General features: G+C 71.7%; 50 protein-coding genes and 1 pseudogene (1 of these 51 running past the window's edge). 21 read left to right on the top strand and 30 right to left on the bottom strand.

The genetic code is table 11. The features are described 5' to 3' along the window. Positions 1–240 precede the first annotated feature (240 nt). On the top strand, positions 241–732 hold the full coding sequence (locus ACQB60_RS19085; RefSeq protein WP_496927209.1) for a histidine kinase: 492 nt from the start codon (positions 241–243) through the stop codon (positions 730–732). A 129-nt stretch (positions 733–861) separates the two neighbouring features. Then, positions 862–1,674, top strand: a complete 813-nt coding sequence (locus ACQB60_RS19080; RefSeq protein WP_496927540.1) for a hypothetical protein — start codon at positions 862–864, stop codon at positions 1,672–1,674. Positions 1,675–1,760: 86 nt separating this feature from the next. Here the strand turns inward: ACQB60_RS19080 and ACQB60_RS19075 are convergent, their stop codons facing one another. Together ACQB60_RS19075 and ACQB60_RS19070 are read right to left on the bottom strand one after the other, a co-directional pair. After that, positions 1,761–2,993 carry a cation:proton antiporter domain-containing protein gene (locus tag ACQB60_RS19075; RefSeq protein WP_496927208.1) on the bottom strand — a complete coding sequence of 411 codons (1,233 nt, stop codon included), beginning with the start codon at positions 2,991–2,993 and terminating at the stop codon, positions 1,761–1,763. 148 nt (positions 2,994–3,141) lie between these two features. Next, a complete protein-coding gene (locus ACQB60_RS19070) occupies positions 3,142–3,858 on the bottom strand; it encodes an SDR family NAD(P)-dependent oxidoreductase (protein WP_496927207.1) in 717 nt (238 codons plus the stop codon). Positions 3,859–4,025: 167 nt separating this feature from the next. Between ACQB60_RS19070 and ACQB60_RS19065 the strand changes: the two genes are divergently transcribed. After that, positions 4,026–4,667, top strand: a complete 642-nt coding sequence (locus ACQB60_RS19065; protein ID WP_496927206.1) for a TetR/AcrR family transcriptional regulator — start codon at positions 4,026–4,028, stop codon at positions 4,665–4,667. Positions 4,668–4,700: 33 nt separating this feature from the next. Here the strand turns inward: ACQB60_RS19065 and ACQB60_RS19060 are convergent, their stop codons facing one another. Further along, entirely contained in the window at positions 4,701–5,861 is a 1,161-nt protein-coding gene (locus ACQB60_RS19060) for a pyridoxal phosphate-dependent aminotransferase (RefSeq protein WP_496927205.1), read from the bottom strand. Between the two features lie 196 nt (positions 5,862–6,057). Here ACQB60_RS19060 and ACQB60_RS19055 point away from each other — a divergent pair, with 196 nt between their 5' ends. From ACQB60_RS19055 to ACQB60_RS19040, 4 genes are all read left to right on the top strand, one after another. Beyond that, positions 6,058–6,621, top strand: coding sequence for a helix-turn-helix domain-containing protein (locus ACQB60_RS19055; RefSeq protein WP_496927204.1), 564 nt, complete (start codon positions 6,058–6,060; stop codon positions 6,619–6,621). A 4-nt stretch (positions 6,622–6,625) separates the two neighbouring features. After that, complete coding sequence (locus tag ACQB60_RS19050; protein WP_496927203.1) at positions 6,626–7,102, top strand: hypothetical protein; 477 nt, start codon at positions 6,626–6,628, stop codon at positions 7,100–7,102. A gap of 98 nt (positions 7,103–7,200) precedes the next feature. Continuing rightward, positions 7,201–7,935, top strand: coding sequence for a S1 family peptidase (locus ACQB60_RS19045; RefSeq protein ID WP_496927202.1), 735 nt, complete (start codon positions 7,201–7,203; stop codon positions 7,933–7,935). 103 nt (positions 7,936–8,038) lie between these two features. Beyond that, complete coding sequence (locus tag ACQB60_RS19040; RefSeq protein ID WP_496927201.1) at positions 8,039–9,490, top strand: hypothetical protein; 1,452 nt, start codon at positions 8,039–8,041, stop codon at positions 9,488–9,490. A gap of 37 nt (positions 9,491–9,527) precedes the next feature. Here ACQB60_RS19040 and ACQB60_RS19035 read toward each other — a convergent pair whose 3' ends face one another. Beyond that, positions 9,528–9,992, bottom strand: a complete 465-nt coding sequence (locus ACQB60_RS19035) for a carboxymuconolactone decarboxylase family protein (protein WP_496927539.1) — start codon at positions 9,990–9,992, stop codon at positions 9,528–9,530. Between the two features lie 330 nt (positions 9,993–10,322). Between ACQB60_RS19035 and ACQB60_RS19030 the strand changes: the two genes are divergently transcribed. Beyond that, positions 10,323–11,264, top strand: coding sequence for a peptidoglycan-binding domain-containing protein (locus tag ACQB60_RS19030; protein WP_496927200.1), 942 nt, complete (start codon positions 10,323–10,325; stop codon positions 11,262–11,264). Positions 11,265–11,710: 446 nt separating this feature from the next. Here the strand turns inward: ACQB60_RS19030 and ACQB60_RS19025 are convergent, their stop codons facing one another. After that, a complete protein-coding gene (locus tag ACQB60_RS19025; protein ID WP_496927199.1) occupies positions 11,711–12,862 on the bottom strand; it encodes an epoxide hydrolase family protein in 1,152 nt (383 codons plus the stop codon). A gap of 211 nt (positions 12,863–13,073) precedes the next feature. Here ACQB60_RS19025 and ACQB60_RS19020 point away from each other — a divergent pair, with 211 nt between their 5' ends. Beyond that, on the top strand, positions 13,074–13,835 hold the full coding sequence (locus tag ACQB60_RS19020; RefSeq protein ID WP_496927198.1) for a MerR family transcriptional regulator: 762 nt from the start codon (positions 13,074–13,076) through the stop codon (positions 13,833–13,835). 114 nt (positions 13,836–13,949) lie between these two features. Here ACQB60_RS19020 and ACQB60_RS19015 read toward each other — a convergent pair whose 3' ends face one another. The 3 genes from ACQB60_RS19015 to ACQB60_RS19005 all read right to left on the bottom strand — a co-directional run bounded on the left by ACQB60_RS19015 (position 13,950) and on the right by ACQB60_RS19005 (position 17,629). Beyond that, positions 13,950–14,591: a class F sortase gene (locus tag ACQB60_RS19015; protein WP_496927197.1), complete on the bottom strand. Its 642-nt coding sequence runs from the start codon at positions 14,589–14,591 to the stop codon at positions 13,950–13,952. After that, positions 14,584–15,528: a hypothetical protein gene (locus tag ACQB60_RS19010; RefSeq protein ID WP_496927196.1), complete on the bottom strand. Its 945-nt coding sequence runs from the start codon at positions 15,526–15,528 to the stop codon at positions 14,584–14,586. Before ACQB60_RS19010 ends, ACQB60_RS19015 begins: the two co-directional genes overlap by 8 nt. A gap of 286 nt (positions 15,529–15,814) precedes the next feature. Further along, entirely contained in the window at positions 15,815–17,629 is a 1,815-nt protein-coding gene (locus ACQB60_RS19005; protein ID WP_496927195.1) for a M60 family metallopeptidase, read from the bottom strand. A 320-nt stretch (positions 17,630–17,949) separates the two neighbouring features. Here ACQB60_RS19005 and ACQB60_RS19000 point away from each other — a divergent pair, with 320 nt between their 5' ends. The 3 genes from ACQB60_RS19000 (at position 17,950) to ACQB60_RS18990 (ending at position 20,400) form a co-directional block, all read left to right on the top strand. Further along, positions 17,950–18,897, top strand: a complete 948-nt coding sequence (locus ACQB60_RS19000) for an ABC transporter ATP-binding protein (protein WP_496927194.1) — start codon at positions 17,950–17,952, stop codon at positions 18,895–18,897. Continuing rightward, a complete protein-coding gene (locus ACQB60_RS18995) occupies positions 18,894–19,886 on the top strand; it encodes an ABC transporter permease (RefSeq protein ID WP_496927193.1) in 993 nt (330 codons plus the stop codon). The genes ACQB60_RS19000 and ACQB60_RS18995 overlap by 4 nt, the downstream gene beginning before the upstream one ends. Before the next feature lie 124 nt (positions 19,887–20,010). Then, on the top strand, positions 20,011–20,400 hold the full coding sequence (locus tag ACQB60_RS18990) for a GntR family transcriptional regulator (RefSeq protein WP_496927192.1): 390 nt from the start codon (positions 20,011–20,013) through the stop codon (positions 20,398–20,400). Positions 20,401–20,550: 150 nt separating this feature from the next. On the opposite strand, the gene ACQB60_RS18985 is transcribed toward ACQB60_RS18990, so the two are convergent. Beyond that, positions 20,551–21,588 (bottom strand): YncE family protein, encoded by a 1,038-nt coding sequence (locus ACQB60_RS18985; protein ID WP_496927191.1) that lies wholly within the window; start codon positions 21,586–21,588, stop codon positions 20,551–20,553. A gap of 253 nt (positions 21,589–21,841) precedes the next feature. Between ACQB60_RS18985 and ACQB60_RS18980 the strand changes: the two genes are divergently transcribed. After that, a complete protein-coding gene (locus ACQB60_RS18980) occupies positions 21,842–22,753 on the top strand; it encodes a LysR family transcriptional regulator (protein WP_496927190.1) in 912 nt (303 codons plus the stop codon). Here the strand turns inward: ACQB60_RS18980 and ACQB60_RS18975 are convergent. Beyond that, positions 22,734–23,828, bottom strand: coding sequence for a PP2C family protein-serine/threonine phosphatase (locus tag ACQB60_RS18975; RefSeq protein ID WP_496927189.1), 1,095 nt, complete (start codon positions 23,826–23,828; stop codon positions 22,734–22,736). The two genes, ACQB60_RS18980 and ACQB60_RS18975, sit on opposite strands and share 20 nt — an antisense overlap. 102 nt (positions 23,829–23,930) lie before the next feature. Continuing rightward, a complete protein-coding gene (locus ACQB60_RS18970) occupies positions 23,931–27,122 on the bottom strand; it encodes an ATP-binding protein (protein ID WP_496927188.1) in 3,192 nt (1,063 codons plus the stop codon). Positions 27,123–27,265: 143 nt separating this feature from the next. Here ACQB60_RS18970 and gad point away from each other — a divergent pair, with 143 nt between their 5' ends. Next, a complete protein-coding gene (gene gad, locus ACQB60_RS18965) occupies positions 27,266–28,645 on the top strand; it encodes a glutamate decarboxylase (RefSeq protein WP_496927187.1) in 1,380 nt (459 codons plus the stop codon). 153 nt (positions 28,646–28,798) lie between these two features. Here the strand turns inward: gad and ACQB60_RS18960 are convergent, their stop codons facing one another. Further along, positions 28,799–29,785 carry an alpha/beta hydrolase gene (locus ACQB60_RS18960; RefSeq protein WP_496927186.1) on the bottom strand — a complete coding sequence of 329 codons (987 nt, stop codon included), beginning with the start codon at positions 29,783–29,785 and terminating at the stop codon, positions 28,799–28,801. A 61-nt stretch (positions 29,786–29,846) separates the two neighbouring features. Then, positions 29,847–31,373, bottom strand: a complete 1,527-nt coding sequence (locus ACQB60_RS18955) for a flavin-containing monooxygenase (protein WP_496927185.1) — start codon at positions 31,371–31,373, stop codon at positions 29,847–29,849. A gap of 160 nt (positions 31,374–31,533) precedes the next feature. Here ACQB60_RS18955 and ACQB60_RS18950 point away from each other — a divergent pair, with 160 nt between their 5' ends. Continuing rightward, positions 31,534–32,751 carry a PucR family transcriptional regulator gene (locus ACQB60_RS18950; RefSeq protein ID WP_496927184.1) on the top strand — a complete coding sequence of 406 codons (1,218 nt, stop codon included), beginning with the start codon at positions 31,534–31,536 and terminating at the stop codon, positions 32,749–32,751. A 66-nt stretch (positions 32,752–32,817) separates the two neighbouring features. On the opposite strand, the gene ACQB60_RS18945 is transcribed toward ACQB60_RS18950, so the two are convergent. Then, positions 32,818–33,570: a hypothetical protein gene (locus ACQB60_RS18945; protein WP_496927183.1), complete on the bottom strand. Its 753-nt coding sequence runs from the start codon at positions 33,568–33,570 to the stop codon at positions 32,818–32,820. Between the two features lie 40 nt (positions 33,571–33,610). Further along, positions 33,611–34,159 (bottom strand): hypothetical protein, encoded by a 549-nt coding sequence (locus ACQB60_RS18940; RefSeq protein ID WP_496927182.1) that lies wholly within the window; start codon positions 34,157–34,159, stop codon positions 33,611–33,613. A gap of 127 nt (positions 34,160–34,286) precedes the next feature. Here ACQB60_RS18940 and ACQB60_RS18935 point away from each other — a divergent pair, with 127 nt between their 5' ends. Then, complete coding sequence (locus ACQB60_RS18935) at positions 34,287–34,949, top strand: alpha/beta fold hydrolase (RefSeq protein ID WP_496927181.1); 663 nt, start codon at positions 34,287–34,289, stop codon at positions 34,947–34,949. Here ACQB60_RS18935 and ACQB60_RS18930 read toward each other — a convergent pair. Beyond that, on the bottom strand, positions 34,930–35,541 hold the full coding sequence (locus ACQB60_RS18930; RefSeq protein WP_496927180.1) for a hypothetical protein: 612 nt from the start codon (positions 35,539–35,541) through the stop codon (positions 34,930–34,932). The two genes, ACQB60_RS18935 and ACQB60_RS18930, sit on opposite strands and share 20 nt — an antisense overlap. 239 nt (positions 35,542–35,780) lie before the next feature. On the opposite strand from ACQB60_RS18930, the gene ACQB60_RS18925 reads away from it, so the two are divergent. Both ACQB60_RS18925 and ACQB60_RS18920 read left to right on the top strand, forming a co-directional pair. Next, positions 35,781–37,568: an AfsR/SARP family transcriptional regulator gene (locus ACQB60_RS18925; RefSeq protein ID WP_496927179.1), complete on the top strand. Its 1,788-nt coding sequence runs from the start codon at positions 35,781–35,783 to the stop codon at positions 37,566–37,568. A gap of 112 nt (positions 37,569–37,680) precedes the next feature. Next, a complete protein-coding gene (locus ACQB60_RS18920) occupies positions 37,681–38,166 on the top strand; it encodes a hypothetical protein (RefSeq protein ID WP_496927178.1) in 486 nt (161 codons plus the stop codon). A 19-nt stretch (positions 38,167–38,185) separates the two neighbouring features. Here ACQB60_RS18920 and ACQB60_RS18915 read toward each other — a convergent pair whose 3' ends face one another. Continuing rightward, the gene (locus tag ACQB60_RS18915; RefSeq protein WP_496927177.1) at positions 38,186–39,217 is read right to left on the bottom strand and encodes a methyltransferase; all 1,032 of its coding nucleotides are present in this window, start codon (positions 39,215–39,217) and stop codon (positions 38,186–38,188) included. Between the two features lie 266 nt (positions 39,218–39,483). Between ACQB60_RS18915 and ACQB60_RS18910 the strand changes: the two genes are divergently transcribed. Beyond that, positions 39,484–40,599 (top strand): PP2C family protein-serine/threonine phosphatase, encoded by a 1,116-nt coding sequence (locus ACQB60_RS18910; RefSeq protein ID WP_496927538.1) that lies wholly within the window; start codon positions 39,484–39,486, stop codon positions 40,597–40,599. Here ACQB60_RS18910 and ACQB60_RS18905 read toward each other — a convergent pair. From ACQB60_RS18905 to ACQB60_RS18870, 8 genes are all read right to left on the bottom strand, one after another. Next, positions 40,532–41,524 (bottom strand): hypothetical protein, encoded by a 993-nt coding sequence (locus ACQB60_RS18905; protein ID WP_496927176.1) that lies wholly within the window; start codon positions 41,522–41,524, stop codon positions 40,532–40,534. The two genes, ACQB60_RS18910 and ACQB60_RS18905, sit on opposite strands and share 68 nt — an antisense overlap. Positions 41,525–41,682: 158 nt before the next feature. Next, positions 41,683–42,054, bottom strand: coding sequence for a hypothetical protein (locus ACQB60_RS18900; protein ID WP_496927175.1), 372 nt, complete (start codon positions 42,052–42,054; stop codon positions 41,683–41,685). Between the two features lie 152 nt (positions 42,055–42,206). Further along, the gene (locus ACQB60_RS18895) at positions 42,207–43,277 is read right to left on the bottom strand and encodes an acyltransferase family protein (RefSeq protein ID WP_496927174.1); all 1,071 of its coding nucleotides are present in this window, start codon (positions 43,275–43,277) and stop codon (positions 42,207–42,209) included. After that, positions 43,274–45,277 (bottom strand): PIG-L family deacetylase, encoded by a 2,004-nt coding sequence (locus ACQB60_RS18890; RefSeq protein ID WP_496927173.1) that lies wholly within the window; start codon positions 45,275–45,277, stop codon positions 43,274–43,276. Before ACQB60_RS18890 ends, ACQB60_RS18895 begins: the two co-directional genes overlap by 4 nt. A gap of 585 nt (positions 45,278–45,862) precedes the next feature. Beyond that, entirely contained in the window at positions 45,863–46,075 is a 213-nt protein-coding gene (locus ACQB60_RS18885; protein WP_496927172.1) for a hypothetical protein, read from the bottom strand. 44 nt (positions 46,076–46,119) lie between these two features. Then, positions 46,120–46,827, bottom strand: coding sequence for a GAF and ANTAR domain-containing protein (locus ACQB60_RS18880; protein WP_496927171.1), 708 nt, complete (start codon positions 46,825–46,827; stop codon positions 46,120–46,122). A gap of 289 nt (positions 46,828–47,116) precedes the next feature. Next, positions 47,117–47,725 carry an ANTAR domain-containing protein gene (locus ACQB60_RS18875; RefSeq protein ID WP_496927170.1) on the bottom strand — a complete coding sequence of 203 codons (609 nt, stop codon included), beginning with the start codon at positions 47,723–47,725 and terminating at the stop codon, positions 47,117–47,119. A 248-nt stretch (positions 47,726–47,973) separates the two neighbouring features. Then, a complete protein-coding gene (locus tag ACQB60_RS18870) occupies positions 47,974–49,446 on the bottom strand; it encodes an aminotransferase class I/II-fold pyridoxal phosphate-dependent enzyme (protein ID WP_496927169.1) in 1,473 nt (490 codons plus the stop codon). Between the two features lie 228 nt (positions 49,447–49,674). Here ACQB60_RS18870 and ACQB60_RS18865 point away from each other — a divergent pair, with 228 nt between their 5' ends. Then, entirely contained in the window at positions 49,675–50,328 is a 654-nt protein-coding gene (locus ACQB60_RS18865; protein WP_496927168.1) for an HD domain-containing protein, read from the top strand. 54 nt (positions 50,329–50,382) lie between these two features. Here the strand turns inward: ACQB60_RS18865 and ACQB60_RS18860 are convergent, their stop codons facing one another. Together ACQB60_RS18860 and ACQB60_RS18855 are read right to left on the bottom strand one after the other, a co-directional pair. Continuing rightward, positions 50,383–51,141 (bottom strand): hypothetical protein, encoded by a 759-nt coding sequence (locus ACQB60_RS18860; protein ID WP_496927167.1) that lies wholly within the window; start codon positions 51,139–51,141, stop codon positions 50,383–50,385. Between the two features lie 643 nt (positions 51,142–51,784). Next, positions 51,785–53,589, bottom strand: a pseudogene (locus tag ACQB60_RS18855) (ATP-dependent Clp protease ATP-binding subunit). A gap of 246 nt (positions 53,590–53,835) precedes the next feature. Here ACQB60_RS18855 and ACQB60_RS18850 point away from each other — a divergent pair. After that, the gene (locus tag ACQB60_RS18850) at positions 53,836–54,780 is read left to right on the top strand and encodes an NADP-dependent oxidoreductase (protein WP_496927166.1); all 945 of its coding nucleotides are present in this window, start codon (positions 53,836–53,838) and stop codon (positions 54,778–54,780) included. 56 nt (positions 54,781–54,836) lie between these two features. On the opposite strand, the gene ACQB60_RS18845 is transcribed toward ACQB60_RS18850, so the two are convergent. From ACQB60_RS18845 to ACQB60_RS18835, 3 genes are all read right to left on the bottom strand, one after another. Further along, a complete protein-coding gene (locus ACQB60_RS18845; protein ID WP_496927165.1) occupies positions 54,837–55,628 on the bottom strand; it encodes an alpha/beta hydrolase fold domain-containing protein in 792 nt (263 codons plus the stop codon). Between the two features lie 80 nt (positions 55,629–55,708). Next, the gene (locus tag ACQB60_RS18840) at positions 55,709–56,404 is read right to left on the bottom strand and encodes an ABC transporter ATP-binding protein (protein ID WP_496927164.1); all 696 of its coding nucleotides are present in this window, start codon (positions 56,402–56,404) and stop codon (positions 55,709–55,711) included. After that, on the bottom strand, positions 56,401–56,642 hold the final stretch of the coding sequence (locus ACQB60_RS18835; protein ID WP_496927163.1) for a dipeptide/oligopeptide/nickel ABC transporter permease/ATP-binding protein. The gene runs 1,573 nt beyond the window's last position; only the last 242 of its 1,815 coding nucleotides appear in the window; its start codon lies beyond the right edge, outside the window; the stop codon is at positions 56,401–56,403. The genes ACQB60_RS18840 and ACQB60_RS18835 overlap by 4 nt, the downstream gene beginning before the upstream one ends.

Here is a 56,642-nt window from a genome sequence, read left to right as displayed (position 1 = left end):
CCTGCGTGGCCGACCGGACCAGTGCGACCATCGGGCTCCTCACTCCGGCGACGCAGCGGACACGACCGAATCTCGCACGGTCCGCCGCGTCCCGCCTCCCGGGTTCCACTGGCGAGGGCGGCCGACGCCGGGTCCACTGGAATGGCCCCGTCACGCCGAAGACCCGCCGAAGACCCGCCGAAGACCCGCTGAAGACCCCGCCGAAGAGCCAGCCAAGCAGCCAGCCGAGGAGCCCCCGTCATGGCCGACACCCACAATGTGCTGCTGATCTTCTTCGCGGATCCCGATCGCTGCCGCGCCGCGTTCGCGGACTTCAAGCTGCTGCCCGATCTGGCGGCGGTCGCGGTCCTGGAACGCTCGGCGGACGGGATCGTGGACGTGCCGGAGAGCCACGTGGAGAGCACGGCCGGGTACACGGTGGGCGCCGGGGTGGTCGGTGGTCTGCTCGGGCTGCTCGCCGGTCCCGCGGGGGCGTTCCTGGGCCTGACCAACGCGGCGGCCGCCGCCGAGGCGCTCGCGAACGCCCGCGATCAGGAGGGCGGGGCCGCTCTGATCTACGTCAGTGGCCGCGTCGAGGACGGGACGGCGGCGCTCGTCGCCGACCTCTACGAGGAGTCCCCGCGGCCCGCCGACGACCTGGCCCTGCGCCATGGCGGCACCTTGGAGCGGCTGTCCGCCAAGGGGTTCGCCGCGCAGGTGCGGGCGGCGGAGAAGGCGGCCCGCAAGGCGTAGCTGACCGAGCCGTACGGGCTGCGTGGCCTCCTCACGGCCTCAGTGTCCGCGGCTCCCGCGGCTCGTTTACGGGCTGTGACGGAGCACGGGCTGACAGCCGCGACGGCGGAAGCGGGAGCGGAACGGGTACTGGCCGAACGGGTACTGGCGGCGAGCGCGAACGGACGGCTGCCGCTCACGTTCGCGCTGCTGGCGTTCGTCGTGGTGTTCCTGGTGACCCGCTTGATCACGCGCATGATCCGGGCCGGGCGGGGGCCGTTCCGCAATGTCAGCTCCGGCGGACTGCACATCCACCACGTGGTGCCCGGCGTGATCCTCACCGTCATCGGGGGCTTCTGGGCGGTCGGGGTGTCCGGCGACGACGGCTTGTCCCGCTGCCTGGCCGCCGTTGTGTTCGGCACCGGGGCCGGACTCGTCCTCGATGAGTTCGCGCTGATCCTGCACCTGCAGGACGTCTACTGGTCCAAGGAGGGACGCGCCTCCGTCGAGGCGATCACCCTCACCGTGGCCGCGGTCGGGGCCGTCCTGCTGGGCATCACCCCGCTGGGCATCGACTCCTTCGGCGACCTCGCGACGACCGGGCGCGGCTGGTGGATCACGGCGATCGTGGCGGACGCGCTGTGCGCGGCGGTCGCGTTCGCCAAGGGGAAGCTCCGGCTGGGGGTGCTCGGTCTCTTCGTCCCGGTCGTGGGCACGGCCGCGGCGATCCGCCTGGCCCGGCCCGGCTCTCCCTGGTACCGCCGCTTCTACCGCGACCGCCCGGCCAAGCGGGCCCGCGCCGAACGGCAGACCGCCCGGCACGACGCCCGCTGGGAGAGGTTGCGCACCTGGTTCCAGGACACGATCGCCGGAGCGCCGACGGCGACGCGGGCTCCGGACGACGCCGACGCACACCGTCCTCCCCCTGAGGGCGACCGGGGCTCGGGCAACTCGGACTCGTGAAGGCCGGGTCGGAACGGGACGGGTCGGGCAGGTCGGGACGGGCCGGGACGGCACGCACCGGGCCAGGGCGCGCCGATGCCCGCCCGTCATCGACCGCCGTCCGCCTCGGCGAGCGACGACGGAGCACTCCGGCCCTGGTGGCCCTCGAACCAGCGGGCGACGGGCTCCATCGTGACGCCGTGCAGGATGATGCTCAGCAGGACGGTCGCACAGGTCACGTTGAAGATGAACACCGCGCTGTCATAGGGCAGTTGGACGTACGCGAGGAGGGCGAAGACGATCGAGGTGACCCCGCGGGAGCCGAGCCAGCCGACCGCGCCCCGCTCCACCCGGCCGAAGCCCATGCCGCCGAGCGCCGCGTACACCGGCACGATCCGGGCGACGGTGAGGGCGAGCAGCGCGTAGCCGATGACGGGCCAGGTGACGCCGCCCTGCGCGAAGTCGTCCGCGGTGAGCTTGCCGAAGGCGAACCACACGGCCAGGGCCATCACTTCGACCGCGTCGTGGGCGAGTTCGAGGTTGTGGTGGCCGATGGCGTGCGCCGTGTGGGCGTACCAGAGGCCGGTCACGAACGCGGCGACGAAGCCGTTGCCGCCGATCGGCACCGCGGCCGCGTACGCGATGAAGGGCAGCGTCAAGGTGGCCAGTCGCAGCCCGGCGGGCCGCGCCCATCCTGCCTCCAGGGCGCGCCGCACCAGCCAGGAGGCCAGGAACCCCAGGGCCGAGCCGACGAGCACCGCGTACACCGCGCCCTTCAGGGCGTTCAGCACGAGATCGGTGAACGTATCGCCGTGGGCGGAGACGACGTTGGCCACGCAGAAGGCGAACAGCGGGGAGATGAGCCCGTCGTTGAAGCCGCCCTCGATGTTCAGCGCGGCACGCACCCGCAGCGGCACCCGCGCATCACGCAGGAACGTGGCGATCGGGGCGAGGTCCATGGGCATCACGACCAGTGCGGCCACGGCCAGCAGCCACCAGCTCGTGCCCGGGAAGAGCGCGGCGCCGAAGAGGCTGGTCAGCCCGACCGAGGCGGGCAGCGCCAGGCCGAGCAACCGGCCCTCCCCCACCGACTTGCCCAGCCGTTCGTAGTCGCGGGCCTCGGTGGCGTCCGTGAACAGCATGACCGCCAGGACGAGTTCGACGCCGCGCTCGAAGGCGTGCGTCTCCAGGTCGAGCTGGACGGGCGGGTGCTCACCACGAGTCAGGACGATCCCGGCGAGCGCGAACGCGAGGGGCGCGGTGACACTCCACCGCGCAAGCCGTTCCGACACCAGGGTCCACACGAACAGCAGGGACACCAGAAGGAGAAGAGCGAACACGGCGACTCACAGGAGCGGTAACGAGAGAGAACGAGAACGGGGCAGGCCAGGGGCGTCCGGCCAGTCTCCGCTCCCGCCGCCGCGGCCCACGGCAGCCGCGCCCGGGCCATCACCCGGAAGGGACACCGCCCCGGCTGCGCCGCACGCTTCAGGGCTGAGGGTGGAGCTGCTCGATCCGGTCGCGTCTGGTGTACATGTCCCAGTACTGCTCGGCGAGGTCATCGGGGTCGACGACCGGGAACTCCGCGGTCGAGCCCGCGGGGGTGCCGGATCGGGCGACGAGTGCACTCAACTCGCTGCGGGCGATCGATGCGCCGACGGAGAGGGTCCCGATGTAGATGCCTGCGTCGGCCAGTTCGCCGTGGAGGGAGTAGAGGTAGTTGCGGGCGGCGGCTCCCACGGGAGCCAGTCCGCTGAGACCGGGCATCGGGTGGACCGCCGAGACGCCGGTGGTCAGGAGGAAGGCGCCGTCTCCCCGCTCGGTCCACTCCGGCAGTACGGCGCGGACCACCTCCACGGGGGTCAGCAGGAACATCGGGAGGCCCTGCTCCAGGGAGGCGGCGTCCGTCTCGGCGGCCGGGGCGAAGCTCTGCCCGGCGCTGAACGGCCCGTACTCGATCACGTCGATGCGGCCGAAGCGGTCGCGGATGCTCGCGATCAGCGCGGGTACATCGGCGGGCCGGGACAGGTCGGCGATGAAAGCGGCTGCCTCGATGCCGTCCTTCGCCAGGCCCTCGACGAGCGCGTCCAGACGCTGTCGGCGGCGCGCCACCAGGGCGACACGGAACCCTTCACGGCCGAAGCGACGGGCGACGGAGGCACCGAGACCGGTACCGGCCCCGAAGACGGCGATCACTTTGGACATGAGGGGCTCCTTGCTCTCTGCGTTTCGGCGTTTCGGCGTTTCGGCGTTTCGGCGTTTCGGCGTTTCGATATCTTGACCCTTGGGTCAACTTACTTTTCGACGGTAGCATGCAAGTTGACCTGAGGGTCAAGTTCTGTTCGACGGCCGGGGCCAGGAGGAATCACCGGATGCGGGCCGACGCGCAACGCAACGCGGAGAAGCTGCGAGCAGCCGCCGCAGAGCTCTTTCAGGAGCGCGGCCTGCAGGTGCCGCTCAAAGAGATCGCCCGCCGGGCAGGAGTGAGCCACGGGACGCTCTACAACCTCTTCGGCACGCGCGAGGCCCTCATCGACGAGGTGGTCACCGATCGTGCGGCGCGCCGCCTGAACGAGGTCGCCGAGCAGGCCCTGTCCCAGGAGGACGCCTGGGAGGGATTCGCGTACTACGTCGAGAAGCTCTGCGAACTCCAGGCCACCGACCCCGCCGTCGCCGACGTGGTGAGCGGCCGCTACCCGGGCGCCGAGCGCCTCATGACCGCCTGCGGCCGGACCATGGGCGCCGCGCAACGGATCGTCGAGCGGGCCCATGAAGCCGGCGTCCTGCGCCCCGACTTCACCAACGCGGACCTGGTGTTCGTCTTCGCCGCCAATGCCCTGCTGGCCCGGGCGACCGCCGAGGCCGCCCCGGACGCCTGGCGCCGACAAGCCGCCTTCCTCCTGGACGGCCTGCGCACCGAGGCCGCCCGCAGCCCCTTGCCCGCGAGTCCGCTGACCGGGCAACAGGTCCACGACGCCCTGGGCAGCCTGGGCAGCCCGGGCGACAAGACCTAGGCAGGACGGTCGAGGGTGGCAGGCGGCAACCGCCTAGCCGAACGCCGCCCTGAACCGCTCCCCCAGCCCCCGCAGCCGCTCGACCGGCTCGTTGGCGAAGACCAGGCGGACGTAGTCGTCGCCGCTCGGGCCCCAGCCCGTCATGGGCGTCGCCGCCACCTGTCCGCGGTGGAAGAGGCGGTGCGAGGCGTCGGCCGGGGGCAGGCCGAGTGCGGCGGTGTCGACGAGGAGGGACCAGCCGCCGTGCGGCCGGACGCAGGGGTAGTCGGCGAGCTCGTCCAGGATGAGCGCGCAGCGCTGCTGCCAGACGCGGGTGGCGGCGGCCACGTCGGCTTCGGCGTCGGGCGCGTCCAGGGCGGCGGCGACGGCCTGTTGGGCGATGCCGACCTGGCAGACGACGTTGGTGAGGCCGACGAGGTGGACATCGGCGATGATCCGCGCGGGGCCGACGACCCACCCGACCCGCCAGCCGATCATGCGGAGTTCCTTGGAGGCCGAGCCCACGGTAAGGGTGCGGTCGGCCAGGGCCGGGTGGGAGGCGGGGTGCGCGGGGGCGCGGCCGTCGAAGCGGATGCGCTCCATGGCGGCGTCGTACACGATCCAGCAGTCGTGCTCGACGGCCTTGGGAGCGAGGGCGTTCCAGTGGGTGTGGTCGAGCAGGGCGCCGGTGGGCATGGCCGGGGACATGGCGAGGACCGCGGCCGTGTTCGGGCCGACCGCGGCCGCGAGTTCGTCCGGGTCGACGCTCCAGCCGTCCTTGGTGGGGGTGCCGCGCACATGTCGCGGCACGCCGCCGACCAGCCGGATGCGGTTGACGAGCCCGGCGTAGATCGGGTCGCAGACCACCACTTCCTGGCCCGGCTCGACGGTCGCGAGCAGCACGTTGAGTACGCCGTTGAGGCCCCCGGCGACGCTCAGGCACTCGGTGGCGGGGTCGTAGGGGACACCCGCGATCCGGCCGACGTGCGCGGCCGCCGCGGCTCTCAGCTCGGTCTTGCCCTGGAAGGGCAGGAAGCTGTTGGCGGCGTCGTCGTCGATCGCCACGTGGGTGACATCGAGGGCGACTTGGGGTGGTCGCAGGTCGGTGTCGAGGTTCTCCAGGCGCAGCAGGTCCGGGTCGTGAGCGGCATCGGCCGCGTCGCCCATCGCGTCGACCCCGATGCCGGGGATGTGGCGCAGCCGCGACACGCTCATACGGATCCCTCCAGGACGTGGACGTACTCTGGCTGGGGCACGCTGCGTTCCGTAAACAGAACGCACACGGGTGACAGTAGGACGGCTGTACGGTTCGGTCAACGGTGCTGCGGCGCAGGGGACTTGGCCGCGTCGAGTGGAGTGCGAGTGCGAGGGCGGCAGCAGGGCCAGGAGCGGCGGAAGGAGTCCGTACGACATGAGTGATCTCCCCGAGCAGGTGGGGCGCCGCTTGAGCCAACTCCGCGACGAGCAGGGGATGTCCCTCTCCGAGCTGGCCCGCCGCGCCGGAATCGGCAAGGGCACCCTGTCCGAGCTGGAGAGCGGCCGCCGCAACCCCACCCTTGAGACCCTGTACGCCCTGACCACCGCACTCGGCACCCACCTCACCGCTGTCCTGAGCGCGCCCGTCGAGCACGCCGAACTCTCGGGCACCGCCGTGGATGCCCGGCTGATCGAGCGGTTCGAGGACGGTGCGGCGGTCACGGAGGTGTTCCGCATACGGATCCGGGCGGGGCAGCGCCAGCAGTCGGGCGCGCACACCGCCGGCGCCACCGAGCACCTCGTCGCCGTCACCGGGACCGCAGTCGTGGGTCCGGCCACGGCGCCCCTCCAGGCAGGCCCGGGAGAGCACGTGGAGTGGGCGGCCGATGTGCCGCATGTGTACGGGGCGCCGTCGGGGGACGTGGAGGCCGTGTTGGTGGTCCGGTATCCGACCACCAGGACCGCCTCCACGCCCGCCGACCGGCATGTGGAAGGCTGACGTGATGCGTCAGCCCAAGCCCCGCACCGTCCTCATATCCCTGGCCGCCGTCATCGCCCTCTCGGCCGCCGCCACCACGGTGCTCGAATCCGCGGCCTTCCCCGACCAGGCCGACCCGAAGGCCCAGAAAGCCTATGACCGGGGCTATGCGTGGGTGAAGGCGCGCACCGCAGCGGAACCAGAACCCGGCCCGACGCCGACCACCACGGCCACCCGCACCGCGGCACCCGCGCCGTCCCCGGCAGAGGCCGACTCCCCGCTCCCCAGAGGCCCGGCGACCGACTCACTGGACACGACGGTCAGGGCCTATGCCACGGCACGATCAGTCCTCGAGTTCAGAGCCGTCAGCAAGAGCACGGGCAAGGCGGACTACCAGGAAATCTGCGACAGCTACGCCTCGACACCCGAGTACACCGGCAGCCTTGCGACGCAGTACCGGGACGACTGGGCGCGCGGCTGCCGCGCGGCCATGCAGCCATGACGGCCGCGCGCGGAACCAGTTGGCTCCGACAGGTATCTCTTCCTCGGTAAAGGAGTTCAGGAGTGCAGGCGATGCCCTGAGAAGAGGAGCCGTTACGAATGGTGCGTCGAGTTCGTGTTCTGCTGTTGACCGCCCTCCTGTTGGTGACGGGCACGGTGATGTCGTCCGCGCCGGCCTCCGCCGTCATCGGCGGGTCCAAGAGCGCCTACGCCCCCTGGGCGGTGCGCATGCTCGTCGACGGCAAACCGACGTGCACCGGGACGGCGGTCACCCGCCAATGGATCATCAGCGCCTCGCACTGCTTCTTCGAGCAGGGCCAGCCGGTCGCCGACAAGCGGATCTCGTTCCGCGTCGGCAACCTCGACATGCGCAGGGGCACCACGGTCCGCCCGCTGCGCGGCAAGCGTGCGGGGAGCGCACGCGCGGACATGCTGCTCATCAAGGTGCCGCGGATGAAGGTCCGGCCCGCACGCCTGGCCACCACTGCCGTCCACCCCGGCCTTGACGTGCGGCAGTACGGGTGGGGAGCCACCTGCACCGACGACGAGAACACCTGCCAGTCCCCGGTGCTCAAGCAGGCGCACCTGCGGGTCGTCCGGCCCGACGATCCCCGGTGCAGGGGCTACACCACGCCGGGCGGCTCGGACTTCTGCATGAAGAAGGTGTCCGGGATCCCCGCCGGGGGTGACTCCGGAGGTCCGGTGGTGAGCATCGCCCCGCACGGGAAGGAGACCCTCCTCGGGGTCTTCGACGGCTCCGACCGGGACAAGGTCGCCGAGGCCGGGGAGATCTCCCAGCAGCTCTCCTGGATCCGTTCCGTCACCCGGCGCTAGCGCGGGAAACGGGAGTTCGGGATGCGGGAGCCGCACGCCTCACCCGTGCGCCCCGCTCCGCGGGTACGGTCGCCGCGTAGTGAAGTACATCTAGGGGGACGTAGTGGCTCATTTCCATGTCAAGCACCTGCCTGGCGGGGCGATACCCGACGGCGGTGTCGCGGCCTGGCCCGTGAGCGGTGCGGAGCAGTGGCGGAGGGCACGGCTGCCGGTCATCTTCGCCCCGGGGGCGGGCAGTTGGGCTCTCGCGGCCGTGGTCCTCACGGCGTACGTGATGACGGTCGCCGCCTCGTCGACGGCAGCGGCCTGGCCGGGCACCGGCGGCAGCGGGACGGACTGGCTGCGCTACCCCGCCGCGTTCCTGCTCCTGGCCCTCCCCCTCTGGTACCGGTTCCTGCCGGTGGCGGCCGCGGTGGCCTCCGTCGGCGTCGCGGCCGACGCGGCCTCCGCCCTCTCCTCCACCCCATCCCTCGGTGGTACGGGCACTGCCGGATACCTCCTCGAACTGGGCGCGTGCGCCTGGGCGTTGGCGGGCAGCTGTCTTCGGCTGCGCGCCCGGCGCCGCCAGCGGCGGCTCGCCCTCGACGCGGCGGGCAGGCGCCGCGTCGACCTTCCCGACGGGGTTCCGGAGACGGACGGCCGCCGCGGCCACTTCCAGGTCTATCTCGGTCTCGCGCTGTGTCTGATCGCGGCCGGTGTCCTCACCGACGGCCTGGTCAGCGATCTCCACGCGTCCGGCGCCGCGTCCCCGTACGACGCCGTGGGACACCAGAGCGTCGCGCTGCTCCTCGCCGTCCCCGGCAGCACCCTCTTCGGCCGGGGCATGACCGCCTCCCGGGCCGCCCGCCGACTGCACGACGAGCCGCAGCCCGCCCTGATCGTGGGCGTGCGCAAGGGCCCCGGCGGGCGGCACTGGCTGTACCCGGACGCCCGTACGACATCGGGGCGGCCCCTCATCTCGTACGTCCCCGGGGACCGGGAAACCCGCGACGGCGTACGCCTGTTGGGCAGCGGCACGGCGTACGGCGCCGGGAGCGGACACCACGACATCGACGCGGCCCACGAGCCCTTCGAGGCGATCGTCTACGGGCCCTTGCACGAAGGGGCCGAGGTGGTGGTGGAGTGCGCCCTCGTGGAGTACCACGCGCATCAAGGGGAGGCGGGGCAGATCCGCACCCGCCTCGTGTCCGCCGTGCTCCGGCCGCAGCAGCGCCACGGCCTCGGCCCGTGGACGCCGGCCGACGCCGCCGAGCGGGAGCGCGCCAGGCGGCAGCAGGCCCAGGCGGAGGCGGAGCGGTACAAGGAGGAGCAGCGCAAGGCCCGGTTGCGCCAGGAGCAGTTGAGGAAGGAGCGCCAGGCCCGCGGACGGGCCGCCCGGCCCCGGCCGTCCGAGCGCAACCGCTGGGGAAGCAACAGCGGTGGCGGGTGCGGGGGCGGCGTCTGGGACGGAGGCTCGGGCGGCGGTTCCGGCGACAGCGGTCACGGTTCCGGCGGCCACAGCTGCGGCGGGCACGGCTGCGGGAGCAGCTGTGGGGGCGGCTGCGGGGGCGACTGAGGAGGGGGGGCCGGTCATCAGCCTCAAGGGCCGGACGTCAGTCCCACTGCTCGTCCGCGAGCGAGGTGACCGGCTGCGGCTTGCCGATCACGGCCAGGGCGATGAAGAAGCCGATCTGGCCGATGGCGATCGTGAGGGTGGCCAGCGCCTTCTCGTCGTAGTGCTCGGCCACCTCCGCGTACAGCTCGTCGGAGACGCGCTCCTGACCGTGCGGGGCGGGCTGGAGGGTGGCCTCCACCAGCGCGAGCGCGGCACGCTCCGCGTCGGTGAAGTACGGGGCGTCCTGCCAGGAGGAGACGGCGGTGATGCGCTCCTCGGACTCTCCGGCCTTCCGCAGGAAACCGGTGTTCAGGATCGTCAGGTAGGTGTTGTTCACGATCTGCCCGGCGCGCAGGTGGACGAGGTTCATGGTGGTGCGCGGCACCGAGTGGTTGCCCGTGGCCTTGAAGAGGGCCGCGCTGATGTCACTCAACTCGGGCACGAACTCACCCGGGTTGGGCATCCGGGAGATCGAGGGCTTCGTGGTGGGCGCGGTGGGCGATGTGTTGGGGGTGTTGGGGGTGTTGGGGGTGTTGGGGGTGTTCGTCATGGCTGGGCTCCTTCGCTGTGGTCCGACGGCCTGATCGGCGTCTTCACAGCACTGACGGATGCCCGCGCGCCGATGTGACCGGAGTCGGGGAAATTTCTCCGGCAGGCGCTGCCGCGCTCATGTCCGCCCACGTCGGACATGCCCTTAACCGGCTTTGAGGTGATCTTCAACGGCGCCTTAAGGATCACTGGTCGGGCGCTGTGCGGGCGATTCGGGAGGGTGTCGGCCTCTAGGTTCTGCGCTGTGAATCTCAAGGCAGCTGACTCAGACCTGACGGCGTACCCCGCGCTGTCGTCCTACCTGAAGCAGACAACTCCCGGTGGGTCCGCGACGGCCACCGTGACGCTGCCTCCGGTAGGACCTCCGCTCACGGCGCCGCGCACGGCGCCGTCGTCCCACCGCAAGAACCGCAAGGACAACAACCGCAAGGACCCGAAGGGGCCGAAGGGCCGTCATCGCATTGCGCCCGCCGCGCCCCGGCGCGACCGCCCGGCCTCCTCCACTCCGGCCGTGCCTCCGATGCCTCCCGTTCCTCCGATTCCCACGGCGCCTCCTGCGCCTCCGATCACCGCACCACCGACCACTACGCCACCGGCCGCGTCCCCGCTCACCGCACCGGTCACCGCGCCGGTCACGGCACCGGCCGCGAGGCGCCGCTCCCGACGGCGCCCACGACGCGCCCGGCCCTCCCGCTACGGGTATGCCGCGGCGGCGGCCCTCGCCGTCACCACGGCCGCGTTCCTCGCGACGTCCCGCAGCCCGGAGCCCTCGGCCCCCGAGGCCGCGTCCGGGAACCGCCAGGCGACCCCCAGCCCGGACACCTCGCCCGACACCCCGCCCGAGGACACCGGCCAGCCGTCGGCCGACAACCCGGCACCCACCCCTCCCCCGGCCCCCACCCGCAAGCCGGCCGCGAAGCCCGGCCCCACGCAGCACCACCGCCCGGCGCCGCCGGTGTCCAGTCCGCCGGGCTCGCTCTCCGTCGGCGCCAGCGGCGACTCCGTCGTACGGGTACAGCAGCAGCTCCAACACCTGCAGCTCTACATCGGTCCCGTGGACGGCTACTACAGCAGCGATGTCGCGTCCGCGGTGGCCCGTCTCCAGCAGGCCCGGAACATCCACGAGCCGCTCGGCGTGTACGGGCCCGTCACCCGTGCCGCCGTCGACACCGAGGCCCCCGTATAGAGCCCGGCGTTGATGTGGCCGTTGCACCACAGGGTCGGGAGAGCGTGATCTGCTCCTTGAGCTGCGGGACGGCATCGGCGATCTGGGGGGGGCGTCGGCCTCACCGAGATCGGCCAGGGCAGCGATGAGGTCACGTTCGACGGCTTCCAGCCACGCCGCGTCGTGTCCGAGCTGTCCGGCCAGCACCTTGCCCAGGGCGGCGCGTTCGCGGGCCGCGACAGTGCGGGCGGTGGACGCTGCCACCACCGGCGCCAGGGCTTTCGGCACCACGAACACGGTGCGGCGCATGCTCAGCATCCGCACCAGGCTGTGGTCCTCGTAAAACGCCTGCTCCACCGATGTCGCGCGGACGGACGGTGCGAGCAGGCGGCGACGGACCAGCATGGCGCGGCGCTGCCGGTCGCTGCTCCTCGGGCGGGTGGTGGTCATGGCGGACGGGCGCTGTGTCAGCTGCGCACTGTTCGGAAGAAGGCGCGGATGTCGTCGACGAACAGGTCGGGCACCTCGAACGCGGGGAAGTGCCCGCCTTCGGTGTGCTCCCTGAAGAAGGTTCCGCTGTCGCCGGGGCCCAGGACCTTGCGGACCAGCGGGTCGCTGTAGAACAGCGAGGAGGCCATGGGCACAGTTGAGGGGCCGCCCCAGCCCGGGTTGTCGGCGTGGGCGAGTTCCCAGTAGAAGTCGCCCGCCGCGGGGCCGGTCCGGGTGAACCAGTAGAGGCTGGCGGTGATCAGCACGTTCTCGCGGCTGATCGGTGTGGCGGGGTTGGCCCACTGCACGAACTTCTCTGCGATCCAGGCCAATTGCAGGATCGGCGAGTCCGCCAGACCCGCCGACAAGGCGTTGGGCGCGGTCGAGTGCAGCACCCGGTAGCCCTTCATCTGCGCCCAGCTGTGCTGCGCCGCTTCGAGCTCGGCCTGCTCCTCCTGGCTCAGGCCGTCCGGCACCGGGAGGTCCTCGCCGACCATGCCGAGCTGGAGCCGGTCACCATGGGTGTGCGCGCCGATCACCCGGTCGGGCAGCAGCATCGCCATCCGGCCGGTCACGCCGGCGCCGAGGTCTCCGCCTTCCACACCGAAGCGCTCATAGCCGAGGCGGGTCATCAGCTCGCCGAAGGCCAGGGCCGTGCGCTCCAGGTTCCAGCCGCGTGCCGAGAGCGGGCTGGAGAAGGTGAAGCCGGGCAGCGAGGGAATGACGACATGAAACGCGTCGGCCGGGTTCCCGCCGTGCGCACGCGGATCGGTCAGTGGCCCGCTGGCTTCCAGGAACTCCACGAACGAGGTCGGGTAGCTGTGGTTCAGCAGCAGCGGTGTGGCGTCCGGCTCCGGCGAACGGATATGCAGGAAATGGATGGTCTGCCCGTCGATTTCGGTCAGGAAGTGCGGGAACGTGTTCAGCCTGGCCTCGTGGGCACGCCAGTCGAACCCATTCGCCCAATAGCCGGCCAGCTCGTGAAGGTAGGCCGACGGGATGCCGTGATCCCACTCGGATTCGGCGCCGGGCACCGGGTACGGCGACCGCGTACGGGCCAGTCGGTCATGCAGGTCATCGAGATCGTCCTGCGGGATCTGGATCCGGAACGGGCTGATGTCAGCACACATGATCCTCAAAATATGGGCGTTCCCGGCACATCGCCTGCGCTGGCTTCGGCGAGCGGACCAGTCGTGATCACTGTTCGGGCGCCCGCCCATCGGCGCGGGACCTGGGAGCCTCGGAGCGGGGGCTTGAAGCTGCCGCAGCGGAAGCCTCTACCGTCCTGAGCAGAGCCGGAGAATCCGGCCCGGTGAAGCACGTGTGGGGGGGGAGGCGGCGATGGCCTGGCCGATCGCGGAGGTCGCCCGGATGTCGGGGGTGACGGCCCGGACGCTGCGGCACTACGACGAGATCGGTCTGCTGCCGCCGGCCAGCATCGGGGCCAACGGCCACCGCTACTACGAGGAGCGCCAACTGCTGCGGCTGCAGCAGGTTCTCGTGCTGCGGGCGCTGGGCGTGGGGCTCCCTGAGATCGGCCGGATCCTGGCCGCGCAGGTCGACGAGGTGGAGGCCCTGCGGGGCCATCACCGTCGGCTGCTCGCCGAGCGCGACCGGCTGGATGTCCTGGCCGGCTCCGTCGCCCGCACGATCGCCGAACTGGAACAGTCCAGGAAGGACGGCACAGACATGATCAGCATCAGCCGGCCGGAGAACCTGTTCGAGGGCATCCGGTCCGCCCAGTGCATGAAGGCCCTGCACGGTTTCCCGGAGCTGGTCGGGGCCGTCGAGCGGCATGGCGCGGCGTCGAGTGCGGCAGAGAGGGAGGCCGACGAGCGCGAGCGCACGGCGCAGATGATCCGGCTGGCGGAGCTGCTGGCCACCGGCCTGCCCGCCGACGCCGCCGAGGTGCAGGCCGAGATCGACACCCAGTACCGCACGCTGGCCCGGATCCGGGCGGCCTCCGCCGAGGAGTACCGCGCGATCGGGCGTACCTGCGTGGAGAACGAGCACTGGCGCGCGGCGTACGAGGGGATCGCGCCGGGCCTGGCCGCATACCAGCGCGACGCCATCGACGTGTATGCCGCGACCCGGCTGCGCTGAGCCGGGACCGGGCCGCCGCAACGGGGAGCGGCGGCCCCTGCCGGGTCGTGCTCCTCGGACTTCAGCCCGAAGAGCCCGAAGAGCACGAAGAGCCCGAGGAGCCCGAGGAGTACGTCATGCCTCCTTGCCCATCAGGTGGGCGAAGACCACGACGTTGGAGTCCCAGTGGCGGTCCTTCGTCAGATCGCCGCCGCAGGTGATGAGGCGCAGCTCGGCCTTGTCGGTCTTCCCGTACACCTTCTGCGTGGGGAACTGGTCCTTCTTGTAGGTGTCGACCTCGTCGACGGCGAACACCGCCGTGGTGCCGTCCGTGCGGTGCACCTCGATCTGCTCGTACTTCTTCAGCTTCTTGAGGTTGTAGAAGACGGCCTCGGGCGTATCCGGGGTGTCCATGTGGCCCGCGATGGCGGCGGCGCCGGTCTGGCCCGGGGTGGGGCCGTTCTTGTACCAGCTCGCTTCCATCGGCTTGTCGAACGGCGGTGTCTGCATGGTGCCGTCGGAGGCGAGGCCGACCGAGTCGAGCTTCGCGTCGACGCCGATGTCCGGGATCTCGAGGTGGTCGGGCACCGAGGCGGGCAGCGAGGACGTCTTGGTGATGTCGGCCTTGGACAGGGCGGCGGCGTGGTGCGCGCCCTTGTCATCCTTCGACGACGAGCAGCCCGCCGCCAGGCCGACGGCGAGCGCGACGGCGGCCGTCGTGGCCGCCGCGTACGGGACGCGGCGGCCACGACGGCTCCTGCGGACCGCCTCAGCCATCGTGGCGACGGCGGCGCAGCACGCCGGCTCCGGCGAGGGCGGTCACGCCGAGGCCCGAGGCGAGGGCGATGCCCGCGATGTTGCCGGCTTCGTGGCTGTCGGCGACCGGGGCCATGCCGGTCTGGACGGAGCCCTTGGGGGTCTTGTACTGGCCGGGACCGACCGGCTTGACGGCGTTGTTGTGGGTGCCGTGGGAGGTGTTGGTGCCCGCGCTGCCCGCGCCGACGCCGAACTTGAGGGTGTCGACCTTCTGGCCGTCGGCATAGCCGGTCACGCCGTAGTAGCCGGCCTTGGTGTTCTTCGAGACCGTCGCGGTGCCGTGCCAGGCGCCGTTGACGCCGCGCACCGGCTTGAGGACGACCTTGCCGCCGTCGAACGCGTCGGACTTCACGTACACCGAGCCGGGCTTGAGCTCTCCGGTGCCCTTGATGTCGAGGCCGACGTGGTCGCCGGGCTTGCCGCCGTCCGTCGACATCGAGAAGGTCGCCTTGCCGGGCTGCGGGGTGGGCTTGCTGTCGGACCACGTGCTGATGGAGCCCGTGGTCTGCGCGCCGGTGTCGCCGAAGTTCGCCGTCGCCGTCACGGGGTACGTGCCGATCTTGACGTCCTTCTTGACCGTGGCCGTGCCCGTCCACGTGGTGCCGCCGGTGGAGTGCAGGCTGACGGAGCCGAACGCGTCCGAGACGACCTTGACGCTCCGCGCCTTGTCGGACGTCGTCGCGCTGATCTTGACCTGCTCGCCCGCGCGGAACCCGGTCGCGTGCGCCGGGCTCGACAGGTGCAGCTGCACCGACGCCTTGTCCGACGGCGTCGACGCGGAGGCCGACGGCGAGGACGGATCGGGCGACGGCGCGTCAGCGGCGAACGCGGCCGCGGGGGCCGCCAGGGCTATGGATGCCGCCAGACCGACGGCGGAGATGGTGAATGCCTTACGCATACTGAATGAGCCTCCCCTGGCTCCTGGGAATTTCCCGTGTGTGGTGCCGGAATTCCGACACCCCTGATGATGCGCAGGTGGGCGGCTCAGGTTGCAGGCAGTCGAAGGCCGTAAAAGTCCCCAAGGACCAAAGTCCCTGCCCTACTCGCGTGGACCCACCAGGGGCGAATTCCCGTATCAATGAATTCTGTTTGCCGCCGCTTTGCGAGGAGATTAGGGCCTTAAGTCCCTGGGGATTTTGACGCGTCGCTGATGTCGCCTGGTGTTGTGGGAGTTGCTGCTGCCGCTAGCGCTGGCCGTAGACCGGGGTGCGGCTGGACTCCGCGGGCTGCTCGGGGAGTTCGAGGCCGGCGATCTCCTTGCGGACGTCGGCGGCGGGGCGCAGCCCCCAAGCGGTGAAGTACGCCGTCAGGTCCCGCCCGGCCGCCTTGCTCGCCTCGACCATGAAGAACTTCTTGCGGGCCGCGTCGTCCCCGGCACTGTCCTCGGCGGCGGGCCGGGCGGCCGTGTGCAGCCGGTGGTAGAAGGCGTCGCCGAACAGGGTGCGCAGCTGCTCGAACATCACGAAGCGGCCGAAGTGGTATTCGCTGCTCTGCAGGCTCCCGGTGCCCGTCGCGCTCCCGGCGGCATCGAAGTCCCGCTGGTGGTCGGGGAGATCGAGGTACTTCAGCGCCAGCTGCCACTCGGCCGGCCCGGCGTGCCCGGTGTCCTTGGGGTCGGCGCCGAAGGCCCGCATGGCGGCGAGGGAGTAGATGTTGACGGTCTGTTCGGTCATGGGCTGCCAGGTCCACCGGGACATCTGGCGCTGGTGGCCCATCTCGTGCCACAGGCCCCACGAGTGCTTGAGGCCCTTGGCGGTCAGGAGTTCCTCGCTGCCCCAGCTGGAGGGCCAGGCCACGCGGTAGTCCGTGGCGTTGGCGGTGTAGCCGTTGCGGAACTCGACGATCTGCTGGAGCAGCGGGCTGCCCGCGGGCTGCCCCTCGCCGCGCAGACCGCTGATCCGGTCCTCCTGCTCCGCCACGGTGTCGTAGGTCGTGAGCAGTTCGTCCTGGCTCGCCGCGGCCTGCTGCCGCGCGGTGTCGCGCAGCACGGCGAGCTGCACGTGCCGCCCCCGCAGCTGGGCGTAGGGCGCGGTGGCCGCCTCCAGCATGGTCTGCCACTGCTTGTGGGTGGTCTTGCCGAGCACGTAGTACGGGAGGGGGCGCGCCGTCTTTCCGAGCGTCACCGTGACCTTGTGCCGCTGCTTCGCGGGGCGGTCGTCGACATAGCGCAGGTTGATGACCCCGCCCCGGGGATCGGTGACCGTGGTGCGCCCGGCCTTCAGCTCGTACGTGCGCGGCTCGGGCAGATCCTGCAGCTCGTGGTCCGGGTTGCGCATGCCGTGGTTGCCGATCACCAGCTCGGGCGCCGGGTCGCCCCGCTCGGTCCGCTGCACGTCCACGACGAGCTTGTCGCCCGCGTTCACCAGATATCCGGTGGGCCGGTAGTCGGGCAGCATCATCCAGCGGCCGAGCCGGTCCTGCTCGGCCTTCGACGACGGCAGCGGACTCCAGCGCAGGGTGCGCTTCTGCGGGAACGCGCGCTCGGCCGGGGCGCGGTACACCGGCGCCTTCTCCAGGGTCCAGCGCTGCTCGGCCCGGACCGGCTGCGCCTCCACACCGTTGACCGTGGCGGTCGCGGTGGCGGTGACCGTCAGCGTGGCGGGCTTCGCCTTCGGGGCCGCCTTCGGGTCGGCCTTCAGGTCGACGGTGATCCAGTCGCTGTAGCTGCCGTCGCCGGGTGCGGACCGCGGGGGCGTGCAGGTCACGCCGGTCTGCGTCGCCGTGCAGTAGTTGCGCCACGCCCCGTGGTAGTCGGCCACGACCGCACCCTCGGGCGCCGCGATCCTGGTGGTGATCTTGTCGGCGGCGGCCGGGCCGTCGTTGTACACGTTCAGCTTCATCTGGAAGGTGTCGCCGGGGGCGATGTACTTGGCGGCGCCGTCCGTGTCGACGACCACGCGCACCTGCGCCTCCGTGGGCGGCTCGGTGGCCGCTCCCGTCGCGGACGGCACCGCGAGCACGCACAGCAGGGCCGTGGCCCGTCTCGAGTTGAGGATCATGGCCAGATCGTGCGGCGCGCGCGGACCCGCCCACCGCGGAAGACACCCCGCCGACTCCATCCAGGCCGGATCTTGAACCGAACGGCCTCGGCGATTGCGCCGGTTGCCGCCACGGCGCCGAGGCGACCGAGCCCGCTGTACGCCAGCCGCGTCATCGACGCCCGGCTCAACCTGCCCCCACGGACTCGCCCGCGATCTCACGGTCTTGCCCACGGCCATCGTGCCGCGCCCGCCGGATTCCACAACTCCGGTTGACAGTTCCCGACCCCGCAAACCATGATTCCATCACTCAGCTAGTGGAATCAGCGAAAGGGGGAGGCGTGCGAGGTGTTGTACCTCAGGGCACGGGCGGCTCGAGGTGGGCCCTGGAGGCCCGGGGGCTCGGGAAGAGATACCGCCGGGGGCGGGCCCTGGAGGACTGCTCCGTGCGCATCCCTGCCGGGCGCGTCTGCGGGCTCGTCGGGCCCAACGGGGCGGGAAAGAGCACCCTGTTGAAGCTGGCGGCCGGGCTCATCGAGCCGACCGAGGGCGCCCTGCGGATCTTCGGGGTACCGGGCGACCAGCCCGCGGCCATGCGGCGGTTCGCCTATCTCGCCCAGGACAAGCCGCTGTTCAAGCGCTTCACGGTGGCCGAGTGCCTGCGCATGGGCCAGGAACTCAACCCCGACTGGGACCAGGCGTCCGCCAAGCGGATCGTACGGGCGGGGCAGGTACCCCTCGACGCCCGTGTGGCCACGCTCTCGGGCGGCCAGCGCACCCGCGTGGCGTTCGCCCTCGCCCTCGGCAAGCGGCCCGACCTGCTGCTCCTGGACGAGCCGATGGCCGATCTCGACCCCGTCGCGCGGGACGAGATGTCCTCGCTGCTGATGTCCGAGGTCGCCGAGCGCGGCACCACCGTGCTCATGTCCTCCCACATGCTCAGCGAGCTTGAGCACATGTGCGACTACCTGCTGGTCGTCGCCGAGGGCCGCGTCCGCATGGCCGGTGAGGCCGACGAGCTGCTGCCGATGCACACCCTCGTCACCGGTGTCCTCACCGACGAGGGCCTGCCGCCCGAGCTGAACCGGCACACCCTGGTCGAAGTCCGCACGGCGGGGCGGCAGTTCACCGCCCTGGTCCGCGCCGAAGGACCACTCAGCAAGGAGTGGCAGCTCGCCGAGCCGAGCATGGAGGAAGTGCTCCTCGCCCACCTCCGCTCCCCCGAGGCTCCCGCAGTGATCACGCCGACCGCCACGCCGCCCCTCGACCACCTGGAGAACGTGGCATGAGCACCACCCTCTCGCCCCGCGCCGACGCCCCGCTCGACCCCGCCCCCGCCAAGCCCCGCCGGCTGCGCGGCCTCGCCTGGCTCATGGTGCGCCAGCACCGCGCCGCCGTGCTGGCCTGCGCGGCCGCGACCGTCGGCGGCGCCCTCTGGATCATCTCCAAGCGGGCCTCGACGCTCAGCAGCCTGCACGCCGCCGGCTGGCCCGCGAAGCCGCTCGGCTCCCTCGACGCCGACGTCATCAACCGGGCCAGCCAGAACATCACCGACGTCGGCGGCTATCTCTTCTTCCTGCCGCTGCTGCTCGGCGTGTTCTTCGGCGCCCCGCTCATCGCGTCCGACCAGGAGCACGGCACGGCGCAGCTGGTCACCACCCAGTCCGTGTCCAAGCGCCGCTGGCTGCTGTGGAAGCTGGGCTTCGCCCTCGCGCTGGTCACGGTGACGACCGCCGTCCTGAGCGCGCTGTTCACCTGGTGGTGGCGGTCCGCCGCCCCGCTGGCGACGTACAGCTGGCTGGACGACGCGACCTTCTCCACCACCGGTCCGGTCCTGGTCGCCGCCGCCCTCTTCACCACCTCGCTCGGCATCCTCATCGGCACCCTCGTGCGCCGCGCCGTTCCCGCCATGGCCGTGACGCTCGGCGTGACGGCCGTGACCCGCCTCGTGGTCGAGCACTTCCGGCCGGACTTCGCCACCCCGCACCGCGCCGCGTTCCCGCTCGACACCGATCCGCCGGCCTGGCTCGCCGACGTGACGCAGGTGGACCAGTGGATCGGCACCGCGTCCGGGAAGGTGTACGGGTACGGCACCTGCACCACGGCCAAGTCCCCCGAGGCGTGCCGCGACAGGCTCGGCATCGTCAACTCGGTCTGGGACTACTTCACTTACGGGCAGCTGGGCGGCATGCAGTGGGTCGAGGCGGGGATCTACCTCGCGCTGACCGCCGTACTGATCACGCTGTTCCTGTGGCGGACCCGGCGGCACGCGCTGTAGCGGATCGGACGACATAGGCTGCCGCAGACAACAGACGAGGTCGGCAGTCGGCAGTCGGCAGTCGGCAGTCGGCATCTCCACATTCGGCAAACGGCAAACGACGAGGTGAAAGGGGGCGGGTTCGGTGGTCGTGTTCCGCATCGAGCGCCGCGGTGGCCTGCCCGCCTACCTTCAGATCGTCCATCAGGTCGAACAGGCCCTGCGCATGGGGGCGTTGGCCGAGGGGGACAAGCTGCCCACGGCGGCCCAGGTCGCGGCCACCACGAAGGTCAACCCCAACACCACCCTGAAGGCATACCGCGAGCTGGAGCGCTCCGGCCTGGTCGAAGTGCGCCAGGGCGCGGGCACGTTCATCACCCGCTCCCTGGCCACCCCGCAGACGGCGCCGGAATCCCCGCTGCGGGCGCGGCTCGGGGAGTGGATGCGCGAGGCCAGGGAACAAGGGCTGAGCGAACACGACGTCACCACCCTGTTCGAGGCGGCCTTCACCGAGACGTTCCACAAGGCGCTCTAGCGCTCTAGCGCTCCAGCGACGACATCTCCCCCGCCGCGATCGACGAGGTCTTCGGCCCGGTGGCCGCCGCAGGACGCCTACGGCTCGTGACCTACACCGCCGGGGTCTCCACCACGGATCTCATCAAGGGCTGTCGCGACAGCGTCCGGCCTACTTCCCCATAGAGGGAATGCAAGCAAGTCCATGAGGACCGCTCTCCGCGCCGATGACGATGTCCCCGGCGGTCTTGTCCAGCTCCAGGTCGATCACGGTGACCGTGGAGCCACCCGTGTTGGACACGTACGCGAAGGCGGCGTCGGGTGAGGAGTTGATGGTCAGCGGGAGCGGACCGACCTCGACGCTGCCGCGCGGGACGAAGGTTCCGGCATCGGTTCCCGCCGAGAAGACGTGCACGCGTCCCGGCAAGGGGTGGGGCACGTCCCCTTCTCCTTCTCCCAGGGGCGCCGCTACGCGGATCTGGCCCGCCAGGAGCGTCCCGTCGGCGGTGATGTGGACCGGGACGGCGGGCCCCGGCAGCGGAAGGGTGCGGACGAGCGCGTCCGTGGCGGTGTCGAACACGCTCAGGTTCGGGGCTGCCGCGGGGGCGCCGCCCAGCGCCAACTTCGGTGTGGCGATGACGACATGACTGCCGTCCGGGGTGAGCGCGAGGCCCTCACTGCCCGCCACGTCGATCGTTCCGGCCAGTCGCCGCTCCACCAGATCGACGACCGAGACGAACGGCGCTTCCTTGTTGGTGGCATAGCCCTTGGTGCCGTCGGGAGTGATGGCGAACCAATGCGGGCCGGGGGCACGGGTGTTGATGCGCTCCAGCACCGTACGCCTGTCGACGTCCACGACCACCACGGCGCCGTCACCGGCTGGTCCGGCCTCGACGGAGACGTACAGCAGACCCCGGGCCGCGTCCAACGCCAGGCCGTGCGGGGCGTGTTCGGGGGCGAGGTCGATCGTGTCCACGATGCGGCGGGTGCGTGCGTCGACGACCGTGAGTTCGTGGGCACGCGGGCCCGGCCGGTCGTAGAAGCCGCTGCGGTAGGTGCTCGTGCAGTACAGCACCTGTCGGTCCGCGTCGAAGAGCACCTCGTGGGGCTGGGCGGGGAGTTCCACGTCCGCCAGGGTGTGACGGTCCAGCATGTCGATGAAGCGGAGGCTGCTGCTGTTCTGCGCGATGACTGCGAGGACGTCGTTCATGGTTCTCCCGGATGAGGGTGAGGTCGAGTGGGCCGTGCCGGTCGACGGCTGATGGCTGATGGGCGATGGGTGACGAGCGACGGCTGACGGCTGACGGCTGACGGCTGACGGCTGACGGCCCATCGTCGGCGGCCATCGCCTGATGCCTCGACGCTAGGTCCGGGGCTCGGGCAGGCACCAGTGACACCTTGGTCAACACACTTTCCGCTAGCGGCAATTCGCCTGCCGACCAGCAGCTTTGGATAATCCGTGCATGGCCCGCCTCGACCTGAATCTGCTGATCGCCCTGGACGCCCTGCTGGAGGAGGGCAGCGTCACCGGCGCGGCCCAGCGCCTGCACACCTCGCCGCCCGCGATGAGCCGCACCCTGGCGCGGCTGCGCCGCACGCTGCGCGACCCGGTCCTGGTGCGCGCGGGCCGCGGCCTCGTCCCCACGCCCCGGGCGCTCGAACTGCGCGCCCAGGTCGCCGCGTTCGTCGACGAGGGGCGCGCGCTCCTGTCGCCGCAGAGCCCGGTGGCGCCTGCCGAGCTGCGGGCCGATCTGACCGTCAACGCCGGTGACGCGCTCCTGACGTCGCTCGCCGCGCCGCTCATCGCGCGGGTACGCGAGCGGGCCCCCGGCCTGGTGCTGCGGTTCGCGCCGGACACGTACGAGAACACCTCCGCCATGCGCGACGGCACGGTCGACCTCGAAGTGGGCATCCTCGACCACCTCGACCCCGAGACCAGGACCCGCCACCTGATCGACACCGAGCTCGTCGGCGTGGTCCGCGACGGCCATCCCTTCGCGACCACTCCGCCGGATGCCCGTGCGTATGCGGCCGCCGAGCACATCTCCGTCTCCCGGCTCGGGCGCGCGACCGGGCCGATCGACGAGCGCCTCGCCGAGCTCGGTCTGCGGCGCAGCGTGCCGATCACCGTGCCCGGCTACGCGGTGGCCCTGTTCATCGTCCGCGACACCGACCTGGTCGCGCTCGCCCCGTGCGGCCTGGGCGGACGCGCGTCGAACCTGCTGGGCCTGCGCACCTTCCCGATACCGGTGGCACTCGCTCCGGTACGCCTCGGCCTGGCCTGGCATCCCCGCAGCGACCGGGATCCGGCGCACCGGTGGCTGCGCGAGCAGGTCCACGAGGTGCTGCGGGACATCACCGACGGCCTCGTCTGAGGGGCGGCTGGTCCAGAAGCCACTCGGCCACGACCACGGCCGCATCGTCCCTCAGTACGCCGCCCGCGTGCTGCTCGACCGCCTTGAGCAGGGCGTGCGGGACCTCTTCCGTGGGCAGGCCGAGCAGGGTTGCCGTATGGCGGTGCAGCGGAAAGAAGCGGCCGGAGTCGTCCCGGGCCTCGGCGGTGCCGTCGGTGTAGAGGAGGAGGCGGTCGCCGGGGCGCCAGCGCTCCCGGTGCGGCTCATACGCGGCCGGGTCGTCGTCCAGGGCGTGCGCGAGGCCCAAGGGTGGTGCGGCCGGGGCCTCCAGGGGGCTGCACGTGTCGGTGGTCAGCAGCAGTGGCGGTGGGTGCCCGAAGAGGAGGAGGCGCAGCTCTGGCCCCTCGATCTCGACCAGCGCGGCGGTCACGAACATCTCGTCCGGCTCGGCCTCCTTCCCGGCTGCCGCGTGCTGGGCGACCGCTCGTGAGCAGTGCAGGGCGACGCTCGGCAGGTCGGGTTCGTACTGGCCCGCGGCGCGGAAGGCACCGAGCACCTGGGCCGCCGTGCGGATGGCGGGCAGCCCCTTGCCGCGCACGTCACCGATGATCAGCCGGATCCGGTCGCGCAGGGCCACGGCTTCGTACAGGTCGCCGCCGATCAGCGCTTCGGCGTCGGCCGCGTGGTAGTCGGCGGCCAGGCGCAGCGGTCCGGCCCGCTCCGGCATCGGCGGCAGCACGGCCCGCTGCACGGTCACCGCCAGGCGGCGGGCCTGGCTGAGGTCTCGTTCCCGGCGTGATCGTTCCGCGCTGCCGACCAGACTGGCCAGGCACACCCCCACCACCGCGACCGTGGTGACGACGTGGTGCCGGGTGCCGAGCGAGTGTCCCGAGAGCGCGGCGACCAGGCCGGCCGCCGCGACGCCCCCGCACACGGCGAGCACCCTGCGCGGTCCGCCACGGATCGCGGCGAGCGCGGGTGCGGCCGCGAGCAGCGGTTCCAGCTCGGCCTCGGCGCCTGCCTGCCATTGCACGACGGCCACGGCCACGACGATCAGCCAGGGGAGCAGGTCCCAGAACCAGCGGCGCGCACCCATGGTCACCTGCATACACTGCGCCGCGAGGCCGCGCATGCGCTCAGGGCAGGAAGGTCACTTGATCTTCTTGAGCCTCTTGGGCGTCAGGACCATGTAGCGGATTTAAGCGAGCGTGACCCCGGCCAGTTCCGACCAGTCGGCTCCCCGCCCTTCCTCCGCCGCCTCGTCGAACTTCTCGTCGCCGAGGCGTCCGCGCGCCGCCTGCTCGATGCGGGCCACGTCCGGGTGGGAGCGATCCTGCAGCCCGCGCACCTCCGCACTCGCCGCGAGCAGCCGCGCGGCCTGTGCGTGGTCGTCACGGCGCCGCGCCAGGTCGGCGACGCCCACGAGCACCTGCGCGATCACCGGCGCGTGACCCGTCTCCGACGCCGCCGCGCAGGCCGCGGCGTGATGCTCCGCGGCCTCGTCGAGGTCGTCGGCGAGGTAGCCGAGCAGGTCGTGCGTCCCCGCGAGCACGTAGGGCCGCTCGGCGTCGTCGCCCAACAGGGCCTTGGCGAGGCCGAGTTGGCGCCGGGCCTCCTCCGCGTCGTCGGCCCAGCGGGCGAGGTCCGCCTTCGCCAGGGCCAGCATGGCCAGGGCGCCGGGCCAGGTGACCCGCTCCGCGTGGCGCTCCGCCTCGGCGATGGCGGCCGCGCCTGCCTCCCGGTCGCCGAGGTGCCAGTACAGCTGTGCCTGCCGGGCCCGCATCCGGATGACGTCGTCGGGGGCACCGACCTCGCCGACGACCGCGATCGCCTGCTCGAAGTGCTCGCACGCGTCGGTGAGCTCGCCGCGCATGGCCATCCGGTCCGCCAGCTCGGTCTGGGCGAACGAGATCCCGAACCGCTCGCCGAGCGCCCGGAATTCGGTCAGCGCCTGCTCCAGATACGCGTCCGCGTCCCGCCCGCCGTGGCCGAGCACGACCCGCATCTTGCCCTGGTGCAGCCGGGTCATCGCGCGCACCCAGGGGTCCGCGTCGTCGCGCAGCGGCTCGAAGGCGGACAGGACCGCGTCGGGCTCCCGCAGGAGGCGCTCCAGCGGGGTGACCAGGCCCAGCGCCGGGTGCCGGCGCGGGCTGTGCCGGCTGCGCAGACTGAACTCGTACGCCTGGTGGATCCACTCCGCGGCCTGGTGTTCGTCACCGAGGCCGGAGGTCACGAACATCACGATCAGCGCGTACACCGTGGCCCGGTCCTCGTCGCTCACCTCGCCGGTCAAGCGCGTGGCGGCGGTGAGCAGTTCGAGGCCCTCGGTCTTGTGCCCGCCGAGCCACCAGTAGTAGCCCGCGCCACCCCCGAGCCGCATCGCTTCCTGTGCCTCGCCCGCCGCGAACGCACCGCGCATCGCCGCGCCGATGTTGTCGTGCTCCGCCTCCAGGACGGCCATCCACTCCAGCTGCTCGGCGCGGCGCAGGTGCGGCTCCGCGGTCTCGGCGAGCTCGGTGAAGCAGGCCAGGTGCGCGCGGCGCACCTGCTCCGTCTCCCCCGCCTCCGCGAGCCGCCCCGCGGCGTACTCCTTGATCGTGCCGGTCATGCGGTAGCGCGGGGTGCTGCCGCCCTCGCCCTCGGCGCGCAGCAGGGACTTCTCGGTCAGCGCGGTGAGCAGTTCGAGGACCTCCTCCTGCTCGACCGCCCCCGGCGCTCCCGGCGCTCCCGCCACGTGGCCCGCGCAGACCCGCTCGGCGGCCTCCAGGCTCGCCCCGCCGGAGAACACCGAGAGCCTGCGCAGGACGGTGCGTTCGGCGTCGGTGAGCAGTTCCCAGCTCCAGTCGACCACCGCGCGCAGCGTCTTGTGGCGGGGCAGAGCGGTGCGGCTGCCGCCGGTCAGCAGGCGGAAGCGGTCGTCGAGGCGGTGGGCGAGCTGGTCGAGGGACATGGTGCGCAGGCGGGCCGCGGCCAGTTCGATGGCCAGTGGCATCCCGTCGAGGGCCCGGCAGATCCGTACCATCGTGGCCTGTGTACGGGTGTCCTCCGCGAGGTCGCGGCGGACCGCTCCGGCCCGGTCGCGCAGCAGCCGGACGGCGGGGGCGGACTCGATCTCGGCCGGGCCCGCGTCGTTCTTCGGCAGGGCCAGCGGCTCGACCGGCCACAGCGCCTCGCCGGTGATGCCGAGGGGCTCGCGGCTGGTGGCCAGGATGCGCAGCCGACGGCACTCGCCGAGCAGCCGGTGGGCGAACGCCGCCGCCGCCTCGATGACGTGCTCGCAGTTGTCCAGGACCAGCAGCGCGTCGCGCTCGCGGATCGCGGCGATGAGCCGGTCGGTGAGCTCCGCGTTCTGGACCCCGCTCAGCAGGGCGTCGCGCAGGCCGAGGCCGACGAGGGTCGACTGCGCCACGTCGGCCACGTCGCCGTCCGCGCCGATGGCGGCGAGCTCCACCAGCCAGGCCCCGTCCGGCAGTTCGTCGAGCAGCGTGCGCGCGGTCTCGGTGGCGAGCCTGGTCTTGCCCGCGCCGCCCGGTCCGGTCAGGGTGGTCAGCCGGTGGGCCCCGATGAGCGCGCGGACCGCCGCGACGTCTTCGCGCTTGCCGACGTAGGTGGTCAGCTCGGCCCGCAGGTTGGTCCTGCGGTTCCCCTGCCGCGGTCCCAACTCGCCCCGCAGCAGCGCGACGTGCAGCGCGGACAGGTCCGGCGAGGGGTCGACGCCCAGGGCGTCGGCGAGGGCCTCCCGTACGCGCTCGTACGCCAGCAGCGCCTCGCTGTCGCGGCCGGCCGCGGCGAGGGCGCGCATCAGCGCGGCGACAAGGCGCTCGCGCAGCGGGTGCGCGGCCACCAGGTCGGTCAGCTCCGTGACCAGCTCCGCACCGTGCCCGAGCGTGACCTCCGCCTCGAAGCGCGCTTCGGTGGCGTTCAGCCGCAGGTCCTCCAGGCGCCGCACCGTGGCGTCGAAGGCGGAGCTGTCCTGCAGGCCGATGTCCTGCAGCGCGTCGCCGCGCCACAGCCCGAGGGCCTCGCGCAGCAGCCGCGCCCGCCCGGCCGCGTCCTCGGTGCGGGCCCGGCTCGCGCCGAGGAGACGTTCGAAGCGCACCGCGTCGACGGCGTCGGGCTCCACCACCAGGCGGTAGCCGTCCGTGTGCCCCTCGACCACCCCGCTCGGCAGCACCTTCCGCAACCGGGAGACCAGGCGCTGCAGGGAGTTCGTCGCGTCGGCGGGCGGCTGCTCGCCCCAGATCCAGTCAATGAGCGACGCCTTCACCACCACCTGGCCGGGCCTGAGCGCGAGGGCGACCAGCAGCCCGCGCAGCCGCGCGCCCGGCACGTCGGCCGCGCCGCCGTCGTCCGTGCGTACCTCCAAGGAACCCAGCATCCCGATGTGCACCTGCTGATTTTAAGGCGGTGCCATACGTCCTGATGGCCGTCGGCCGATCGCCGTATGCGCTCCCGATGCCGACCCCACGGCCGCCCGGCGGGGGCAGCATCAGAAGCAGACCCCCTCAAGGCCCTCCTCCGAAGGAAGCGATCATGGCCCTCCACGCGGCGAACCGCGAGTCCGGCACCCCCTTCGACGACGTGTACGCGCTGCCCATCAGTGAGCACACCCTGCCCAAGTACCGGATGCCGGAACGCGTTTCCGACGCCCGTGCCGTGCGCGCCCTCATCCACGACGAGCTCGCCCTGGACGGCAACGCCTCGCAGAACCTCGCGACGTTCTGCACGACGTGGACCGAGCCCGAGGTGCACGCGCTGATGGCCGAGTGCCTCGACAAGAACATGATCGACAAGGACGAGTACCCGCAGACCGCCGAGATCGAGAACCGCTGCGTCCACATGCTCGCCGACCTGTGGAACTCCCCCGAGGGCGAGACCACGGTCGGCTGCTCCACGACCGGCTCCAGCGAGGCGGGCATGCTCGGCGGCCTGGCGCTGAAGTGGCGCTGGCGGGCCCGCCGCGAGGCCGAGGGCAAGCCCGCCGACAAGCCCAACATCGTGGCGGGTCCGGTCCAGGTGTGCTGGGAGAAGTTCGCCCGCTACTTCGACGTCGAGCTGCGCCAAGTCCCCCTGGAGAAGGATGCGTTGGGTCTGGAGGCGCACCAGCTCCGCGACTACGTCGACGAGAACACCATCGGCGTCGTCGGCATCCTCGGCGTCACCTACACCTGCGTGTACGAGCCCATCGCCGAGATCTGCGCCGAGCTCGACCGGATCCAGGCCGAGACGGGCCTGGACATCCCGGTGCACGTGGACGCGGCCAGCGGCGGCTTCATCGCCCCCTTCCTCCGCCCCGACCTGGTCTGGGACTTCCGCCTGCCGCGCGTCGCCTCGATCAACGCGTCCGGCCACAAGTACGGCATGGCCCCGCTCGGGGTGGGCTGGGTGGTGTGGCGCTCGCCCGAGCTCCTCCCGGAAGACCTGATCTTCCGCGTCAGCTACCTCGGCGGCGACCTGCCGACCTTCGCCCTCAACTTCTCCCGGCCCGGCGGCGAGATCGTCGCCCAGTACTACAACTTGCTGCGCCTGGGCCGCGAGGGCTACGCCAAGGTGCACGGCGCCTGCGCCGCGACCGCCCGCCACCTGGCCAAGGAGGTCGCCGCGATGGGCCCGTTCAGCATCCTCTACGACGGCCAGGGCGCCCTGCCCGCCGTCTCCTGGATGCTCAAGGAGCCCCTCTCCAGCCCCTTCACCCTCTACGACCTGACGGACGAGCTGCGCCGCCGCGGCTGGCAGGTGCCCGCCTACCCGCTGCCCGCGCACCGTCAAGAGACCGTCATCCAGCGGGTGTTGGTCCGCCACGGCACCAGCTACGACACGATCGCGCTGCTCGCCGGGGACATCCGTGCCGCGGTGGACCGGCTCACCAAGGGCACGGTGCACGCCCCGGACCGGCCCGGGTTCCATCACTAGGTCCGCGGGCAGGACCACATACGCTGCCGCGCGAACCGAAGCCCCGAGCCGGGTCGCGGGCGGCACACGGCGCTTCGCCCGGGCGGCCGCCGCCCGCGTCGGCGGCCACCCCACGCGTCACTCCCCCCTCACATGTCAATCCCCCCTCACGCCTCAGTGGCGCTTGAGCCAGTCGTCGACCACGGAGTACGCGTGCGCCCGGACCTCGGGCCGGGACAGGAAGATGTCGTGCAGCGCGCCGGGGATCGGGACGATGGTCGTCTCGTTGCCGAGGCAGCCGGCCCAGCGGGCGATCTGCGTGACATCCAGGATCAGGTCGGCCCGCTCGCTCAACTCCGAGTAGCGGCTGGAGAAGTGGCTCTTGTCCGAGCGCAGGATCAGCGAGGGCACCCCGATGTCGAGCCCGCGGTGCAGGGCCGCGTGGCCGCGGCGGACCGCGTTGAGCCAGCCGACGGTGACCGGGAAGCCCGCGAGCGGCTTGAGGTCGAGGTCGAACTCCCATTCCCCCTTGCGGCTGTGGTGCACGGTGTCGCCGTACACGCTGCTCAGCGGCACGGGCAGCGCACGCAAGGGGACCGCCTTGGACGCCACGCGCAGCAGTTGCGTGACCGGTCCGCGCTGGGCGGCGGTGCCCTGCAGGTCGAACCAGGGGCTGTTGAGGACGAGGCCGGAGACCGGCTCGGTGCGTCCGGCCGCGCGGCGGCGGTGCAGCCACAGCGGCAGGACCAGGCCGCCGGTGGAGTGGGCGGCCAGGATCACGGGCAGGTCCGGGTGTTCCTGGGCGACCGCTTCCAGGGCGAGGTCGAGCTCCCGGTCGTACAGGGCGAGGTCGCTGACGTAGTGCGCGGTCTGCCCGGGGCGGCGGGCGCGCCCGCACTTGCGCAGGTCGAGGGCGTAGAAGGCCAGTTGGCGGTCGGCGAAGAAGTCGGCGAGCTCGGTCTGGAAGAAGTAGTCGGAGAAGCCGTGGACGTAGAGGACCGCTCCGCGCACGGGCTGCGGGGCGTCGTCCTCGGCGCCGCCCGGGTCCCGGCGGACCAGGACCGCGGCGGCGGTGCCTTCGCCGTCGGGGTCGGTGCCGAGTTCGAAGGTGTGCTGGTGGTAGCCCGCGAGCAGGTCGGGCTTCCAGTCGAGTACGGGCAAGGCGTTCTCCGAGAGGTCGGCCAGGCGCCGGGGACCTGGCGTGGGTGGCCGGTTCGGGGGGTCACACCCCGGACCGGGTCGCGGCGGCCGCGGGGGCGGACCGGTGGGCGGGGCTCCGGCTCAGCCGCAGCTCCGGGTCGTCCACCGGCAGCTTCCGCAGCAGCCTGACGTCCTTGGTGTACCTCATGGAGGTCAGCCAAGGGGCACGATTTCCCTGTCGGGGCAGCCGGTCGACCGCGCGGCGGATGTATCCGGCCTGGAAGTCGAGGAACGGGCGCAGCGGCATGTCCGCGTCGGCGATGACCGGGCAGGCGGTGTCGAAGCCGCCCTCGTCCATGCGGCGCAGCAGCCGGCAGAAGTGCTCGCACAGCAGGCCGACCTTCAGCGTCCAGGAGGAGTTGGTGTAGCCGATCGCGAAGGCGAAGTTCGGCACGCCGGAGAGCATCATCCCCTTGTACGCGACGGTGTCCTCGAGGTCGATCGCGCGGCCGTCGACGGTCAGCGCGATGCCGCCCATGGCCTGGACGTTGAGGCCGGTGGCGGTGATCACGACGTCCGCGTCCAGCTCTCGGCCGGAGGCCAGGCGCAGCCCGGTCCCGGTGAAGGTCTCGATCCTGTCGGTCACCACGGAGGCCGTCCCGCGCCGGATCGCCCGGAACAGATCGCCGTCGGGCACGGCGCACAGCCGCTGGTCCCACGGCTCGTACGGCGGATTGAAGTGCTCGTCGACGGGATAGCCCGCGGGCAGCATCTTGGCGTTGGCGTAGCGGATGAGCCGCCGTGCGCCCTTGGGGAAGCGCTGGCACAGGCCCCAGACCACGGACTGCCGCAGGATGTTCTTGCGCCGGGCCAGGGCGTGTCCGCGCTCCTCGCCCAAGAGCGACTTCAGGCGGTCGGCGACCTTGTCGCCCGCGGGCACCGGCAGCACGTAGGTCGGGGTGCGCTGCAGCATGGTGACGTGCCCGGCGCTCTCCGCCATCGCCGGTACGAGGGTGACCGCGGTGGCGCCGCTGCCGATGACGACGACCCGCTTGCCCGCGTAGTCGAGGTCCTCGGGCCAGTGCTGCGGGTGGACGATCCGCCCCTGGAACCGCTCACGCCCCTCGAAGTGCGGGGTGAAGCCCTCGTCGTAGCGGTAGTAGCCGGCGGCCCCGAACAGCCAGGAGCAGGTGAGGGTGGACCGCTCCCCCGTGTCGCTCCGCTCGATCACGACCGTCCAACGGGCCTGCTCCGAGGACCAGTTGGCGCTGATCACCTTGGTGCGGTAGCGGATGTGGCGGTCGATGCCGTGCTCCGCCGCCGTCTCGCGCAGATAGGCCAGGATCTTGTCGCCGTCGGCGATCGCGTCCTTGTCGCGCCAGGGCTTGAACGCGTAGCCGAAGGTGTGCAGGTCGGAGTCGGAGCGGATGCCGGGGTAGCGGAAGAGGTCCCAGGTGCCGCCGAGGGCGTCGCGCGCCTCGAGGATCGCGTAGCCGCGCTGCGGGTGGTCGCGCTGGAGGTAGTGGGCGGCGCCGATCCCGGAGATGCCGGCGCCCACGATCAGCACGTCGTACGCGGTGGGGGCGGGGGCGGGGTCGTTCGTGGGCATGAGGTCGGCTCCCGGACGTCGGTGGCGGGCGAGGGCATGAACATCTAGGCGGGCTCATGAACATCTTCCTGACCCCGCCCGCCCTCACTCCAGGTGCAGTGTGCACATGGATGAACGAATCCCGGAGCACAATGCCCCTTCCCCGGACTAGGCTCCCGTCATGTCCTGGGAGCCACCGTCACCGCGCGTCCGAGACCTCATCCGCGAGGGCGCACGCAAAGCGCTCGACCCGCCCGAGGAGTGGCTGCGCGAGCTCGACGAGGCCACCCTGGCGGGACCGCACCGCGCACAGATCAGTGACGACCCGGTGCTCTCCGCCGCGACCCGCCGCGCCAACCGCTCCAATCTCCTGTTCTGGGCCTCGGCCAACGTCGACCGCCCCGGCGAGCGCGTCGCTCCCAACCTCGACGACATCCCCGTGGAGGTCGCCCGCGAGGTGGTGCGGCGCGGGCTCAACGAGACCGCCCTGGACTCCTACCGGGCGGGCCAGGGCGTCGCGATCCGCCGCTGGACCGGCATCTGCCTCTCCCTGACCTCCGACATCGACGAACTGCGCGAACTCCTCGACGTCTCCAGCCGCTCGATCGCCGCCTTCGTCGACGACACCATCGCGGCCGTCACCGAACTGATCGCCGAGCAGCGCGACGAACTCTCCCGGGGCACCCACGCCCAGCGCCGCGAGACCGTCAGCCTCCTCCTGTACGGGGAGCCGATCCCCAAGGCCCGCGCCGAACAGCGCCTCGGCTACCGCCTCTCGGGCCGTCACACCGCGGCGATCGTCTGGACCGAGGAGGCCCACGCGGACCCCGCCGCCCTCGGCCGGATCACCGACCTCATCGCCACGAGCGCCGCCGACCCCCGGCCGCTGACCGTGCTGGCGGGCGCCGCGGCCCGCTGGATCTGGCTGCACGGCACCCCCGACCCGGGCACGCTGCGCGACGAGATGGCCGCCGAGCCCGCCGTACGAGCGGCGGTCGGCTCCACCGGCGAGGACCTGGCGGGCTTCCGCCGCAGCCACCTGGACGCGCTCACCGTCCAGCGCATGCTCACCCGCCTCGACTCACCGAAACAGCTGGCCACCCACGACGAGGTGGAACTGGTCGCCCTGGCCACCGCCGACGTGGAGGCGGCCGACGGCTACGTCCGCCGCGTCCTCGGCGAACTGGCCCGCGCCGCTCCCGAACTCCGCGAGGCCGTCCGCGTGTTCATCGCCGCCCAGTGCAACGCCTCGCACGCGGCCGACCGCCTCTACATCCACCGCAACACCCTGCTGCGCCGCCTCGCCCAGGCCGACCGCCTGCTGCCCCGGCCGCTGGCCCAGGACGTGCTCAGCGTGGGTGCCGCGCTGGAGGTGCTGCGGTGGCGCGGCACCGGCTGAGCGCTCGTCTCCGGATCACGAACCCCGAGGAGTCGGGCGCCCTGCGGAGTCGGGCGGCCTGCGGTATCAGGACATCCGTGCACCGACCGTACGGACCGACTCGGCCAGGACCTTCGTCTGCCAGGTCTGGGCCCGCTTCTTCGCGGCCGCGATGTTCTCGGCGGGCTCGGCGTCCGAGCCGGGCTGGGGTGCCACGCCGTCGGCCCAGCTCGAGCCACCGACCTCGAAGAGATACGGGCCTTGGTAGCAGTCCGCGCCGGTGTCGCTCACGCTGTTCTGCACCGCGTAGCAGCCCTCGACTCCCCAGGAGTCGCCGAGATCGGTGAAGCCCTTCTTCTTGCTGTCGTCCTTCTTGTCGTCCAGGTAGCGCTTCTTCACTGCCGCCGGATCAGCGATGGCGGTCACGGTGATGCTGACGCTGCTGTTGCGCGAGGAGTCGCCGCCCTTGCCGGGCAGGGCGAAGCCGAACTCGCAGCCGCCGCGCGGCACATCGCCGGTGGTCCCGGGGGCGGCCTCGGACAGCGGATCCATGTTCAGGATGGTCACCTTCACCGGTTTCCGCTCGAACTCCTTGGCCTGCGGCAGGATCGCCCGGATCTCGCCGTCCGACATCAGCTTGCACGCGTCGGGCCACTGGGACAGCGTCACCGGAGTGCCCGGTGCGGGCCGGAACCCGAGCTTGTCGCCGGCGGGCTTCGCCGCCCGGAACTTGATCGCGGGCGGCGGCGAGTCCTCGCTGCAGCCGGACACCAGTGCCGCGCCCACCACTGCGGACACGCACCACAGCCCCGTCCGCGCCCCGCGAGATCGCACGGTCATCGCTCCCACTCCCACTCCCACGCCCATTCCCACTCCCCCTTCAAGCCGCTACGCGTTCGCCGGACGGGTCCGCGACCACGATCTGCACCTGCGACGGAGCGTACTGGCGCGCCTTGCGGATCATCTGCGCCAGCTCGAACTTCCGCCCTTGGACGGCGACATGGAGGTGTGCCGGCATGTCGGGGTGCGGCGGCGGTACGGAGGCGTGGGGCGGCAGCGCCGCGCCGGGCCGCAGCCGCACGCCGAGCAGCGCCTGCCGGCCGCCCTGCGGCGTCGCGACCACGAACTGGCTGACGTCGGACCACGGCAGCAGGACCTCGCCCACCCGCACTCCGGACGGGTCGAACTGGAAGGCCGTGCGCTGCTTCTCGAACCACGACGCGATGAAGGGAATCGCCGCGACGATCACGACGCCGCCCTTCATCTCCAACGCCCAGCCGAGCAGCGCGGCGAGCGCCACGATGCCGATGATCGCTCCCCACAGGCCCGCGAGGGCCTTGGGCGAGAACGGATGAGTGACCCGATAGCGCTCCCACCTCGCGCGACGGACGGGCTGCGCACCGGACCCGGGTTGCTGACGCTGCGTCATGGAATGAGATCCCCTCTCACACACGTGCCGGACAACGTTCTGATGTGACGCGCCCAGAGACGATGTAAGCAGTGATTACGGTTCCACGTGAGCGGCGGCTTCCGGTGCGGCCCGCATACTGACGGCCATGACGTCGACGATCCCGGCCGAACCGAAGCGCGCGGCCGCGGTGGTGGCCGGACGCCGCCTCTCCTTCCTCGACTTCGGCGGTCCGGGGCGCCCTTTACCGGCCCTGCACGGACACTTCGGAGAGGGCCGCACCTTCACGCACCTGGCCCGGGAGCTGGGCGACTCCTGGCGGGTCATCGCCCCGGACCAGCGCGGGCACGGGCATTCCGACCGTCCGGCCGACTTCTCCCGCACCGGCTACGTCGAGGGCATCGAGGCCGAAGTCGATGACGACCTCTCCTTCAGCCTGTCCTGGCCGCACCGGGCGCCGACCCAGGCCGAGCCGCTGGCAGAGCTCGGCCCGTCGGCGGTCCACCTCATGGACGCCGTGCGCGAACACCCCGACGGCTGGGGTCTCTCCTTCGACCCGGAGGACATGAACGCCTCCCAAGAGCTCCTCAACGGAGATCACCGGGACGACTGGCTGGCCGGCAACTGCCCGGCCCTGCTCATCCGCGGCAGCCGTCACAGGGTTCCTCGGCTCCCTGTGAGGTTGCCTGAGGCTGCCCGAGCCGCCCCGCGCAGGGCCTCCGGACAGCGCCTCAAGCGGCACCTCGAGCGGCGAACCGTCACCCTAAAGTTGAGCTTTAGAGTTACCCGATTCAGGCTCCCGACGCCCTGAACTTCTTCGCCAGGTCGGCGCCCCGGATCACGCCGCCCGTGTGGTACTTCAGCCCCCACGCGTCGATGACCGAGCCGTCGCCGAACATGCAGGCCGCGATGACCTCGTCCGTCTTGGTGGCGCCCTGGGGACCCCAGCCGCCGGCGTCCAGCTTGCCGGGGCCGTACATGGCGGTGCCGTTGAGCGACTGGCAGTAGCCGATGGACGGGTTGCCGGGGTGACCGCCCGGGTCGGCGATCTTGTCCAGGTACGCGCGCTGGGCGAGCGTGACCTTGTCCGAGTTCAAGGTGTCCGCGGCGAGGGCGATCCGCGAGCCGTCCTTGGCGGTGAAGGTGCACATCTCCCGTTCGCCGCCGAGCTGGACCAGCTTCTGGGTGCGCGGGTCGACGCGGTAGGGGTACTGGGTCTGCGCGGCGCCGCCCTGCTGCTTGCACCAGGCCGCTGCGGCGGACCCCTTCTTGGCCGCTTCTGGAGCCGCTTCGGCCGACTGGTGGCGGGGAGCGGGCTCGTTCTGTGCGGCGTTGGCGACTGCGGCGGTGGTGCCGAGCAGGATCAGGGCACCGGCCGCGACCACGGCACGGGAACGTCGCATGATGACTCCTCTGGACGGTAGGGAGAAGGGGGCTGCGATCTGCGCGAGCGGGCCCATCCTGAGCAGCGGTTTCCCGCCCGTCAACGGCGTACGGCGAGGCACCGCACGGCCCGGAGGACATTGGCGTGATCGGCGGTCGACACCACCGCGACGTGCCCGGACGAGCATCGCTTTCCGGCCAGTAATTCCCCCGTAACTCGGCCGCACCAGTGGCTTGTTGGCGGCTAGAGTGCCGCTCGATGAGCACGAGTGCGCATGCGTTCGACGCGACGGGACCAGGCACGGGGACGGGCGCGAGTACGAGTACGGGCACAGAGGCCGGAAGTGGCGCGGGAGCCCGCCCGGCGGCTCCGCCGCTGCTCCACGTCCACCTCCTGGGCGGCTTCCGCACTCTGCGCGACGGCGGCGCCGAGACCGCCACACGCTGGTCCCGGCCCGGCGCGCGCACCCTGGTCAAGCTCCTCGCGCTGGCCCCCGGCCACCAGTTGCACCGCGAGCAGATCATGGCCGTGTGCTGGCCGGACGCCGAACTGCGGCCCGCGCTGCGCAGTCTGCGGGTCGCGCTGCACACGGCCCGCCACGCGCTGGAGCCGGAGTTGGCGCCGCGCGCCCCCTCCTCGTATCTCGTCGGGCAGGGCGCCCTCCTGCGCCTCTCCGACGCCGTCCGGGTCGACACCGACCACGCCGAGACACTGGCCGAGCGGGCTCTGGCGGACGGCGGCCCGGCCCAACTGGACGCCGCCCTCGCCGCGTTCACCGGAGACGTGCTGCCCGAGGACCGCTACGCGCCCTGGGCCGAGCCGGTCCGCGAGCGCCTCACCCTCCTCCAGCGGCGCGTCCTGCTCACCCTCGCCGAGGCCCAACTCGACGCCGCCGAGCCGGAGTCCGCCGCCCGCACCGCGCGCCGTGCCCTCGACGACTCCCCCGCCGACGAGCGCGCCCACCGCGCCCTGATCGAGGCATACCTGCGCCAAGGGCTCCCGCACGAGGCCCTGCGCCAGTACGAGGCGTGCGCGGCGATCCTGGAGCGCCAACGCGGCGCCCGCCCCGGCCCGCACACCGTCGGCCTGCACCGCACCGCGCTCGCCGCCACCCGCACCCGGGCACCCGGCCCCTCGGCGCCCGCCACCGACCCCGAGTCCGACGCGGCCCGCATCCGGCTGGCCTGGGCCGGCGACCTGGAGCGCGCGGGCCGCTACGCCGACGCCGCGCACGCCCTCCAGGCGGCGCTGTCCGCGTACGAACGCCACGGCGACCACGACCAGTGCGTCCTCACCACCGCCCGCCTGGCCGAGGTCCTGTGCCGCGGCGCCACCGCACAGCAGGCCCGCGCCGCCCTGCACGCGCACGTCCCGACCCCTCGCACTCCTGCTCTGGTGACCGGAGCGCACCACATGGCGCGGGCCATGGTCGGCTTCTACGAGGGCGCGTACGAGGAAGCGGCGGCGGCCGCCCTCCGCGCCGAGGAGAGCAGCAGCGCCGTCGAGGGGCCCGACGGCCTGTCCCTCAAGGCCCGTGCGCTCGCCCAACAGGCCACCTCCCTCAGCCTGGCGGGCCACTTCGAGCAGTCCCTCGCCCCCGCCGAGCGGGCCCTGGCCCCGGCCGAGGACAGCGGCGACCCCGCTCTCCTCGCCAACGTCCTGTCCGTGCTGCGCGAGAACGCCCGCCGCGCGGGCCGCCTCGACGCCGCGCTCGCCCACGGCCGCCGCGCCCTCACGCTCGCCGAGCGGGCGGGCCGCCCCACCGCCACCGCCTTCGAGCGTGCCAACCTCGCCGAGCTGCACCTGCTGCGCGGCGAGCACCACGATGCCGGTCAACTCGCCCGCTCCGCCGTCGAATTGGCCGAGCCCTTCGGCGGCGCCGCCCTCGCCTTCGCCCTCACCGCCCTGGCCCGCGTCCGCGCCGCCACCGACCCGGCCGGGGCCGCCCGACTCCTGGAGCGCGCCGAACAGACCGCCCGCGACAGCGGCCACCACCAGGCGCTGACCGAGGTGGAGCAGGCCCGGCGGGAGCTGGCGGACGCGTGAGCGAGCGGCACGACTGGCATCACGGCTGGCATCACAGCTGGGATCACGGCTGGCATCACGGCTGGCATGATGAACTTCATGAACAAGACCATGACCGCGTGCCGAAAGGCCGATGCCGCGTAGACGGCCCGCCGCGCTGCGCGCGGAACACACCCCTCGTATCGCCGACTTCCTCGTCCCGCCCGCCCGCATCCACGGCCTGTCCGGCCGAACGAGCGCCGCGGCAGCGCGAGTTGAGCGGCTGTCGGACGACTACTACCTCTACGTCGGCGCCACCGACGACGCCCTGCGCCGCTACCGCGCGTTCCTGCGCACACCGGGGCGGCGCCCCCTCTACCCGCAGGACGCGGAGTGCTCCTGTCGCGGCTGTTCCTTCGACGACGTACGCCATGCCCGTGACGTCCTCGACGAGGTCCTGCGGCAGCTGCCGCCACGCCCCCGCGCCGAGTTGCGCGCCCATCTGCGCGCGCTCGACGACCGCTACCTGCGGCGCACGCTGGCGGATCCGTTCGCCGGAGACCGGCAGTGGCGGTCCGACCGCTGGTGGCGCAGGCGGCTGAGCGGGGGCCGGGAGGAACCCGCCCCGGCCCGGCGCTGAGCACGCCGTGCCCACCCGCTCACTCCGCGGCGACGGCCTCCACCACGCTCAGCGCCGTCCCCGTGGGCAGCACCCGCCGCAGGCGCAGCCCGGCCTGCGCGAACAGGGCCCGGAACTCCTCCTCGGTGCGTTCGCGCCCCTCCAGCGACGCCATCATCAGCAGGTCGAGGACCTTGGCCGGATGCGGCTTGTCGCCGGGCTCGATGACGGCGTCGATCACGAGCACCCGGCCGCCGTCCGACAGTGCGCGGCGGCAGGCGCGCAGCACCGTCACGCACTGGTCGTCGCGCCAGTCGTGCAGGATCCGCTTCAGTACGAGGACGTCACCGGCCGGCACCTCGTCGAAGAAGTCGCCTTCGGCGGTGCGCCAGCGGCCCGCGATGCGCGCGTCGTCGGCGAGCACGTGTCCGTCCAGGACGTGCGCCTCGTCGTAGAGGATCCCGGTCAGGCCGGGGGCCGGCCGCAGGGCTGCGGCGAGGTAGCCGCCGTGTCCCCCGCCGATGTCCACGACCGTGCCCCGGTCGGGCAGGTCGGACGCCTCGGCGATCGGCTGGTCCTCCACGGCGGACTTGGCGGCCATGCCGTCGTGGAAGACGGCGGCGGTCTGCGGGTCCTGGCCGAAGTGCTCGAAGAACGGCCGGCCGAAGATGCCCTCGAACGCCGAGGTGCCCTCCCGCAGGCACCGCTCCAACTGCCCGAGCGGCAGCCAGAAGGCGGGGTCGGTGTTCATGAGGACCGCGCCGCGCACGGAGCCGGGCACGTCCGAGCGCAGCCCGTAGCCCGTCTCGGTCAGGCGGAAGCGCCCCTCCTCGTCCTCGCTGAACAGCCCGCGCGTGGCGAGCAGCCGCAGCATCCGGTGCAGGTTGCCCGCGTCGGTGCCGCTGGCCCGGGCCAACTCCGCCGCGGTGCGCGGGCCCTCGCCCAGATGGTCCGCGATCCCGCACAGGGTCACCGCCCGCAGCGCCGCGGGCACCACATATCCCAGGGCCTCTTCGATCAGCCGGGCCCCGCTCTGCCGCGCCAGGGCGGCCTGGCGTTCGTCAGCGTCCACGGGCCCACTAGAGCAGCAGGGGCCCGTGCGCGCCAGGGCGCACCGGCTGATTCCGGGCACGGGAGAAGCCGACCGGAAAGCCGACCCCGAAGCCCGTCCGGTCCGGGACCACCAGGGACTTCCGACCCTGGTCAGCGCGGTGGGAGGTTCCGAGACTGGTCGGGATGTACGTGAAAGACGCGAGGGGTGGCGGGCGCTTCAGCCTGACGCGTGACTTCCGGTCCGGCCGGGCGCGTGTCTCGGGGGGTTGGTCCGCTGCCTTGCTGGTGACGGGGCTCGCCGTGATGGGCGCCCACGAGGTGAACCGGGTGACGCCGTGGGACTTCCCCGCGGGCGTCCTGCTGGCCTTGCTGCCGATCGGCATCGCACTGTTCTCGTCGGTGCTCGCCACGACGGTGGTCGGGCTGCTGATCCTCACCGCGCATCTGACGCTGTGGAGCGACGGGTTCGACCTCTCCCACGACGTGGCGGTCGTCGTGGCGCTGCTCATCGGTGTCGGCGGGCTGCTCGGCGTGCTCGTCGCGTGGCACCGCGAGCGGACCCGGGTCACGCTCCGGGCGGTCACGGAGGTCGCCGAGGCCACGCAGCGGGCGGTCCTGCGGCCCATCCCCAGCCGCGTCCACGACCTGCACATCGCCGACCTGTACCGGCCCTCGGCGAGCGCCGCGCGCCTGGGCGGCGACTGGTACGACATCCAGCCGTCGCCGTACGGGATACGGGCGGTGCTCGGCGACGTGAGCGGCAAGGGGCTGCCCGCGGTCTCGGCGTCCGCGGCGCTGCTGGGCTGTTTCCGCGAAGCGGCGTATCACAAGGAGGACCTGAGCGAGGTCGGGCACCGCCTGGAGAGCGCCGTGCAGCGCTACAACACCTGGGCCTGGCACTGGAAGGACGGACCGGGCATCGAAGCGGCCCCGGCGGAGCTCTTCTCCACGGCCGTCCTGCTGCAGCTGTGCGACGACACTCCCGGCACGGTCGACGTCCTCGCCTACGGCCACGAGCCACCGCTGATCGTCGGCGCCGACGGCACGGTCCGCTCCCCCGAGGTCGAGCCGGGCCTGCCCCTGGGCATGGCCACACTCGGCGTGGCCATGCCCACCTCACCCACCCGCCTCCCCTTCTCGGAGGGCGACACCCTCCTCCTCTACACGGACGGCGTGAACGAGTGCCGCTCCCGCGACGGCACCTTCTATCCCGTACGACAGCGCATGGCGCAGCTCGCCCGCGAGTCAGGGGCGACCCCCGAAGATCTGGTGGACCGCCTCGAGCACGACCTGCTCGCACACAGCGGAGGTCCACTGGGCGACGACGCGGCGATCATCGCGATCCGCCGTGTCCCGTCGCGCACGCGCCCTCTGGAGACGGCGGCAGCGCTCCACCTCTGAGCACGCGCGTCGGCGCGGCCACGGACACAAGGGTCTTCAGCATGACCGTCCCCGCCACGACGGCGGCGAGGTGCAGCACTGCCGCGACGGCGGGGAACTCCGGCGGGGTGACATCGCTCGGGTGGGTCAGGGCGACGAGCAGGGTGAGGGGAAGTTTCCAGCTGCTCCACGCGAAGAGCGAACCTGATCCGATCCAGGTGAGCCCGAGCAGGAGCGGGTGGGGCAGCCGGACGGTCCGGGCCCGGGCGAGCATCCACACCGCGGCGGCGCCGGCGAGGGCCCAGAGCGCGCCCAGGCCGGTCAGCAGATACCAGTTGGTGTGCCGCTCGGCCGGGTGCGCGAGGCCCACAGTGACACCGGCTGCCCAGCACAGCCAGGCCACACCGACGAGGGCGGCGAGGGCGGCCGCCCAAAGCGCGCGGGCGTCAGAGCCCTTGCCCACGCGACGGATGAACGCCTCCGGCCAGCGCCGCCGCAGATAGGCGGGCAGCGCACCGACCAGCCCCAGCCCCATCCCGATGAAGCTGAACTGGAGCAGCGCGCCCATCCACCCGGGCATGGCGCCCTCGCTCCCGCTGTCGGCCGTACCGCCGCGCGCAGAGTCCAGGATCGGACTGAGCACGGCAAAGGGCAGGACCGATACGAGGAAGCCCGACCCCGTCCAGGCGCAGAAGGCGACCAGCCACCCCGGGATCCGCGTCCCCCAGGGCCGCACCAGAGCGAGCCCCAGGGCGATGCCGATCGCCGCCATGCCGATGGTGACGGTGTTGAGGAGCACCCACCCGGCTCTGCTGTCACCTTCACCGATCGATATCAGGCCCAGCAGCGAGCCGACGACCCACACCACCTTGATCAGCAGATAGGGCAGCAGCGACAGGGCCGCCCCGTATCCCGCGAACCGACCGATCCTGTCCCAGCGTTCCACTGGACGTCCCTTCCTCGGCAGGACCCCAGCTTTGGGGAGCATCCGGCCCGGGCACGTCCGGCGCGGGAGGTATCCGCCTCCCCCACCCGACGGAGATCGCTCTCCTCACCTGGACCTACCGACCCGGGGCTGCTGAGTTCGCGGGACGAGGAAAGGTCCTACTCCACGACCCACACAGGGTCCTGCCCCTTTCGCACCACGGTCAGGGCCTGGCGCTCCATCACCACGGCGCGCGTGGCCATCCAGGTCCCGAAGAGCTCGTACTCGGGATCGTCCTTGCTCACCTGCCGCCTCGTCAGGTCGTCCCGCATCATGACCAGGGCCCCCTCGGCCTTGTCGACGATCCACGCCAGGTACTGCGGGAGCGTCATCTGGAGGGCACGGGCCTCGTTGGTGAGGCGGTCGAAGAGGACCGCCGGGAGGAAGTTGAGCCGCTCCTCGGAGAACCGCTGCCGTATCCAGACCCCTTCGACCTCCTCGACCCGCCAGCCGCCGCCGCATTCGTCGTCGATGGCGTACTGCTCTGACATGGGGCCTCCCCGTGGTGACCTGCGCGAGCCTGACCTGCCACATCCAGACTGATGGCCGCACCATCAAGTCACCATTCCCAGACGGTAGTTGCTGTGTCACGGCCCGGAAACAGCCTCTCGGGAACCGGACACACCAGAACCGACGGCGGCACCTACCGGCGACCTTGGGGCACGCCCTCAGGTCTCCGGCGCACCGCATCAGCCTCAGCAGGCGACCGCGAGGCGAACAGGAAGGGCAGACGCGGTTCGACGAGGGGTCTGACCAGTCGTCGCACGGGCGCCGACGACAGCACGACCACCATGACGACGACGCCGGCGGACAGGACGACCTGCCCCGGCATCCTGAGGGCTTGCAGCCACGGGTAGAGACCGGTGACCCCGGCGGCCTGAACCAGCAGGCCGTGCAGGAGGTAGGGGTACATGGTGACGGCGCCCAGTGCGGTGAAGGGCGTACGCCGTCGGGGTACGCAGGCGAAGAAGGCGGCGACCAGTACCGCGCTCGACACGAAGATGGCGACGCGCAGGACCAGGTACTGCTGCCAGCCCACGCCGAGTTCGCTGTAGCTGACGTCCATGGACAGCCAGTGGTCGTCAGGGCCGGGAGCCAGCAGGTACGCCCCAGCACCGGCCAGGAACAGCACCGCGACGGCACAGGGGCGGGCCGCCGGGGTGCGCAGCAGCGCGAAGTGCCGGGGGCTCAGTCGCAGCCCGAGAACGAACCAGGGCAGGAACATCAGCACGCGCGGAAGCGCCAGGTCGTAGCTCATGGTGGTGATTCCGGCGATGAGCGAGATCAGCACGGCCGTGGCCACGGGATAGCGGATCGCCTGCCACAGGGGGGTGGTCAGGCGCCAGAGGAAGAGGGCGACGAGGAACCAGCAGAGGTAGGTGGGCTCGGTGGGGGTGATGGCGAAGGGGTGGCCCTTCACTGCGCTGTACATGGCCGCGTACAGCGTTTCGAAGATGAGGTAGGGGATCACCACCGTCTCGGTGAGCCGGCGCATCTGGTGGGGGCGGGCGGCGAAGCGCTGCGAGAAGTAGCCGCTGAGCAGGGCGAACGCCGGCATGTGGAAGGCGTACACCACGGTGTGGACTGCTCGTAGCCCATGGGCCGAGCCGATGATCTGCTCCCAGGAGTGCCCGAGGGCTACCAGCACGATGAGCAGGAATTTCGCGTTGTCGAAGAACGGGTCGCGGGTGTCCGGGTACGGCAAATCCCTCACGCCCTCGAACCGTTGGAAGAGCCCGGGGACTCGGCCGGCTGCCATGGGGCGAATCGAGCTCTCTCGTGTGTGGCGTGGGTCCAGTACAGGCGGCTGTCGAGACCGAGCATGGTGAGTGCGAGACCGCCGGTTCCCCATGGGGCGCTTGCGGGCGCTCCGGCAAGGGGGATGCCGGTGCGGTCCCACCCCGGCCGATGCTTCGCGGGAGTGGATGTGCCCCACGCCGTGGCGAGGTCTCCGGTAGCGGACCGGGCTGCGAGCAGAATGTTTCCCCCTGCGGCGTAGGTGACACTCACTGGGCCGTACCCCCCGTTCCCGCCCAGCTCGCCGACTTCGGCGGAGGGGCTCGGTGTGCGCGGGCCCCGAGAACCGTGGGGTGACGCTCGCGCGAGGCGATCTGCCTGGAGACGGGCGGCCCGTATGTTCCCGGAACCGGGTTCGCGGAAGAAGACGTGGACGCTGTCGCCGTCCTGCCGGACGGTCAACGGCAAGGTGGTGGGCGGCAGTCCGGTGGCCAGCGGGCCGCGCAGGGACGCGCCCGGCTGATCCTGGATCCAGGCCAGCACGGTGCGCGGTGTGGCGGCCAGCACGTAGGTGCGGCCCGCGCTGTCCGTGGCGACGGCCGGATCACCGTGGATCGCGGCGCCGCCCAGGTCCCACCACGCGGTCCAGGTCCCGTCTGGCAGTCGGATGCGCGAGGTCAGCTGGTGGCGGCTGTCGCGCAGGAACACCGCCACCGTGCCGTCGTCGCTCACCGACACCGCGGGGGCGCCGATGTCGGACGTACCGACGTCGTCGGAGAGCTCCGGCGTGCCCAGCGACCGCCAGGGCCCGAACGAGCCGTCCTGGTCCTGCTGGACGGTGAAGCCCACCTCTCTGCGGTAGTCGGTGGGGCAGGTGCCGAGGAGGGTGCGCGTACCGAAAACGGCGATCCGCCCGTCGGGCAACCGCACGGGTCGGATGCCTGCGTCGATGCCGGTTTCGGTGAGGAAGGCGGGCCCCCTCCATCGCCTGGTGCTCCCCCGCCCGCGGCTGCCGCCCGGGCGGTGCCACCGCGCGATGCGCCCGTCGAGCACGGCGAAGGCCCAGAGGCCGTCTTTCCCGTCGGCCAGCAGCCAGTCGGTGCCGACGTCACCGGCGTGGTGGATGCTGTGCGTCCACCGGCGTTTCGGTCGCGCGGCGGCCTTGAGGTCGCCGCACCCCGCCGGGTCGTTGCAGGAGTTGCGTGGTGCGTCGCTCCAGGAGTACGTCTCCAGGGTGCGGGCCTTGGACACACCGGTGGCCGAGTCCAGGGCCGGGGGCAGGCCCCCGTTGAAGTATCCGAGGTAGGTCTGCACGGTGAAGTGCGGGCGCGGACCGAAAGCGGCGTAGCGGGCGAGTGCCTCTTGGACGAACCGGGCGCCGTAGCGGTGGTCTTGGTGATCGGCGCACTTGAGGTTGCGGTCGAGCCGGCCGGGCGTCGGGTTCTGCATCCGGACCTGGGTCGGCAGGAAGCGTTCCAGAAAGCCGACCAAGGTCTGGACGAGCTGCTCTCGGGTGTACGAGAACGCGTGGGTGACCGCACCTCCATGGGTCAGCTGCGAACCGAGCGTACGGACTCGGCCCTCCCACAGCGCGTGCAGGCTGTGCGGGCGCTCGCGGGTGATGCTCCCGGCCTCGTGCAGCAGCGTCCACACCAGGCGGATGTGCGGGTGTCCCTGGAGTGTGTCCACCTCCGCGTACCCGCCGCCCACCGTGGGAATGACGCTGCGCCGCCACGGGTGGGTGGCCTTGCCGGTGGCCATCTCCGCGTAGGCGGCCCGAATGCCGTTCTGTCTCGCCTTGGCGTACTTGCTCTTGTCGTGGCCGGGCTGTGAGCGTCCACGGGCTCCCCTGGTGGCACCGTTGACACCGCTGGCCTCACCGGCTGTCAGGTAGACCGTGGCCACGGGGCGGCCGCTGCGCAGCGCCTGGCCGACCTCCGGATTGATGAAGAACAGGTCGTCGTCGGGGTGGGCCACGATCTGCACTATGGATTCCCTGGTCCGCGGCGGCGCCCCGGCGCTCGCCCAAGAACCCGTGGGAGTCGGCGTCTTGATGTCCGGCGGCAGGTGCGTCGGAGGCGGGGCCGCCGCTTCACGTCTCCCCCAGAACATCAGGCCAACGGGGGTCACGGCGCACAGCATGGCGGCCGCGAGGACGTCTCGCCGGGTGGATCGCGCGAAACCGCGCTCCTTGGCAGGCATGGGATGGTGCGCCTTTTCTGAAGTGTCGGCCACTCGGTCACGGGCTCCGGCCTTGAGCCGCTTGATCATGGGGAAAGATGACCCTCTGGCACTCCAGGTTGTTCTCCGTGACCGTCGTCACACGAACCTCGTGACACCATGCCTGCCCGGACTCTGCGCCACAGCTGTCGCTGATCGCCGGTGCGGAGAGGTGAAGACGCACCTGAGTCGTCGGCCCCTCGGCAGCTCTCCGATCAAGGAGTTGTCGGCGACCCTCGAGCGGCGAACATTCCACAGACCGATGGCAAGCTTTCTCCTGCTGTGCTCTGTGGCGTTCCTGGAGGGTCGCTCGGAAGGCGCTCTGCTTACCTCAAGCCTCCTTCAAGGGTTTGCGCCGAGAAAGTCGCCCCAAGGAATGTGTGCGTCCTCGCCGCCGCGCGGGACGAGGAATGTGGTGACGGCCAACCAGTCGGCGATGACGTCGAGTTCGGTATCGACGACGGCACAGCTCCGCTCCGGTCCGAGGCGGTCGGCAAGATCTGAGCCGGAGCCGAAACCTTCGAGACGGCTTGATCGTGTCTGGAGCCGCGCCATGCGTACGTTCTGGGACGCGTGAGCAGTCCGGTGCCCGGTTCAGGTCAGCCGTCAGGGGGCTGGGCCAGCAGGCGTGCGGCGATCTGTGCCAGGCTGGCACCGGTTGCGAACGCCTTGGCACGCATCCGGGCCAGAGCCTCGCCCGGATCGATGCGCAGGCGCGCGGCCAGCATGCCGATCGCCCGGTGGGTGGTGGCCCAGTGAGACTCAAGCACCTCGGTCGGCTGCCAGGGGGGCAACTCTCCGCCCAGCAGGAGAAGCTTCAGATCGTCCCTCAGCGCGTCGGCGGCCGCGTCCGTCGCATGTGCGGCTTGGATGCACGCGTGATCACCCATCGGCCCTGCCTCAAGGCGCACCAGGTCCGCCGCGCCCAGTGTGCTTCCCGCGAACCGAAGCGGGAAGGCGAACACGGCGCCAATCTCGGGTAGTTGGTCGCACACCGCCGCGCCGAACAGCGGCCAGTCCGTCAGCTGTCGGTGCAGGTCGTCGGCGAAGGCGGGACGCCCGGAGGAGGCTGCTGTGACGCACGGCCCCTCGGCCATGGTGAACTGAACCTCCTCCAGCCGCAGAGCGATGCCATTGGAGACACCCAGCAGCTGTCGCGCGGGCGTGTCGGTCAGCAGTGACAGGCTGACCGCGTCCATGCCGAGACTCATCTCCAGTGTCCGGCACAGCCGTTGCGGCAGATGCAGGGCATCCCCTTCGGCGGCGGCTCGGGTCACGGCGCGGGCGGCAGCGAGGTGATCGTCCATCAGCTCTCGGCTCTCTCGGCCTGGCATCAAAGACGTGGACGCAGCAGGCCCGTCGCGACCGATCAACTCCCCTGAGGCCAAAGCCGGTCCGGGGTGCCTGGCGCTGCTCCTCCCCGGCCGGTGACGTGGTGGTCGGTGGTGAGTTCGACATTGACGTTGCCCTTGTGTCCCATGGCGCGGCTCCCTTCACCAACGTCGACCGTCCGGCCCGGCCGCCACCGCGCGAGTCCCCGTGGAGCGACCGCACACACCCGCCCGGCGAGGAACCAGTGGCCATGCCGGGGGAGTTCTAGCCTGAGGTCCCGCTCCTGGAGGGGCCCATCGATGTGGGTGTGGGGTCCAGAGCCGCCATGTGGCGGCATTGGCGCTTCAGCGCGTGGTGCGTGTCCGCCAAACAGCGACACCGCTGCCGCAACTGCTGGGCTTTCCACACCAATTCCTTGGACCGTGCCCGTTCGGCCACGACCTCTTCGTGCGATGCCACTGGTCGCCTCCCCTTGTGCCCGCCACCATCGAGGGCCGACTCGGCGCGGGAGGCGACGCTGTCCGCCCCAGGAGGCGTACGGCGCTGTCGACTGCGCGAGTCACGCACCGCTGCCGAAAGGTGCTTCCGCAGATCGTCCGGCATGGTTTGCTGCCGAACCGTCGCAGTCACCGCCGTCGCCACCTCGAACAGCTTGGTGTTGGAGTGCTGAGACACCTGCACGAGGATCTTCCACGCCTCGTCCTGGGAACACGACCACACCGCCATCAGCACGCCACGAGCCATGTCGATGACCGGTCGTCGCTCGATGGCCTTCCGCAGTTGAAGGGCCTCCTCCCGCCACGAGTCCCCCTTTGCTTCTTCCGCAGGTCCGAACGCGTCACCGCGAACACCGGTCGCCAAGTCTGATGCCATGTCGACCCCACTGTGTGAACAGAACTTCCTTGTCGAGGGCTTGAGAACTGGACAGGTTTCTTCTCTTTCGCCTGCCCGGACATGCCCGGCCGACACGTCTCCACAATCGGGCTCAGGGCCAGCAAAGAGTCGGGGCCGCCTGCTCGTTGAGTGCGTGGGTTGTGACGCGCGGTCACCGGTGTTTCGGTGCGTCCACCTCACGGGCGGACGGGCGGTTGTCGAGGGCTGCCCCCCTGTCAAGCCTGTGGTCACCTCTCCTGGACGACCCTGACGGTGTGCAGCGAGGGGTCAGCGGCGTCGGGCACGTTCATGCCCGCTGCGACGCAGGTACGCAGGTAGGCCAGGACCGGGTCCGTGAGCCGTTCCCCGGGCAGCGCCACGGGGATGCCCGGCGGATAGGGCGTGAGCATCTCCGCCGCCACGCGCCCGGCGGCGTGCGCGAGCGGGACATCCTCGACGGGGGCGAAGTACGCGTCCCGCGGCGAGCACTCCTGGGGCAGGCGCAGCTCGGTGGGTGCGGGCACGTCGACCTGCGGTGCCGGGCGCAGGGATGCGGCGTGCCGGGACAGGTCACGCAGAGCGGTCACGAGCTGACCGGTCGTCTTCTGGTCGTCGGCGTGCGTGAGTTGGGTGTTGATGCGGCGGTGGTCGGCCAGGTGGGCGTCCATGCGGTGCTGGTCGCGGAGCCAGTCGGCCGCTCGATAGCCGGTCAGGCCGAGCGCGGACACGTCGATGACCGTGGGCAGCGGATCGAAGTCGTACGCGCGTCCTGGACCACAGAAGTCGCCTCGCTCCTCGACATGCAGTCCATCGACCGACTCGATCATCTGCCGTGTCTCTGCGGCCAGTTCGAGGGCACCGCTCAAGAGCTCACGCCCGTGCAGGGCCATTTGGCGCCGCCAGCCGTCGATGCCCGCGTAGATCAGTACGGACGGGCTGGTGGTGCCGAGCAGATCGGCCCGGGAGGCGAGAACGGCCGGGTCGACCAGGTCCCCTTGGAGGTGGAAGACCGAGCCCTGTTCCAGGCCACTGCCCATCTTGTGGATGCTGGTGACACACACGTCCGCGCCCGCGTCCATCGCCCACGCGGGGAGTTCGGGATGGAAGGGCAGGTGCGCGCCCCACGCCTCGTCGACGATGAGCGGGCGGCCGTGACGGTGGCAGATCTCCGCCATCGCCGTGAGGTCGGCGGCGGCACCGTACGGGGTGGGGCTGGTGACCAGAGCGCCGCGCGCCTCGGGGTGGTCGGCGAACCCCTTCGCCACCGTCTCGGCGGACGGCGGGTGCGCAAGGTGCCGTCGCTCGTCCCACGCCGGTTCGAGCCACACCGGCTCGACGCCCGCGAGCACCAGGCCGGCGATCACGGACTTGTGCGCGTCACGGCTGATCAGCAGGGTCTGGCCGGGACAAGCGACCGCCAGCATGGCCGCCTTGACCGACAGGGAACTTCCACACGTCGAGAAGAAGGTGTGCTCAGCGTGGACGGCATCGGCCATCAGCCGCTCCGCCCGCTCCAGGACCCGCCCCCGCGTACGCCTGTCGTCCAGTCCGCCGGAAGCCAGGACGTCCCCGAGGAACACTGCGTCACCGAGCACCGCCCGTACGGCGGGATCCGCGCCTCGGGCCTGTTTGTGGCCGGGTGGCGTGAAGCCGAGCTCGCGGTGGCCTCGGTAGGAGGCGAGGGCTTCGAGTACGGGGGCTTGGACATGATCGACGGCCATGCTCGAGCGGGTACCTTGCGCCTGCCCGGTTCACACCGGTTTCCTGGGCGCACAGGGCCGGGGGCACGAGCCCGACCAACCTCGTCGAGCAGTACGACACACCGCGCACCCATGTTCCTGCGCATCATCTCCAGGTTCGCGGAAGGGCACACGTACGCCGAGCGCGGGCGCACGCGAGGGAAGATCGTGATCCGCGTCTGAGACGGGCCTCATGACACGATTGACTCCATGACTGGTGACCGTCGCCTGCTGGCGGACAAGACGCCGTTCCCTGAGGACCTGGACGAGAGGCTGCGTGCGCAGTTCACCTTCCTCATCGAGGTGGATCAGCTGAAGTCGATCATGCGTCAGTCGCCGCTGGCCTCGGTCCGGCGCCGCGAGAACGACGCGGAGCACTCCTGGCATCTGGCCATGATGGTGGTGCTCCTGTCCGAGTACTCCGACGAGCCCATCGACGTGGGGCACACCGTCCAGCTCGTACTCGTCCACGACCTCATCGAGATCTACGCGGGGGACACCCCGCTCTACGACGATGCCGCCGGGACGGATCAGCGGGACCGGGAACTGGCCGCCGCCGACGAACTGTTCGCGCTGCTCCCCCACGACCAGGCACTGCGCATCAGGGCCCTGTGGGACGAATTCGAGGAGCGCGGCACTGCCGAAGCCCGTTTCGCCAAGGCGATGGACCGCCTCCAGCCGCTCCTGCTCAACTGGATGGCACGTGGCGGTACGTGGCAGACACCAGGCGTCACGGCGGATGACGTGAGAGCGCGCAAGGCCGTGATCGGAGATGCGTCCGGCGCGCTGTGGGAGGCCGGGCGGCGCCTCATCGACGAGGGGGAACAGCGCGGCTGGTCCAGACGCGGCGACGCGCCTCAGTGAGCACCCTCAGAGATCAGCCGCGGAGTGGTGCTGACGACTCCGTCACGCCCTGCTTCAGTACTTGCTGATGCAGTCGATTTCGACGCGTCCAGTCCTTGCCGGCCTGACCCTCTCGTTGTTCCGCGCCTGCACGACCCACTTCACCGAACGCATTTCGGTCGGCGTCATGCGTACCGAGGCGATGTATCCCTGAGAATCACCGAAGTTCTGGGTGTGCACCTTCGAGCCGCGTCGCGTCGACTTGAACTTGTGCCATATGTTGCCGATCCCGCCAGAGGTAATCATGACCGTCTTCCCCGCCGGGCAACGCTTGACGCCGGCCTTCCTCTGATTGACCTTCTGCGACTTGAGCCCTCCCCGCCATCCCGTCTTGCTGCAGTAGGCGAACGCCTTCGTAAGCTTCTTCGGGTTCGCCATCGGCCCCATGGTGGAAGTCACCTTCCATTTCACATGCTTGCGCCAGGTGGGGATGTATCGCGTCTGGAGCGCACGTGGATCGTAGGGCCACTGCCTGGAGACCAGTTTGCCGCCGGAGGGCTTCCACGACACCCGTGCCCTGCCGAATGCCTCAGTCCCGATCCAGACGGTCTTGCCCCTCCCGCACTTCTTCGCGCCCTTGCGCGAGTGAAATCCCTTCTTGGCCGCCCTGGCCGATTCCGTGGAGGTTCCTTGAGCCGATGCCTCGGCAGAGCGAGCCTTCACGGGTTGCTTGGGGCCGGCCTGAGCAGGTGCGTTGAAAGCGATCGGCGTGATGATCGCGGCACCGGCCACCAGGGCGCATATCGGCGCGCTCGCCCGACGGGGGACTGGCATGAACGTCTCCTCATTTCCGTCTCGCTCTTCGTTGAACCCCGGCCAAGCTAGGGGCAGTCGAGCGCACGCCGCCATTGCCCGAAAGGGCAATGACCCCGGGCGGAATTCCGATTTGAGTGGAGAAATTTGGAGAGGTTCTCAAGCCCTCGCGCCCTCTTCGGGGGGGCGGAGGGAGCGGGGGCGCCGCGTCGTCGTCCGGAGTGATGCGCGCCGCCGAGGCTGCTGCCCAGGTGGTTGCCGAGCTGGTGCACCGTCTCGACGAGCAGCAGGACAAGGGTCAGCCAGGGCAGATTGCGCGGTGACGCCGAGGAGTTGGTGCCGAAGCCGAGCAGCACCAGCACGTTCACCCCGTACACCAGGCGGCTGGCGCCCGAAGTACACCAGGCGGCTGGCGCCCGAGACGACCGACCCCGTGGCCAGCTCCATCGTGCCCATGGTCAGGGCGGAGCCCGGCGAGCACCGGAACGGCGAGCCCTCCACCGCCTCGCGCAGGCCACCCACGAACACGCCGAGCCGCGTTCCTCGCCGGCCCCACTCCCCTCGCTGTCCCCGCTGCCCCGGGGCTCCGGGGCTCCGGGGCTCCGGAGCGGGACGGTGCCACTCGGTCACGGCACGTCAGGTCAGGTCAGGTCAGGTGGTCGGGTCAGCCTGCGGACCCGGGGGCACCGAGGGCGCTGCCGTCGTCCGCGCCGCCTGCCGCCTTCGAGGGCGCGGGCCCGCCGATCGAGCACACCGGGGCGTCGTCCTTGACGTCGGCGACGATCGTGTCGCCCGGTTCGGCCTCGCCGCTCAGGAGCAGGGAGGCGATGCGGTTGAGGCCCTGGGCGCGCGCCCGGGGTTCGCTGCGCTTGAGGAACTCCGGGCTGAGGAAGCCCCGCAGGTCCTGCTTGAGGTCGTCCTTGATCTCCGATACGTCACCCTGGTGAGCGAGGATCCGCTGGGCGCCGATGTTCGAGGTCATCATGACCACGCAGTTGCGGAAGTCGACGGTGCGGCCCTGGGAGGCGGTGAGCCGCCCGTCGTCGAGGACCTGCACAGCGTGTTGAAGACGTACGGGTGCGCCTTCTCGATCTCGTCGAAGAGCAGCACGCTGTACGGCTGCCGGCGCACCTTCTCGGTCAGCTGCCCCGCCTCGTCGTGCCCGATGTATCCGGGCGGGGCACCCACGAGACGGTGTGCTTCTCCTGGAACTCGCTCATGTCGAAGCGGACCATCCGGCTCTCCTCGCCGAACAGCAACTCCGCGAGCGCCTTGGCCAGTTCGGTCCTGCCGACGCCCGTCGGGCCGAGGAAGAGGAAGGAGCCGACGGGCCGGTTCGGGTCGCCCATGCCCGCGCGGTTGCGGCGTACCGCCTCCGCGATGGCGAGCACCGCCTCGTCCTGTCCCACCACGCGCTCGTGCAGCGCCTCCTCCAGCTTGAGGAGCTTCTCCTTGTCGCTGGCGGTGAGTTGGTTGACGGGGGTGCCGGTACGGCGGGAGAGCACCTCGGCGATGTCGGCCGCCGTCACCTCCATGACGCCCTCGCGGCGCTCCTCGATGCCCGCCAGCTCGCCCTGCGCCTCGGCGATCTGCCGCTTCAGGCCGGACGCCTTCTCGAAGTCCTCGGCGGCCGCCGCCTCGTCCTTCTCGCGGTTCAGCTTGGCGAGCCGGTCCTCGCGGCTGACGGCTTCCGTGGACTTGCCGAGCGGGCGCAGCCGTACGCGGGCGCCGGTCTGGTCGACGAGGTCGATGGCCTTGTCGGGGAGGAAGCGGTCGGAGACGTAGCGGTCGGACAGCTCGGCGGCCACGAGGGCGTCGTCGCTGTTGCGGACCTGGTGATGCGCCTCGTACGAGTCCCGCAGGCCCTGAAGGATCTCGACGGTCTCCTCGACGCTCGGCTCGGGGATGAGCACCGGCTGGAAGCGCCGCTCCAGGGCCGCGTCCTTCTCGATGTACTTGCGGTACTCGTCGATGGTGGTGGCGCCCACGACGTGCAACTCGGCCCGCGCCAGGGCGGGTTTGAGCATGGTGCCCGCGTCCATCGCCCCTTCACCGCCGGCGCCCGCGCCGACGACGGTGTGCAGCTCGTCGATGAAGAGCACGGTCGACTCCGTGGCCCCCTTCACCCTTCACCTCGTCGACGACCTTCTTCAGACGCTCCTCGAACTGCCCCCGGTACTGCGCCCCCGCCACCAGACCCGAGAGCACGTCGTCGAGCAGCTCGGCGAGCTTGTGCGGTTCGGCTCCCGCGCGGGCCAGGAGGGAGCGGGCCGGGTCGACCTGGGTGGCGGCCCACAGCAGGTGTTCCGTGTCCAGATCGCTGCTGCCGTCCCGTACGGCACGGCGGGTGGACTGCTCGATCAGCTCGCGCGCCGAGTCCGTGAGCAGCTGCCCGACCGGCACGCGCTGCACGGCGGGCGGCGACGCGGCGGGCGAGGTGCCGAAGGAACCGAAGGAAGGCATGGTCATGGGGGCCGTCCTGGGAGGGGACGTCGGGGACGGAGAGGTCCGGGCCGAGCCCAGGCGGGGGCCCAGGGCGTTCGTTCCCCAGTCGAGCACCGGTCCTCGGGAACGGCACACGACGCCGGGGCGGCTCGGCCGGTCAGGTGACGGGTCGGGCGGCTCGGGGCCGGGGCGGGGGCGGGGGCACCTCGCGTCACTGCGGATCGCGGCGGCCGGGGAATGGGGCGTCGGCCCAGCCGGTTGCACCGCACCATGCAGGCAATCGGTGTTCATGAGTTCGGCGGTCCGGAAGCGCTGCGGGTCCTGGAGCTGCCCGAACCCCAGGCGGGCCCCGGCGAGGTCCGCATCCGTGTGCACGCGGCGGCCGTGAATCCGACCGACGTCCTGCTGCGGACCGGCGGCCACGCCGTGCGCATGCCCGACCGCGAGCCCCCGTTCGTGCCCGGGATGGACGCCGCGGGCGTGATCGACCAGCTCGGGCCCGGCACCGGCGACCGGCTGGCCGTGGGCCAACGGGTCATCGCCATGGTGCTGTTCACCGGCCCGCACGGCGGCGCCTACGCCGAGCAGGTCGTGGTGCCCGCCGCCTCGGTGGTCGCGGCGCCCGAGGGCGTGGACTTCCCGGCCGCCGCCACCCTCCTGATGAACGCCATGACGGCGCGCCTCGCCCTGGACGCGCTGGCCCTGCCGCCCGGCGCGACCGTGGCCGTGACCGGGGCGGCCGGAGCGGTCGGCGGGTACGCGATCGAGCTGGCCAGGGCCGACGGCCTGACCGTCATCGCGGACGCCGCCCCGCACGACGTCGACCGCGTGCGCGGACTCGGCGCGGACCACGTCGTCGAGCGCGGCGCCGATGTCGCCGAGCGCGTGCGCGCGCTGGCGCCCGACGGCGTGCCCGGCCTCGTGGACGGCTCGATGCAGACCACCGAGACCGTGCCCGCCCTCGCCGACGGCGGCACGCTGGCCGAACTGCGCGGCTGGTCCGGCCCGGCCGAGCGCGGCATCGGCGTGATCCCGGTGATGGTGACGGACGGCATCACCGACACCGAGGGGCTGAGCGCACTGAGCCGCCGGGCCGAGGAGGGCCGCTTGACCCTGCACGTCGCCGACGTGCTGCCCGCCGAGGAGGCCCCCAAGGCCCACCGCCTGCTGGAGGCCGGCGGGCTGCGGGGCCGGTTGGTGCTGGACTTCACCTGACCCTGACGGGCCTCCACGACGCCCCGGACCGCCGCGCCCGGACGCACCTCCGTTGCTCAACGCCCCGTCCCCGTCGCCTCCTTGAGCGCCTCCCCCAGCCACTCCCGCAGCTCCGCGTCCGTGTGGAGGACGCCGTGGCCGGTGTCGGGCAGCTGGCGCAGGTCGACGTCGCAGCCTGCGCCGAGGAGGCGGCGGGCGTAGCCGCGTACGTCGTCGAGGACCGGATCGAGCAGGCCCACCGCGACGACGGCGGGCGCGAGCCGGGACAGGTCGGTCTTCTCGTACGGGGTCAGGGGCAGGGCGGGGTCGGGCGTGGCGCTGCCCCGGTAGGTCTGCCAGGCGTCGAGCAGCTCCGTGCGGGAGGGGCCCAGCAGGGCGGGGTTCGTGTACGAGGCGGCGCGGCAGTGCGGGTCGAGGGGCGGGTAGGCCAACGCCTGGGCGGCGAGGGGCTGTTGGCGGTCGCGGCGGACGACGGCCGCGCAGGCGGCGAGGGTGGCTCCGGCGCTGTCCCCGCCGACCGAGACCGGCTCCCCCTGACCTGCCCGCTCCTGCGCCCACTCCAGGGCGGAGAGGACGTCGAGGAGGGCGGCCGGGTAGGGGTGCTGCGGGGCCAGGCGGTAGTCGACGCCGACGACCCGCACCGAAGCGGTGCGGGCGAGGTCGTCGAGGGCCACCGCCCACTCCGCCACCGAGCCGGAGCGCCAGCTGCCGCCGTGGGCCCACACCAGCCAGCCGCGGGCGCCGGGCACGTCGCCGAAGACGCGGACGGGCGCCCCCGTGTCCGTACTGCCTCTAGTGGCGTCGTCGGCCATGGCCACGTACTCCCGCTCCTGCCGTCGGTCGGTCACCGGCACCCTTCATACGGCTATTCAGGCACGTACCGTGCGGTCCGGCATCCTGGCCGGGGCCAGGGAGGGGGAGCGGCGGCTCAGGTGCGGGACAGGGAAGGCACCGCGTCGAGCAGGGTCCGCGTGTAGGGGTGTTGGGGCGCCGTGATCACCTCCTCGACGGGGCCGGTCTCCAGCAGGTGGCCGTGGCGCAGTACCGCGATGGCGTCGCAGACGTAGCGGACCACGGCCAGGTTGTGCGAGATGAACAGCATCGTCAGGCCGAGTTCGGTGCGCAGCTCGCGGATGAGGTTGAGGACCGCGCCCTGGACGGAGACGTCGAGGGCGGAGGTGATCTCGTCGGCGATGAGCAGGTCCGGTCGGGCGGCCAGGGCGCGGGCGATGGCGACGCGCTGGCGCTGTCCGCCGGAGAGTTCGCGCGGGTAGCGGCGCGCGTGGCCGGGCGGCAGGGACACGAGGTCCAGCAGGCGCGCCACTTCCGCCTGCTGTTGCCTGCGCGGCATACGGGAACCCTCCGCGATCGCGTCGCCGATGCGCATGCGCGGGTTGAGAGAGGAGTAGGGGTCCTGAAAGATCATTTGGACGCGGCCGCGGGCGACGCCGGTGACGGCGCCGGTGCAGGGGGTCAGGCCCGCCACCGCGCGGGCCAGGGTTGACTTGCCCGAGCCCGACTCCCCCACCAGGCCGGTGGCCGTGCCGGGCGGGATGTCGAGGGTCACGGCGTCCACGGCGGTGAACGGGCCGTAGCGCACGGTGAGTTCACTGATGCGCATCATGCCTCCCAGCAGGCGACGTAGTGCCCGGCGGCGCGGGCGGTGAGGGCGGGCGCGGTCGCGCAGCGGGGGCCGGCCGAGGCGCAGCGGGCGGCGAACGGGCAGCCGTCGCCGATGTCGGCGGGCGCGGGCTGGCGTCCGGGGATGGTGGTCAGGGGCAGTGACCGGTCGGTGTCCATGTCGGGCAGGGAGCCGATCAGGGCCCGGGTGTAGGGGTGGCGGGCCGTGCGCAGGGCGGCGG

This window comes from Streptomyces odontotermitis, assembly GCF_050510915.1.
In the GTDB taxonomy this organism is placed as follows: Bacteria; Actinomycetota; Actinomycetes; order Streptomycetales; family Streptomycetaceae; genus Streptomyces.
The sequence above is the reverse complement of the archived record's forward strand: the minus strand, read 5'-3'. Positions and strand labels throughout refer to the sequence as shown.

Coding starts and splice junctions, on each gene's coding strand:
- ACQB60_RS18945 (WP_496927183.1), bottom strand. CDS start 33,570: ATGACCGTGCGATCTCGCGGGGCGCGGACGGGGCTGTGGTGCGTGTCC.
- ACQB60_RS19055 (WP_496927204.1), top strand. CDS start 6,058: ATGAGTGATCTCCCCGAGCAGGTGGGGCGCCGCTTGAGCCAACTCCGC.
- ACQB60_RS18980 (WP_496927190.1), top strand. CDS start 21,842: ATGGCCCGCCTCGACCTGAATCTGCTGATCGCCCTGGACGCCCTGCTG.
- ACQB60_RS19070 (WP_496927207.1), bottom strand. CDS start 3,858: ATGTCCAAAGTGATCGCCGTCTTCGGGGCCGGTACCGGTCTCGGTGCC.
- ACQB60_RS18865 (WP_496927168.1), top strand. CDS start 49,675: ATGACTGGTGACCGTCGCCTGCTGGCGGACAAGACGCCGTTCCCTGAG.
- ACQB60_RS18930 (WP_496927180.1), bottom strand. CDS start 35,541: ATGCGACGTTCCCGTGCCGTGGTCGCGGCCGGTGCCCTGATCCTGCTC.
- ACQB60_RS18870 (WP_496927169.1), bottom strand. CDS start 49,446: ATGGCCGTCGATCATGTCCAAGCCCCCGTACTCGAAGCCCTCGCCTCC.
- ACQB60_RS18995 (WP_496927193.1), top strand. CDS start 18,894: ATGAGCACCACCCTCTCGCCCCGCGCCGACGCCCCGCTCGACCCCGCC.
- ACQB60_RS18950 (WP_496927184.1), top strand. CDS start 31,534: ATGTCCTGGGAGCCACCGTCACCGCGCGTCCGAGACCTCATCCGCGAG.
- ACQB60_RS18925 (WP_496927179.1), top strand. CDS start 35,781: ATGAGCACGAGTGCGCATGCGTTCGACGCGACGGGACCAGGCACGGGG.
- ACQB60_RS19050 (WP_496927203.1), top strand. CDS start 6,626: ATGCGTCAGCCCAAGCCCCGCACCGTCCTCATATCCCTGGCCGCCGTC.
- ACQB60_RS19015 (WP_496927197.1), bottom strand. CDS start 14,591: ATGGCTGAGGCGGTCCGCAGGAGCCGTCGTGGCCGCCGCGTCCCGTAC.
- ACQB60_RS18860 (WP_496927167.1), bottom strand. CDS start 51,141: ATGCCAGTCCCCCGTCGGGCGAGCGCGCCGATATGCGCCCTGGTGGCC.
- ACQB60_RS19045 (WP_496927202.1), top strand. CDS start 7,201: ATGGTGCGTCGAGTTCGTGTTCTGCTGTTGACCGCCCTCCTGTTGGTG.
- ACQB60_RS19025 (WP_496927199.1), bottom strand. CDS start 12,862: ATGTGTGCTGACATCAGCCCGTTCCGGATCCAGATCCCGCAGGACGAT.
- ACQB60_RS19010 (WP_496927196.1), bottom strand. CDS start 15,528: ATGCGTAAGGCATTCACCATCTCCGCCGTCGGTCTGGCGGCATCCATA.
- ACQB60_RS18975 (WP_496927189.1), bottom strand. CDS start 23,828: ATGGGTGCGCGCCGCTGGTTCTGGGACCTGCTCCCCTGGCTGATCGTC.
- ACQB60_RS18840 (WP_496927164.1), bottom strand. CDS start 56,404: ATGATGCGCATCAGTGAACTCACCGTGCGCTACGGCCCGTTCACCGCC.
- gad (WP_496927187.1), top strand. CDS start 27,266: ATGGCCCTCCACGCGGCGAACCGCGAGTCCGGCACCCCCTTCGACGAC.
- ACQB60_RS18940 (WP_496927182.1), bottom strand. CDS start 34,159: ATGACGCAGCGTCAGCAACCCGGGTCCGGTGCGCAGCCCGTCCGTCGC.
- ACQB60_RS18900 (WP_496927175.1), bottom strand. CDS start 42,054: ATGTCAGAGCAGTACGCCATCGACGACGAATGCGGCGGCGGCTGGCGG.
- ACQB60_RS19020 (WP_496927198.1), top strand. CDS start 13,074: ATGGCCTGGCCGATCGCGGAGGTCGCCCGGATGTCGGGGGTGACGGCC.
- ACQB60_RS19065 (WP_496927206.1), top strand. CDS start 4,026: ATGCGGGCCGACGCGCAACGCAACGCGGAGAAGCTGCGAGCAGCCGCC.
- ACQB60_RS19035 (WP_496927539.1), bottom strand. CDS start 9,992: ATGCCCAACCCGGGTGAGTTCGTGCCCGAGTTGAGTGACATCAGCGCG.
- ACQB60_RS18885 (WP_496927172.1), bottom strand. CDS start 46,075: ATGGCGCGGCTCCAGACACGATCAAGCCGTCTCGAAGGTTTCGGCTCC.
- ACQB60_RS18850 (WP_496927166.1), top strand. CDS start 53,836: ATGCAGGCAATCGGTGTTCATGAGTTCGGCGGTCCGGAAGCGCTGCGG.
- ACQB60_RS18880 (WP_496927171.1), bottom strand. CDS start 46,827: ATGGACGATCACCTCGCTGCCGCCCGCGCCGTGACCCGAGCCGCCGCC.
- ACQB60_RS18875 (WP_496927170.1), bottom strand. CDS start 47,725: ATGGCATCAGACTTGGCGACCGGTGTTCGCGGTGACGCGTTCGGACCT.
- ACQB60_RS19085 (WP_496927209.1), top strand. CDS start 241: ATGGCCGACACCCACAATGTGCTGCTGATCTTCTTCGCGGATCCCGAT.
- ACQB60_RS19005 (WP_496927195.1), bottom strand. CDS start 17,629: ATGATCCTCAACTCGAGACGGGCCACGGCCCTGCTGTGCGTGCTCGCG.
- ACQB60_RS18920 (WP_496927178.1), top strand. CDS start 37,681: ATGCCGCGTAGACGGCCCGCCGCGCTGCGCGCGGAACACACCCCTCGT.
- ACQB60_RS18935 (WP_496927181.1), top strand. CDS start 34,287: ATGACGTCGACGATCCCGGCCGAACCGAAGCGCGCGGCCGCGGTGGTG.
- ACQB60_RS19060 (WP_496927205.1), bottom strand. CDS start 5,861: ATGAGCGTGTCGCGGCTGCGCCACATCCCCGGCATCGGGGTCGACGCG.
- ACQB60_RS18955 (WP_496927185.1), bottom strand. CDS start 31,373: ATGCCCACGAACGACCCCGCCCCCGCCCCCACCGCGTACGACGTGCTG.
- ACQB60_RS18985 (WP_496927191.1), bottom strand. CDS start 21,588: ATGAACGACGTCCTCGCAGTCATCGCGCAGAACAGCAGCAGCCTCCGC.